Annotated in this window: 40 protein-coding genes and 2 pseudogenes (2 of these 42 running past the window's edge); 29 read left to right on the top strand and 13 right to left on the bottom strand. The window is 72.5% G+C overall.

All coding sequences use genetic code 11. The features are described from left to right. The 4 genes from WME75_RS09955 to WME75_RS09940 form a co-directional block, all read left to right on the top strand. On the top strand, window positions 1–1,373 hold the final stretch of the coding sequence (locus tag WME75_RS09955) for an nSTAND1 domain-containing NTPase (protein WP_437489026.1). 3,160 nt of this gene lie to the left of the window's left edge; the window shows 1,373 of its 4,533 coding nt (coding positions 3,161–4,533); its start codon lies off the left edge, out of view; it ends in the stop codon at window positions 1,371–1,373. 378 nt (window positions 1,374–1,751) lie between these two features. After that, entirely contained in the window at window positions 1,752–4,229 is a 2,478-nt protein-coding gene (locus WME75_RS09950) for a hypothetical protein (protein ID WP_437489024.1), read from the top strand. Next, on the top strand, window positions 4,226–4,840 hold the full coding sequence (locus tag WME75_RS09945) for a hypothetical protein (protein WP_437489021.1): 615 nt from the start codon (window positions 4,226–4,228) through the stop codon (window positions 4,838–4,840). Before WME75_RS09950 ends, WME75_RS09945 begins: the two co-directional genes overlap by 4 nt. After that, window positions 4,837–5,802 carry an HTTM domain-containing protein gene (locus WME75_RS09940; RefSeq protein WP_437489018.1) on the top strand — a complete coding sequence of 322 codons (966 nt, stop codon included), beginning with the start codon at window positions 4,837–4,839 and terminating at the stop codon, window positions 5,800–5,802. The genes WME75_RS09945 and WME75_RS09940 overlap by 4 nt, the downstream gene beginning before the upstream one ends. Window positions 5,803–5,978: 176 nt before the next feature. On the opposite strand, the gene WME75_RS09935 is transcribed toward WME75_RS09940, so the two are convergent. Continuing rightward, window positions 5,979–6,200 carry a hypothetical protein gene (locus tag WME75_RS09935; RefSeq protein ID WP_437489017.1) on the bottom strand — a complete coding sequence of 74 codons (222 nt, stop codon included), beginning with the start codon at window positions 6,198–6,200 and terminating at the stop codon, window positions 5,979–5,981. A gap of 347 nt (window positions 6,201–6,547) precedes the next feature. On the opposite strand from WME75_RS09935, the gene WME75_RS09930 reads away from it, so the two are divergent. Together WME75_RS09930 and WME75_RS09925 are read left to right on the top strand one after the other, a co-directional pair. Then, entirely contained in the window at window positions 6,548–6,904 is a 357-nt protein-coding gene (locus WME75_RS09930) for a hypothetical protein (RefSeq protein ID WP_437489014.1), read from the top strand. A gap of 137 nt (window positions 6,905–7,041) precedes the next feature. Beyond that, entirely contained in the window at window positions 7,042–7,455 is a 414-nt protein-coding gene (locus WME75_RS09925) for a hypothetical protein (RefSeq protein ID WP_437489012.1), read from the top strand. A 99-nt stretch (window positions 7,456–7,554) separates the two neighbouring features. Here WME75_RS09925 and fbaA read toward each other — a convergent pair whose 3' ends face one another. After that, the gene (fbaA, locus tag WME75_RS09920) at window positions 7,555–8,628 is read right to left on the bottom strand and encodes a class II fructose-bisphosphate aldolase (RefSeq protein ID WP_437489010.1); all 1,074 of its coding nucleotides are present in this window, start codon (window positions 8,626–8,628) and stop codon (window positions 7,555–7,557) included. A gap of 364 nt (window positions 8,629–8,992) precedes the next feature. Here fbaA and WME75_RS09915 point away from each other — a divergent pair, with 364 nt between their 5' ends. Continuing rightward, a complete protein-coding gene (locus tag WME75_RS09915) occupies window positions 8,993–12,532 on the top strand; it encodes a glycoside hydrolase family 97 catalytic domain-containing protein (RefSeq protein WP_437489007.1) in 3,540 nt (1,179 codons plus the stop codon). 50 nt (window positions 12,533–12,582) lie between these two features. Then, window positions 12,583–12,993, top strand: a complete 411-nt coding sequence (locus WME75_RS09910) for a nuclease A inhibitor family protein (RefSeq protein WP_437489004.1) — start codon at window positions 12,583–12,585, stop codon at window positions 12,991–12,993. 19 nt (window positions 12,994–13,012) lie between these two features. On the opposite strand, the gene WME75_RS09905 is transcribed toward WME75_RS09910, so the two are convergent. Next, window positions 13,013–14,023: a DNA/RNA non-specific endonuclease gene (locus tag WME75_RS09905; RefSeq protein WP_437489001.1), complete on the bottom strand. Its 1,011-nt coding sequence runs from the start codon at window positions 14,021–14,023 to the stop codon at window positions 13,013–13,015. Window positions 14,024–14,052: 29 nt separating this feature from the next. Here WME75_RS09905 and WME75_RS09900 point away from each other — a divergent pair, with 29 nt between their 5' ends. The 8 genes from WME75_RS09900 to WME75_RS09865 all read left to right on the top strand — a co-directional run bounded on the left by WME75_RS09900 (window position 14,053) and on the right by WME75_RS09865 (window position 33,314). Beyond that, entirely contained in the window at window positions 14,053–16,521 is a 2,469-nt protein-coding gene (locus tag WME75_RS09900) for a TonB-dependent receptor plug domain-containing protein (RefSeq protein ID WP_437488998.1), read from the top strand. Window positions 16,522–17,179: 658 nt separating this feature from the next. Next, window positions 17,180–18,181, top strand: coding sequence for an alpha/beta hydrolase (locus WME75_RS09895; protein WP_437488995.1), 1,002 nt, complete (start codon window positions 17,180–17,182; stop codon window positions 18,179–18,181). A 197-nt stretch (window positions 18,182–18,378) separates the two neighbouring features. Beyond that, window positions 18,379–18,675 carry a DUF2288 family protein gene (locus WME75_RS09890; RefSeq protein WP_437488992.1) on the top strand — a complete coding sequence of 99 codons (297 nt, stop codon included), beginning with the start codon at window positions 18,379–18,381 and terminating at the stop codon, window positions 18,673–18,675. A 170-nt stretch (window positions 18,676–18,845) separates the two neighbouring features. Continuing rightward, on the top strand, window positions 18,846–19,721 hold the full coding sequence (locus tag WME75_RS09885) for a WGR domain-containing protein (protein ID WP_437488990.1): 876 nt from the start codon (window positions 18,846–18,848) through the stop codon (window positions 19,719–19,721). Window positions 19,722–19,932: 211 nt separating this feature from the next. Further along, window positions 19,933–22,740, top strand: coding sequence for a hypothetical protein (locus WME75_RS09880; RefSeq protein ID WP_437488987.1), 2,808 nt, complete (start codon window positions 19,933–19,935; stop codon window positions 22,738–22,740). Continuing rightward, on the top strand, window positions 22,737–29,549 hold the full coding sequence (locus tag WME75_RS09875) for a HEAT repeat domain-containing protein (protein ID WP_437488984.1): 6,813 nt from the start codon (window positions 22,737–22,739) through the stop codon (window positions 29,547–29,549). The genes WME75_RS09880 and WME75_RS09875 overlap by 4 nt, the downstream gene beginning before the upstream one ends. Further along, on the top strand, window positions 29,546–31,426 hold the full coding sequence (locus WME75_RS09870; RefSeq protein ID WP_437488981.1) for an SWIM zinc finger family protein: 1,881 nt from the start codon (window positions 29,546–29,548) through the stop codon (window positions 31,424–31,426). The genes WME75_RS09875 and WME75_RS09870 overlap by 4 nt, the downstream gene beginning before the upstream one ends. Window positions 31,427–31,829: 403 nt before the next feature. Continuing rightward, complete coding sequence (locus WME75_RS09865; RefSeq protein ID WP_437488978.1) at window positions 31,830–33,314, top strand: reverse transcriptase domain-containing protein; 1,485 nt, start codon at window positions 31,830–31,832, stop codon at window positions 33,312–33,314. 239 nt (window positions 33,315–33,553) lie between these two features. Here WME75_RS09865 and WME75_RS09860 read toward each other — a convergent pair whose 3' ends face one another. Further along, entirely contained in the window at window positions 33,554–34,003 is a 450-nt protein-coding gene (locus WME75_RS09860; protein ID WP_437488976.1) for a hypothetical protein, read from the bottom strand. Between the two features lie 620 nt (window positions 34,004–34,623). Here WME75_RS09860 and WME75_RS09855 point away from each other — a divergent pair. Further along, a complete protein-coding gene (locus WME75_RS09855; RefSeq protein ID WP_437488973.1) occupies window positions 34,624–35,361 on the top strand; it encodes a hypothetical protein in 738 nt (245 codons plus the stop codon). A 165-nt stretch (window positions 35,362–35,526) separates the two neighbouring features. Here the strand turns inward: WME75_RS09855 and WME75_RS09850 are convergent, their stop codons facing one another. From WME75_RS09850 to WME75_RS09825, 6 genes are all read right to left on the bottom strand, one after another. Beyond that, window positions 35,527–36,588, bottom strand: coding sequence for a hypothetical protein (locus WME75_RS09850; RefSeq protein WP_437488970.1), 1,062 nt, complete (start codon window positions 36,586–36,588; stop codon window positions 35,527–35,529). A 19-nt stretch (window positions 36,589–36,607) separates the two neighbouring features. After that, a complete protein-coding gene (locus tag WME75_RS09845) occupies window positions 36,608–37,729 on the bottom strand; it encodes a glucuronyl esterase domain-containing protein (protein ID WP_437488967.1) in 1,122 nt (373 codons plus the stop codon). 1,225 nt (window positions 37,730–38,954) lie between these two features. Further along, a complete protein-coding gene (locus WME75_RS09840; RefSeq protein WP_437488964.1) occupies window positions 38,955–40,154 on the bottom strand; it encodes an ARPP-2 domain-containing protein in 1,200 nt (399 codons plus the stop codon). Beyond that, the gene (locus tag WME75_RS09835; RefSeq protein ID WP_437488961.1) at window positions 40,154–41,650 is read right to left on the bottom strand and encodes a hypothetical protein; all 1,497 of its coding nucleotides are present in this window, start codon (window positions 41,648–41,650) and stop codon (window positions 40,154–40,156) included. The genes WME75_RS09840 and WME75_RS09835 overlap by 1 nt, the downstream gene beginning before the upstream one ends. Window positions 41,651–41,931: 281 nt before the next feature. Continuing rightward, entirely contained in the window at window positions 41,932–42,543 is a 612-nt protein-coding gene (locus tag WME75_RS09830) for a hypothetical protein (RefSeq protein ID WP_437488958.1), read from the bottom strand. 243 nt (window positions 42,544–42,786) lie between these two features. Next, window positions 42,787–43,680: a sigma-70 family RNA polymerase sigma factor gene (locus WME75_RS09825; protein ID WP_437488956.1), complete on the bottom strand. Its 894-nt coding sequence runs from the start codon at window positions 43,678–43,680 to the stop codon at window positions 42,787–42,789. Between the two features lie 136 nt (window positions 43,681–43,816). Between WME75_RS09825 and WME75_RS09820 the strand changes: the two genes are divergently transcribed. The 9 genes and pseudogenes from WME75_RS09820 to WME75_RS09780 all read left to right on the top strand — a co-directional run. Beyond that, complete coding sequence (locus WME75_RS09820) at window positions 43,817–44,296, top strand: carboxymuconolactone decarboxylase family protein (RefSeq protein WP_437494781.1); 480 nt, start codon at window positions 43,817–43,819, stop codon at window positions 44,294–44,296. A gap of 335 nt (window positions 44,297–44,631) precedes the next feature. Beyond that, window positions 44,632–45,210 (top strand): superoxide dismutase, encoded by a 579-nt coding sequence (locus WME75_RS09815; RefSeq protein WP_437488953.1) that lies wholly within the window; start codon window positions 44,632–44,634, stop codon window positions 45,208–45,210. 203 nt (window positions 45,211–45,413) lie between these two features. Continuing rightward, window positions 45,414–46,286 (top strand): SDR family oxidoreductase, encoded by an 873-nt coding sequence (locus WME75_RS09810; protein WP_437488951.1) that lies wholly within the window; start codon window positions 45,414–45,416, stop codon window positions 46,284–46,286. A gap of 134 nt (window positions 46,287–46,420) precedes the next feature. Beyond that, the gene (locus tag WME75_RS09805; protein WP_437488948.1) at window positions 46,421–47,248 is read left to right on the top strand and encodes a DoxX family protein; all 828 of its coding nucleotides are present in this window, start codon (window positions 46,421–46,423) and stop codon (window positions 47,246–47,248) included. A gap of 467 nt (window positions 47,249–47,715) precedes the next feature. After that, window positions 47,716–49,380, top strand: a complete 1,665-nt coding sequence (locus WME75_RS09800; protein WP_437488945.1) for a PA4780 family RIO1-like protein kinase — start codon at window positions 47,716–47,718, stop codon at window positions 49,378–49,380. Between the two features lie 60 nt (window positions 49,381–49,440). Further along, window positions 49,441–49,980: pseudogene (locus tag WME75_RS09795) on the top strand (JAB domain-containing protein); the annotation flags it as partial. A gap of 508 nt (window positions 49,981–50,488) precedes the next feature. Next, window positions 50,489–50,740, top strand: a complete 252-nt coding sequence (locus tag WME75_RS09790; protein ID WP_437488942.1) for a UPF0175 family protein — start codon at window positions 50,489–50,491, stop codon at window positions 50,738–50,740. Continuing rightward, complete coding sequence (locus WME75_RS09785; RefSeq protein ID WP_437488940.1) at window positions 50,733–51,233, top strand: DUF3368 domain-containing protein; 501 nt, start codon at window positions 50,733–50,735, stop codon at window positions 51,231–51,233. Before WME75_RS09790 ends, WME75_RS09785 begins: the two co-directional genes overlap by 8 nt. A 36-nt stretch (window positions 51,234–51,269) precedes the next feature. Beyond that, window positions 51,270–51,344: pseudogene (locus WME75_RS09780) on the top strand (JAB domain-containing protein); the annotation flags it as partial. Between the two features lie 97 nt (window positions 51,345–51,441). Here WME75_RS09780 and WME75_RS09775 read toward each other — a convergent pair. After that, the gene (locus tag WME75_RS09775; protein ID WP_437488938.1) at window positions 51,442–51,795 is read right to left on the bottom strand and encodes a cytochrome P450; all 354 of its coding nucleotides are present in this window, start codon (window positions 51,793–51,795) and stop codon (window positions 51,442–51,444) included. Then, entirely contained in the window at window positions 51,779–52,936 is a 1,158-nt protein-coding gene (locus WME75_RS09770) for a hypothetical protein (protein ID WP_437488935.1), read from the bottom strand. The genes WME75_RS09775 and WME75_RS09770 overlap by 17 nt, the downstream gene beginning before the upstream one ends. Before the next feature lie 505 nt (window positions 52,937–53,441). On the opposite strand from WME75_RS09770, the gene WME75_RS09765 reads away from it, so the two are divergent. Then, window positions 53,442–54,716, top strand: coding sequence for a PAS domain-containing protein (locus WME75_RS09765; RefSeq protein WP_437488932.1), 1,275 nt, complete (start codon window positions 53,442–53,444; stop codon window positions 54,714–54,716). A gap of 443 nt (window positions 54,717–55,159) precedes the next feature. On the opposite strand, the gene WME75_RS09760 is transcribed toward WME75_RS09765, so the two are convergent. Beyond that, complete coding sequence (locus tag WME75_RS09760; RefSeq protein WP_437488929.1) at window positions 55,160–56,545, bottom strand: alginate lyase family protein; 1,386 nt, start codon at window positions 56,543–56,545, stop codon at window positions 55,160–55,162. A 239-nt stretch (window positions 56,546–56,784) separates the two neighbouring features. Here WME75_RS09760 and WME75_RS09755 point away from each other — a divergent pair, with 239 nt between their 5' ends. Beyond that, on the top strand, window positions 56,785–56,919 hold the full coding sequence (locus WME75_RS09755) for a hypothetical protein (RefSeq protein WP_437488927.1): 135 nt from the start codon (window positions 56,785–56,787) through the stop codon (window positions 56,917–56,919). Further along, window positions 56,891–57,671 carry the 5' portion of a sensor histidine kinase gene (locus WME75_RS09750; protein WP_437488925.1) on the top strand. It continues 350 nt past the right edge of the window, so only the first 781 of its 1,131 coding nucleotides appear in the window; it begins with the start codon at window positions 56,891–56,893; its stop codon lies beyond the right edge, outside the window. Before WME75_RS09755 ends, WME75_RS09750 begins: the two co-directional genes overlap by 29 nt.

Raw genomic sequence — 57,671 nt, 5'->3', positions numbered from 1 at the left:
AGACCATGCGGGTGTGGAACGCGGATGGCTCCGGCGCCCCCCAGGTCTTGACGGGCCACTCCGACTGGGTCACGTCGGCGAAGTTCAGCCCCGACGGCACCCGCATCGTCTCGAGCTCGTGGGACCACACCCTGCGGGTGTGGAATGCCGACGGCTCCGGGTCTCCGTTCGTCCTCCGGGGTCACGCCGGCGCGGTCTGGTCGGTGGCGTGGAGCCCCGATGGCACGCGCATCGCCTCGAGCTCATATGACGGCACCGCGCGGGTTTGGAATGCCGATCGCCACAGCGCCCCCCTCGTCATGTCAGGCCACTCCGATAACCCCTGGACGGTGGAATGGAGCCCCGATGGCACCCGCGTCGTCTCGGCCTCTTACGACAAGACAGTACGGGTATGGAGCGCTGACGGCTCCGGCCCTCCCCTTGTCCTCCGCGGCCACTCCGACTGCATCCGGTCGGCGGCGTGGAGCCCCGACAGCACCCGCATCGCCTCGGGCGCGCAGGACAAGACCGTGCGGGTTTGGAATGCCGACGGCTCGGGTAAGCCCCTCGTCCTCGAGGGCCACTCCAGGTGGGTCCAAGGGGTGGCGTGGAGCCCGGACGGCGCCCGCATCGCGTCGGTCGCGAAGGACAGGACCGTACGGGTATGGAATCTGGGTGGCTCCGGGGAGGGGTCGGGTGCGCCCCTCCTACTCCAAGGGTACTCCGAACTCGTCAATAGGCCCCCTGGTGACGATTCGAGCCCGCCCCAAGTCAATTCGGTGGCGTGGAGCCCGGACGGCACCCGCATCGCCTACCCCTCCTGGGAGAACACCGCGTGGGTGCGGAGTGCCGACGGCTCGGGTGCGCCCCTCGTCCTCCAGGGCCACTCCGACCACGTATTGTGGGTGGCGTGGAGCCCGGACGGCACCCGCATCGCCTCGGCCTCGAACGACAAGACCGTGCGGGTGTGGAACGCTGACGGCTCCGGTGCTCCGCTCGTCCTCCGGGGTCACTCCGACCAGGTCCTGGGGGTGGCGTGGAGCCCGGACGGCGCCCGCATTGCCTCTAGCTCGCACGACGGGACGGTACGGATATGGAACGCCGATGGCTCGGGTGAGCCCGTCGTCCTCCAGGGCCTCGCCGGCGCGGTTTGGTCGGTGTCGTGGAGCCCGGACGGCACCCGCATCGCTTCCAGCCATGGCGATAAGAGCGTGCGCGTATGGCGCGATCTCCGACCCGTCAAACGGTATGATCCGAGGCTGTGGACCGCGACCACTTACTGCCTGCCAATTGCCGAGCGGCAGCGCTTCCTGGGGACGAGCGAGCAGGTCAGCCAAGAGGAGCATGCCCGGTGCGTGCGACGGGTAAAGCAAGCGTCCGCTTCCTCATCATGAGGCCTCCACGGTGCTGCCCTCTGCCCGATCGCGTCCCTGCGCCGCGGTAGCCTCCGCTCCAGCGCTGCCCTTCTCCGCTTCAGCGCTGCCCTTCTCCGCTCCAGCGCTGCCCTTCTCCGCTTCCGCGCTGCCCTTCTCCGCTTCCGCGCTGCCCTTCTCCGCTTCCGCGCTGCCCTTCTCCGCTTCCGCGCTGCCCTTCTCCGCTTCCGCGCTGCCCTTCTCCGCTTCCGCGCTGCCCTTCTCCGCTTCCGCGCTGCCCTTCTCCGCTTCCGCGCTGCCCCAGGCGCCACAGACCCCCGGTGCCCCCCCGGCTTGGAGCCCCGATCGCCTCGAACCCCGGGGGTCCTCGACCGCCATCGTGATAAGCGTCGCCGCACCATGCAGGCGCCCGACACCGACCCCCCCGCGCCCCCGGCTCCGCCCCAGGATGGCGCCCCCCCGGCCCCCCCGACCGCGGAAGCCCCCGCGCGCCCCGGCCGCGGCGCCGCCGCCTCCCCGCCCCCGCCGCCCCGCCGCTGGGCCGTCGGGCTGCTCAGCGCCCTCCACGCCCCCGTCTTCGCCTGGGCCGCGCTCTCCCTCCCCTTCCGCCCGTGGACGCTCTTCGCCGTGGCCACCGCCGCGCTCGCCCTGCTCCACGCCGCGACCGCCGCGCTCTCGCTCCTCCCCCACCCCCTCGCGCCGCGCGCCTTCCGCGCGACATCCTTCGTCTCGCTCGGCTACCTCGCCTTCCTGAGCTTCGGGCTCCTCTCCTCCGCCGTCTACGTCGCCTCGCTCAACCGCGGCCTCGGCACCGGCATCGCCGCGGCGCTGCTCGCGGTCTGGGCGGTCGTCGCGCTCCTCACGCTGCCGTTCGCCTGCTGGGGTGTCGCCTCGACCGGCGGCCTCCGCCTGCTCCGCCCGAACCGCCGGCCCTCGCCCGCGCTCGCCGCGCTCGCCGCGCTGGCGCTCCTGGCCGCCCTCTCGCTGCTCTTCCGTCACCGCGTCGCCAAGGCCGACGTCCTGCCCGTGCCCGGCGGCGCCCCGTCGCGCACGGGGGCGGCGCTGCGCGAGGCGCTCTCGTCCTTCGACGCGCTCCCCGCCCCGCCGGCCAAGGCGCCGTCGCTCATGACCACGGCGCCGGCCGCGTGCGCCGCGCCCCCGGAGCCCGGCCGCCCCACCCTCGTCGTCACCCACCTCGCCCGCGCGAAGGACCCCGAGCGCGCCGCCGCCGCCACCCGCTGCCTCCAGCCCGCGCCCGGCGAGGACCCTGCGGCGGCGCTGCGCGGCGCGCTCGCCGAGGCGCTGCGCGGCCCCCTCAAGATCGACGTCGTCTCGGCCGTGCAGCCGCTCGACTCCCCCGGCCCGGGCCTCGCGGGGCTGTCGCTGCGCCCCGGGCTCGACGGCGTCTGCCTCGCGGAGCGGTGCCTCCTGCCGTGGCAGCTCATCGCGCTCGACGCCTTCAACACGAACGCGCCGCTCGCCGGCGTCCCCGACTTCCGCTTCGGCGTGGACCTCGCGGTCCTGCGCCGCGCCCTCGGCGAGCCCGAGCCGCCCGGCGGCCACGGCCCCGCCGGCCCCGACGACGCCGCGCTGAGGAGCGGCCTCGCGCGGATCGAGACGCTCAGCTACGCGGTCGACGCCGCGGGCGAGCTCCACCTCCTGTCCCGGATCGGCGAGCCGTCGGTGCCGCTCACCGAGGCGACCGCCCAGCGGGCGGCGGCCGCGGCCCAGCGCTACATCCTCGGCGCGCAGCGGAAGGACGGCATGTTCCGCTACATCGTCGACCCGTTCACCGGGCGCGCCTCGTTCGACGGGTTCTCGATCGCGCGGCAGGCCGGCACCACGCTCGCCCTGTGCGAGCTCGGGAGCGGCGAGGGCGGCGCGCCGGCGCCGCCGGCGCTCGGCAAGGCGGTGCAGCGCTCGCTCCGGCTGCTCGCGAAGCTGGAGCGCAAGGCCGGCGAGGGCGGCGCCGTCGGCGCGCTCTTCTACCCCCCGGACAGCCCCGGGAACGTCGCGAACCTCAACCCCACGGCGCTGAGCCTTGTCGCGTTCCTCTCGTGCCGCGACGTCGTCAGCGAATCGCGCGACGCGCACGACGCGCTCATCGGGCGGCTCGCCCGCATGGTGCTCGCGACGCAGCGGGACGACGGCGGCTTCGCGCCGCAGCTCGACCTCGCGCGCGTCGCGCCGATCCTCGGCCCGACGCAGCTCTACGAGGGCGGCCAGGCGGTGCTCGCGCTCACGCTGCTCGAGGCGCTCGCCGCCCGCGAGCCGAGGCCCGAGCTCCCGCCCCCCGCCGCGGTGCGCGCCGCCGTCGACCGGGCCATGGACCACTACGCGAACCGCTACTGGGACCATTTCGCGAATGATTTCGTGTACATGGAAGAGAACTGGCACTGCCTCGCGGCGCGCGCGGCGCTCGGCCACCACCGCCGGGACGACTACGAGCGGTTCTGCCTCGACTACGTGGCGTTCAAGTCGCGGCTCGTGCTCGACGAGGACAGCGAGGTGGCGCCCGATCTCGTGGGCGGATACGGGTTTGGCAACGTGCTGCCGCCGCACAACACGTCGACGGCGGGTTTCGGCGAGGCGCTGGCCGCGGCGATGGCGGTGAAGGAGGGGCGCGGCGAGGATCTCGCGCCGGACCGGGCGCTGATGCAGCGGGTGCTCGGCTTCCTCGTGCGGCAGCAGTGGTCGCCGGCGACCTGCTTCGCCTGCAGCCGCGACGTGATCATCGAGGGCGGCTTCAGCGAGAGCATGGCGTCCCCCCGGATCCGCATCGATTACGTGCAGCACGCCTGGGCCGCGCTCGGCCACGGGGGCAGGATGCTGGGGCTCGTGCCCGGGCGGAGCGCGCCGGCGGCGGGTCCGCTGTGAGCGCGGGCGGAGGCGGAGAGACGGCCGGGAACGCGGCCGCGGGCGGCGGGGCGGCGGCGAGCGCGGCCGCGGGCGGGGCGGCGGCGAGCGCGGCCGCGGGCGGGGCGGCGGCGAGCGCGGCCGCGGCCGCCGGAGCGCCCCTGGGCGAGGGCGCTCGATGGGGCGAGCGCAAGGTCTACGCGTACGGCGTGACCGCGGGGCTCGTGCTCCTCATGCTCGCCCCGCTGTTCCGCCGCCCTCCCGCCGACAGCTTCCCGCTGTCGACCTACCCGATGTTCTCGTGGGGTCGCCACGACGCGCGCACCGCGGTGGAGCGCGCCATCGGCGTGGACTCCCGGGGCGAGCGGCGGCCGATCCCGCCGCGCCTCGTGGGCAGCGAGGAGGTGCTGCAGGCCAAGGCCACGCTGGCGCAGAGCATCCGCCAGGGCGCCCGCGCGGCGCGCGCGCTCTGCCGCGGCATCGCGGCGCGCGTCGCCGAGCAGGACCGCTACGCGGACGTCGTCAAGATCGAGATCCGGACCGACACCTTCGACGCCGTGGCGTTCTTTGACGGGCAGGAGGCACCGGTCGACTCGAAGCTCCACGCGACCTGCAAGGTGGGCGCGCGATGATGAGGCGGCTCCTCGACCGATTCGACCGCGCCTTCTTCGCCGAGGCGCCCGCCGAGCGGCTCGCGATCTTGCGGCTCCTCGTCGGCGGCTTCGCCCTCGTGTACCTCTGCGTCCGCGCGGTGCACCTCCAGCGGGTGGGCCACCTGCCTCCGGGGAGCTTCAGGCCGATCGGCGTCGTCTCGGTGCTGTCCACGCCGCTCCCTCTCTGGGCGGTGCGCGCCTTGATCGGCGGGGCGATCGCGGCCGGGGCGGCCTTCGTGGCCGGCTACCGGTTCCGCGTCACGGGGCCGCTCTTCAGCGCGCTGCTGCTCTGGGTGCTGACCTACAGGAACTCCTGGGGCATGGTGTTCCACACCGAGAACCTCCTCGTGCTCCACGTCATCGCGCTGAGCCTCGCCGCGGCGGCCGACGCGCTCTCGCTCGACGCGCGGGCCGCGCGCCGCGCGGGCGTCGCCCCGCCGGAGCCGGACGGCCGCTACGGCTGGCCGATCCGGCTGTTCTGCGCGATCACGGTGACTTCGTATTTCATCGCGGGGGTCACCAAGCTCCGGAACAGCGGGCTCGACTGGGCGCTGAGCGACATCCTCCGCAACTACGTCGCTTACGACAACGTGCGGAAGATCGCGCTCGGCGACACCCATTCTCCGCTCGGCGGCGCGCTTGTCCGCTACCGGTTCCTGTTCCCGCCGCTCGCGCTCTGCAGCCTGGCCATGGAGCTCGGCGCGCCGCTCGCGCTGTTCAGCCGGCGCATCGCCGTCGTCTTCTGCGGCGCCGCCTGGCTCTTCCACCTCGGCGTGCTGCTGACGATGGCGATCCTGTTCCCCTACCCGCTGCTCGGCATCGCGTTCGCGGGGTTCTTCGAGCTGGAGAAGATGCGCGATCTGAGGCGCCCGCGCCGCGCGGGGCCTGCGTCGAGGACGGGAGGTCGCGAGAGGCTCTCGCAGGCGCGAGAGCCCCTCTGAGACGTCGCGTTCGTCCGGCCAGGCTCAGTCGCCGAGGGCCTCGATCCTCTCCTCACCGTAGCGCTTCCCGAGCGTGCGCTGGCCCGCAAGATCGAAGTGGCACACTCCCGATGGCCCCTCTGAGCCATCGGCGGCCGCTGCATGCAGCGACATCGGCGCTGGCGCCCCTCGCGCCGCTACGCTTCTTCGGCGGGCGCGTCGTCGAACGGCTCGCACACGACATAGATCTTCTTCCCGCTCGGATGGATCGCGAGCGTCGTGTAGCGCTCGCACGCGACGCACTCCCGCACGTCCGTCGCCTTCCCTCGACGCGGACAGCTCACCTGCCGTGGCTCCGCGCCGCCACCTTCGATCTCGAGCCACGCCAGCTTCTCCGGTGCATCCAGACGACAGTTCATCACGCCCTCCTCCCGCGGCCATCGGCCGATGAAGGGTCTTTTGCAATCACCGAGCCGCGCGAGGGTGCACCGCGACACGGGCGAGGCGAGCCGTCCGGGCCAACTCCCGGTCGCATTGTCTGCCGAGGATCCCGCGTCCCTCCGGCCCCCTCTTCCGACCTGCCGGTGCGCATCCGGCGGGCCGAGCGGCGGGTCGACCTGCCGTGACGCACGCCCTGCGCGGGAGGGCGCACGGCGTGCACCCGCGAGGAGCGCCATCTGCCGCGCACTCTGGGCCTTCACGCCGGCGAGCCGGATGGCGCACCGTTTGCTGTGATGTGCACTGCGGCTCTTCGGAGGGGAACACCATGGCAGACTGGCTCGTCGTGCTGCTGGCGACTGCCGGCGGCGTTGGATCGCTGGTCGTCTGTACGAGACGCCTGCTCGCCCGGCGGCACTACCGCGCCTCGGAGGTCACCCTGGTGTGCCCACGGACCGGTACCCCGGCGCGGTGCCGGCTGGTCGCCGACGGGCGCTCGGGGGAGCTCGTCGAGATCAGGCGGTGCTCGCTGGCCCCGGGCGGGGTGCCCACGTGCGAGCAGGACTGCGTGAAGCTCCTGAACCTCGGCATCCGGCTCGCGCCCGTCGATCCAGCACGCCGCGGCGAGCACGCCGGCGCTCGCGACGCCGGCGCCGGCGTGCCGCCCGGCCCTGACGCGCCCTGACGCACCCTCCCGCGCCCTGACGCGCCCTGACGCGCAAGGCATGCGCCGCCGCGCAATTCCCGCAGCGCGCAGCGCGCCGCGCGGCCGTCGCCGCCGGGGACCCACCATGGAACATGGCGTGCTCTCGACCCGGGATCATGGCTTCCCAGACCCAGACGATCTCGACACGCTCCTCTGGCAATCTGCCGATCGCGCTTCTCCTCGTGGGGAGCGGCGGCCTCTTGTGGATCCGCGCCGCGCTGCGCGACTCGGACGCGCTGGTGCTGCTCCCCGGCGCCGAAGGCTGCCTGACCGCCGGGATCGTCGGCGTGCTGCTCGCGCTGCTGCACGGCATCCCCTACCGGACAGCGCTCCTGTCGATCGCGGCCCCGCTCGTCCTCGTGCAGGTCCTCGCCAGCGAGCTCGCGGGGTCGTCTTTCCTCCCCGTGGTCGGGATCGAGCTCACCGCACTGGGCCTCTTCGGCCTGCCGCTCTCCCGACTGCCGCGCCGCCGCCCTGCCGCGGCCCGTCCCGTCTGCTCGCTGCGCGAGGCGCCCCCGTCGCCCTCGTGAGCCAGCCCCGACATCGGAGGACGCGCGGCGCCTCGCCGGCGTCCGCGCGGCGAACGAGGGCCCCGCCTGGGCGGGCAGGGCCCTCGCGGCCGCGGCGGATCAGAACTCGAACTTGTCGAACGAGTTCAGGTCCTTGCACGCGTCGACGAGGCGCGCGGCCACGCCCTTCTCGCCGAGGTGCAGCCAGCCGCGCGGGTCGATGTACTTCTTGTTGGGCTTGTCCTCGCCCTCGGGGTTGCCGAGCTGCGACTTCAGGTAGGCGCCCTTGTCGTCCATGAACTTCTTGATGGGCTGCGTGAAGGCCCACTGCGTGTCCGTGTCGATGTTCATCTTGATGACGCCGTAGGACACCGCCTCGCGGATCTCCTCGCGCGACGAGCCGGAGCCGCCGTGGAACACGAAGTCGACCGGCTTCGCGCCCGTCTTGCGCTCCTTCTGGATCGCGTCCTGGGAGTTCTTCAGGATGGGCGGCCGGAGCTGCACGTTGCCCGGCTTGTAGACGCCGTGCGTGTTGCCGAACGACGCGGCGACCGTGAAGTTGCCGATCGGCTTGAGCGCGTCGTAGGCCGCGAGGACCTCGGCCGGCTGGGTGTACAGCTTGGAGTTGTCGATGCCGCTGTTGTCGACGCCGTCTTCCTCGCCGCCCGTGACGCCGAGCTCGATCTCGAGCGTCATCTTGAGGGCCGCCATCTGCCGCAGGTACTTCTGGCAGATCTCGAGGTTCTCATGGAGCGGCTCCTCGGACAGGTCGAGCATGTGCGACGAGAACAGGGGCTCTCCGTTCTTCTCGAAGAACTTCTTGCCGGCCTCGAGCAAGCCGTCGATCCACGGCAAGAGCTTCTTCGCGGCGTGGTCCGTGTGCAGGATGACCGGCACGCCGTAGGCCTCGGCCAGGTTCCGCACGTAGTGGGCGCCCGCGATCGCGCCCGCGACGGCGGCCTTCTCGCCCTTGTTGTCCAGGAACTTGCCGGCGAAGAAGTGGGCGCCGCCGTTCGAGAACTGGACGATGATGGGGCACTTGGCCTCTCGGGCCGCCTGGAGGGCGGCGACCGTGCTGTGCGAGCCGATCACGTTCACGGCCGGCAGCGCGCACTCCACGCTCTTCATGTACTCGAACAGTTCCTGAAGAGCGGAACCAGTGATCACGCCGGGCTTGAGCTTCAACTTGGACATGGCACCTTGAATCCTTGTTCCTTGCTCGGGTTGCGCTGAGCATGCACCGCGGCAACGGAAAGCGGAAGGGTGGATCGGATCCCCAGGGCGGGCGCGTCCGGGTACCATCGCCAAAGCTCCGGGAGCAAGCGGTTTCTCCGGTGCCGCAGCTGCAGACTTGAAGCATCGCGTCACCGCCGGTGACCGGCGCGGGACGAAGCGGCTCCGAAAACCTCCCTGAGATGTCAAGCGCAACCAGCACGCCTGGATGCCCCCCGCGCCACGATCGCAAAAAATCGTTCAGTTTCAATATGTTAGCGCTGACCCAGGGGTCGGCTCACGATTGACGCCGCCGGGGAGGTGGGCCATGGCGGACGCACGCCCTATGACCATCGAATGCGCGACGATCGCGAAAAGGATTCGCACTCGGGCCGCCTGGCTCGGCCTGGTTGCGTCGCTCGTCCCCGGGGTCGCCGGTTGTGGTGATGACGAGCACAGCCCATCCGGCGGCACCGGGGGCGGGCAGAGCGCCGGTGGCGGCGGTCTCGGCGGCGAGGGGGGTTCTGGCGGCGGCCTCGGCGGCAGCGGCGGTCTCGGCGGCGAGGGGGGTTTTGGCGGCGGCCTGGGGGGCAGCGGCGGTCTCGGAGGCAGCGGCGGTCTCGGCGAAGGCGGCCTGGGCGGCGGCGGTGGCGAGCCGGGCGCCGAGCATCGTGTCTCGTCTCCCGGCGGCGAGCTCGTCGTGACGTTCGATGTTCAGGGCGGAGTCCCCTCCTATTCGGTCGAGCGCGCAGGGAGGGCCATCCTCGCCGACTCCGCGCTCGGCCTCGGTCTCGGCGATCTCGGGTCGCTCGGCCGCAACGTGCGCGTCGCCGGCGCGGCTCGGCGGGCCGTGGATTCGACCTGGAACCCGGTGTGGGGCGCCGCCTCCGAGATCCGTGAGCATTACAACGAGCTCACGGTTCATCTGGAGTCGAGCGCTCCGGCGAGGCGCCTCGACATCGTCTTCCGCGTCTTCGACGACGGGCTGGGCCTCCGTTACGTCATCCCCGAGCAAGAAGGCCTCGGCGAGCTCGCCATCACCTCCGAGGACACCGAGTTTCGCTTCGCATCGGACGGCACCGCCTGGTGGACGCGCGCGGACTTCGAGGGCGACGAGTCGCTGTACAACCGCGGCGCGCTCAGCGCGGTCCAGAATGCCAATACGCCCATGACCGTCCGGCTCGCGGACGACCTCTACGTGGCCCTGCACGAGGCCGATCTCGACGATTACGCCGCCATGACCCTGGAGGCGCTGCCGGACGCGCCCCACGGCTTCCGGAGCGCGCTCGTGCCGGCGCAGCGCGGCCCGGAGAGCACCGCCGTCAAGGCGCGGATCACGCTGCCCTTCGAGACGCCGTGGCGCACCCTGACCGTCGGCACCGGCGCGGGGCGCCTCATGGAGTCGCACCTGATCCTCAACCTCAACGACCCGTGCGCCATCTGCGATGGCGACCTGTCCTGGCTGCGGCCGGGCAAGTACATGGGCGTCTGGTGGGAGATCCACAAGGGCCTGTCGACCTGGGAGCCGGGCGAGCACGTCGGCGCCACGACCGAGAACACGCAGCGCCTCATGGACTTCGCGGGCCAGCACGGCATCCCGTACGTCCTCGCCGAGGGCTGGAACCAGGGCTGGGACGGCGGCTGGACCGACATGGATTACACCGCGTCGAACGACCGCTTCGACCTCGAGGAGGTCGTCGCGTACGGGGCGGCGCGCGGGGTCGGCTTCGTCGCGCACATGGAGACCGGCGCCAACGTCGACGGCTTCGAGGACCAGCTGGACGAGGCGTTCGCGCTCTACGAGTCGCTCGGCATTCACGCCATCAAGACAGGATACGTCGGCGACATCCCGGGCCATCACCACTACAGCCAGCGCATGGTGAGCCATTACGCCGAGGTGGCGAGGCGGGCCGCGGACCACGGGATCATGGTCAACGCGCACGAGCCCATCAAGCCGACCGGGGAGGAGCGCACGTATCCCAACTTCATGAGCCGCGAGGGGGTGCGCGGCATGGAGTACGAGGCATGGAGCGACGGCAACCCCGCCTCGCACACGCTGACGATCCCCTTCACCCGCATGCTCGGGGGCCCGGTCGACTACAACCCCGGGATCTTCGAGATCCTGTGGGCGCCGGAGAAGATCCCCGAGAGCCCCTTCGCCGGGAACCCGCCCGCCCGGGTGCACACGACGCGCGCGCACCAGCTCGCCCTCTACGTCATCCTGCTCAGCGGGCTGCAGATGGTGACCGACATCCCCGAGCACTACGAGGGGCAGCCCGAGCTCGCCTTCATCGAGCAGGTCCCGGTGACCTGGGACGAGACCCGCGTGCTGAACGCCGCGATCGGCGAGCACACGACCGTCGCGCGCCGGAGCGGGGACGCCTGGTATCTCGGGAGCGGCACCGACAGCACCGCGCGCGCGCTCCGGATCCCGCTCGATTTCCTCGGCGAGGGGGCGTTCGTCGCCGAGACGTACACGGACGACGCCGAGGCCGACTACGACACGCGCCCGACCCTGGTCGCCCGGAGCCGGTTCCTTGTCACGCCCGCCGACACGCTTGTCGCGGCCATGGAGGCGGGCGGCGGCCAGGCGGTCCGCCTCCGCCCGGCGACCCCCGAGGACACGGCGAGCCTCGAGGTCTACCGGGAGCCGAGCTACGTGGTCGAGGACGTGGCGCTGCCGGCGGGGGTCGTCGAAGGCGACTTCGTCGCGGTGACCGCCGAGGTGACCAACCTGGGCAACCTCGTCGGCGGCGACACGGTCGCCCTCACCGTGGACGGCGCCCCGGTCGACGCGCGCTTCCTCCGGATCAACGCCGACGAGACGGCGACGGTCGCCTTCGAGATCCGGCTCTCCGCGCGCGGGACGGCCAGCGTGGCCGTGGGCGACGCCGCGCCCGTGACCGTGACGGTCATCCCGCGGGACGAGGCGCCCCCGCCGCCGGCCGACTTGCGCGTCACGGACACGAGCGCCGCGTCGATCGACCTGGCCTGGGCGTCGGTGCCGGGGGCGGTCGCGTACCGCATCTACCGGCACCTCCCCGGCGGGCTCTACGGCGGGACCCCGCACGCCGAGGTGGACGGCGCGCTCACGACGTTCGCGGACGCCGGGCTGACCGCCAACCAGACCTATTTCTACATCGTCCGCGCCGTCCACGCGGACGGCACCGAGTCGCCGGCGTCGAACGAGATCGCGCAGGCGGCGACGCCCCGGCGGGTGCCTGTCACGTTCCGCGTCTGGGCTCCGCCGGAGACGCCGTCCCTGGACGCGATCTACGTGCCCGGCAGCATCGACGCGCTCGGCCCGTGGGACCCGGGGCTCGTGCCGATGACGCGCGTGGGCGGCGGGATCTGGGAGACCACGGTCGCGATCCCCGAGGGGACCGAGCTCCAGTACAAGTATGCGCGCGGCGCCTGGGAGCGCGTGGAGTGGTGGGGGAGCATCACCGGGGTCAGGAACCGCGCCGTCGCGATCCCGCTCGGCGGCGGCGCCCGGACCGTCGACAACACCTCCACGGCGTGGGACGACGGCGCGGTCGCCGACATCGAGAAGGGGGTGCGCTTCTGGCGGGATCCGCTCGTGTCCGGCACGGCGCCCGCGGACGGCGCCGTGGTCACGGCGACGCCCGCGATCGAGGTCGGCTTCTCGCGCGACGTCGATCCGCAGGGCGCGAGCGGCTACGACGGCTCGGTGCAGGTGGCGCGCGACGGCGAGCCGGTCGCGGGCGCCGTGGCCGAGACCGCGCCGGGCCTCCTGATCTTCACGCCCGCAGCGCCGCTCGCGCCGGGCGCCTACGAGGTGGTGGTGGCCGACGTGAAGAGCGCCCTCGACCTGGACAGCGTGTCGATGCAGGCGCCGTACGTCTTCGGTTTCACGGTAGAATAACCATCTCACGGTAAGATTCCGCTCGCCGCGCCGCCCCTCCGGAGATCCGCATGCAGGCCCAACCCGCGTCGCCCGAAGAGCTCCTCGCCTCCCTCGCCGAGGCCGCACAGGAGCTGCTGTTCCCCAGCGAGTCCGATCACCCGCTGGAGCCGTTCCGATCGCGCGGGGACGCGTCGTCGCCGGACGCGCTGCTCGCGGCCGAGGGCCTCGCCGCGGAGACGCCGGTCGAGGTCACGACCGCGGGCGACTTCTTCGCGCCCGTGATCGAGCCGCCCGAGGACGCGGGCGAGGCGGCGCTGGCCGAGGCCGGGCGCTACCGGCGGCTCGCGGAGCTCCTGGAGCGCCACCTGACCGACCTTCGCGTCTACCGCGTGGGGCGCGTCGCGATCGACGTCTACGTCCTCGGCCGCCACCCGTCGGGCGCGTGGCTCGGGCTCAAGACGAAGGTCGTCGAGACGTGATCGACGGCGGGCGCGCCGCTCAGCGGCCGCCTGCGGGCCCGTCGTCGGTGCGCGCCTCGAGCGTGCGCTGCAGCGCCTCGGGGAGGGCGGTCAGCATGTCGTAGCCCGCGCGCCGCTCGATCTCGTCGACCGTCGTGCGGTACTGACCCCAGCCCTGCTCCAGGATCCCCGTCTCGTTTGGCATCACCGCCGCGATGACCCGCGTCGCCGGCCCGATGTCGTCCGGCCCCTGGCCCGGCTCGAGGACCACCGCGACCTTGAAGAACGCCTCCGGCACGGTGACGCCCTTGCCGAGGGTGGCCGCGCGCCCGCGCTCGTCGAAGAGGCCGCCGGCGATCACGAACAGCACGCGCCGCTCCTTCTGCGCGAGCTCCTGGCACGCCTCCTCGAGCCGGAGCCACGGACCGGCGTTGAGCTCGTGCCGCTGCGGCAGGATGTTCGTGAGGAGGAACGTCGCCTTGTTGTCGTCGGGGGTTCGCGTCCGCTCCTCGGAGCGGACCATGTGGCCGCGATCGAAGCCGGAGCCGGTGTAGTCGTCGTGCTGCACGCGGTACCACCCGTCCGGCAGCGCCGCGTCGGCGAGGAACTTGCCCCGGTGGCGGGGCGTGTCGCCGAACGAGGCGGCGTCGAGCCGCCAGCTGACCCAGTTCGCCACGTTCCTGGAGCGGTTGTACGAGAGGGCATACTGGGGCTTGATCATCAGGTGATCGTCGGCCGCCGGCGCCTCGGCCCGGGCGGCCCGCGCCCCCGTGCGGGCCGGCACGCCGAGCTCAAGATGGGCGCTCTGCGCCGGCGGCCGCGGCGAGGGCGCGCCCTTCGGCGGAGCGCCCTTCGGCGGCGAGGGGCCGGTGGATCGGCCCGGCGAGGGGGATGGCCTGGAGGAGGGGCGGTCCTGGCCGAAGTCCAGCCCGAGCCCCTCGAGCCCGCGCTCCAGGCCGCACTTGACCCCCGCCGCGCTGAGCCCGGCCACGACGAGCGCGACGAGCGCGCGCGAACCCCAGGACTTTCGTTGTCGCCTCTTCGAGCCCACGTGAGCGCTTCCGGCTATCTACGGTAGCAATGGCACCAGCGTCCAGCTCGATGCGCGGCCGGTGCCGGGCGATCGCGGCGTCCGCGGCGGCCGGCGCGCTCCTCGCCCTGGCCGACGGCGACGCCAGGGCGGAGCCCGCTCAGCGGCAAGCCCCCGCGGCGGCGGCGCAGGCCCCCGCCGCGGGGGCGCAGGCCGCTCAGGTCACGATGCCATCGCCCATCGGCCCCACCGACCCGCCCTACCCGCCCGGCGGCGCCGGCGAGGCGACCGTGGTGCTCCGCCTCACGGTGCACGCCGACGGGACGGTGGGCGCGGTCGAGGTGGAGGGCGAGGAGCCCTTCGCGAGCGCAGCGGCGCGCGCGGCGGCGTCGTGGCGGTTCGAGCCCGCCCGCCGCGACGGGCGGCCCATCGGCGCGCGCATCCTGTTCCGCGTGACGTTCCGCGACCCCCGCCACGCCGTGCCCGCCCCGCCCGCCGCGCCTCCGCCGGCGCCCGCCGGGCCTGCGCCGCCCCTGGAGAGCGCCGCGCCGGCGCCGCCCCTGCCGAAGCCCATCGACGTCGTGGTGGTGGGCGAGCGCGCGGCGCCGATGACGACCTCGATGACGCGCGAGGAGGTGCGCCAGATGCCCGGCGCGTTCGGCGACCCGTTCCGCGCGGTCGAGGCGATGCCCGGCGTGACGCCCATCGCCTCCGGCGTGCCGTACTTCTTCGTGCGCGGCGCGCCGCCGGGCAACGTCGGCTACTTCGTCGACGGCGTGCGCGTCCCGCTGCTCTACCACGTGGCGCTCGGCCCCAGCGTGATCCACCCGGCGCTCGTCGAGCGGGTCGATCTCTACCCGGGCGGCTTCCCGGCGCGCTTCGGGCGCTACACCGGCGGCGTCATCGCCGGCGAGACGAGGGAGCCGTCGCGCCTGTTCCACGGCGAGGCCAACGTCCGGCTGTTCGACGCGGGCGCCATGGTGGAGGCGCCCTGGGCTGACGGCCGCGGCACCGCGCTCGTCGGCGGCCGCTACGCGTACCCGGGCGCGCTCCTCTCGCTCTTCTCGCCCGGCGTGGAGCTCGGGTACTGGGACTACCAGGCGCGCGCCACCTACGATTTCTCGCCGTACGACAGGGTCGGGCTCTTCGCCTTCGGGTCGCACGACTACCTCGCCCAGATCGAGGACGACGGGGAGACCGACGTGGTGCTCGCCGGCGATTTCCACCGGCTCGACCTGCGCTACGACAGGTTCTTCGGCCGGGGCGGCCGCCTGCGGCACGCCGTCACGCTCGGGTATGAGCAGAGCTCGAACCAGGACGGGGAGCGGGCCGGGAGCACACGCCTCCTCGGCACGCGCGTGGAGCTGTCGGCGCCCGTCTCGGAGCAGCTGACCGTGCGCGCCGGCGCCGACGGGCAGCTGGAGCGGTTCGACATCGACATCCGCGAGAACGACGGGGACTTCCCGAGCCGGAACGACCGGGCGCTCGCTCGCCTGTTCACGAGCCGGGAGGACCTCGCCGCCGGGCTCTGGGCCGACGTCGTCCTGCGCCCCGCGCCCGAGCTCGAGGTCGTGCCGGGCGTGCGCGGCGACTTCTTCTCGTCGGGCGGCGAGACCGCGTGGACGGTGGATCCGCGGCTCGCGACGCGGCTGCAGGCGACGCGCAACGTCGCCCTGCTGAGCGCCTTCGGCGTGACCCACCAGCCGCCGAGCTTCCTCGGCGCCGTGCCCGGCCTCCAGATCGGCGGCCTGCGCGGCGGCGTGCAGACAGGGCTGCTCGCGAGCGCCGGCGTCGAGCTCCGGCTCCCCGAGGGGATCAAGGCGACGATCTCCGCGTTCCGGAGCGGGTTCTTCGACCTCAGCGACGCGCTCGGCAACCGGCTGCCCGGCACCGACATCGGCCTCGCGCAGCGGGCGGAGCTGCGCGGCACCGGCAGCACCCATGGGCTGGAGATCCACGCGCATCGCAGCCTATCGAAGCGGGTCGGAGGGTTCGTGTCCTACACCCTCTCGCGCTCGGTGCGCCATGTCGGCCGCGAGACCTTCGACTCGGCCTTCGACCGCCGCCACGTGCTCAACGCCGCCGCCGCGGTCGACCTGGGCCGCGGCTGGAAGCTCGGCGGCAGGACGGTGTTCTACAGCGGCATTCCGATGACCCTCGATTACGACCTCTGGGGGAACGACGGCCTGAACGGGCAGCGACCCGATAACGACGACGAGGACCGCCCGGACACCGAGGAAGACCTCCGGCGTCGCGAGCAGCTGCGCGAGCAGATCGCCCGGTACGTACGAGGGCTGAGCCTGCCGGAGCGGCTTCCGGCGTTCTTCCGGCTGGACCTGCGGCTCGAGAAGCGGTGGGTGCTCAGGGAGGGACGGACCGTCTCGCTCACGGTCGAGGTGCTCAACGCGACGGCCGGCAAAGAGACGCTGCAATACGAGTGCTCGCTCCTGCGCGGCTGCGAGCCGGAGGAGCTCGGGCCCATCGTCATCCCGAGCCTCGGCGGCGAAGCGAGCTTCTGAGCGGCATTGACCTTGCCTCGGTGGAGGTGGAGGTGGAGGCGGCCGCGGCGGACGCGATGGACCCAGCGCGCGCGGCGCTCGCCGGGGGACCTGAGGAAGCGCCCGCGCCGTGGTCGAGGATCCGCGTCCTCGCCGGCTCTGGCGAGCTCATCCGCGGGCGACGAATGCAGCATGGCTGCGAAAATCTCATGCCGATGCATTGCCCCGGGACGGCGCGTAGACGGCGCCTCCTGGCCATGACGGACAGCGAGGATCCGTGAAGCATGGCAATAAAATTATTGCCAGCACAGCGATCGAAACGAGGACACTGGCTCCGGCATCTGCACGGAATCACGCCTCCGCGCCCTCCAGCGGCGCAAATCATTGCGGCATAACGCAACGATTCGCGCAGCGTCCACGCCGCACGACGGGATGCGCGGCTCACACGGCTCACACGGACAATGCACGGAGAACGCCACCAGGACCAAGAGCATTGATAAATACCGTTAAACGGCGGCACGGGCGGCGTTCGTGCGCTACCTTGGTTGTTCAGACGCTTTCTGGTCCAGTGTTTGCGAGCATTGCGAGGTGGTGCTGGAGCTGAGAGACCACGAGATATCGCACCGCGATAGACGTTGCCTCACCTCCAGTCACCTACCGCAACCATGAGGGTCAACTGATGAATTTGTATTCCCGCACACTCAGCACGGTTCTCTTCTCGGCGACGCTCGCGGCCACCTCTCTGCCTGCGAGCCAGGCCGAGGCGTCGTCGTCGAGGCAGCATACAAAGGTCGAGCGTCTGGTGTTCCCGGTGACCCTCTCCGACGGCAACACGTACGAGGTGGTCGGCTACCTCTACTATCGCGGCCACACCAAGTATCGCCCCCTTCAGGTGCTCGTCCACGGGCTCACCTACACGCACGCGTACTGGGACATCCCGTCGATGGGCGGACGCGACTATTCCTACGCCCAGCACATGGCCAAGGAGGGCTACGCCGTCCTGGCGCTCGACCTGCTCGGGGCCGGGGAGAGCAGCCGCCCGGACGGCGACTTCCTCGACCTGGCCCAGACGGCCGAGAGCGTGCACCAGGTCATCACCGAGATGCGCACCAGCGGTGGGGTCTTCAAGACGCCTTTCAGCCGCATCGCGCTGGTCGGCCACTCGAACGGCGCCATCGTCAGCACGCTCGTTCAGAGCCTCTACAACGACGCGGACGTCCTCGTCAACACGGGCTTTGCCTTCACGCCGCACCCGATTCCGGTCTCCCCGGAGGCGATCTCGGCGCTGCTGCAGACGCCCTATATCGCGATCCCGCCGGAGATACGCACCGACATCTTCTACGACGCGGCGAACGCGGACCCCGCGCTGATCGACTTCGACAATGCCACCATCGCCGACACCTACACGCGCGGGCAGTTCCTGGGCCTCCTCGCCGTCTCCGGGGACCCCTCGCTCTCCGGCATCCAGGGCGTGACGAGCCCGGTGCTCATCCAGTTCGGGGAGACGGACGAGCTGCAGCCGGCGTCCTATGTGGACTCCGACGCGGCGCTCTACACCGGCGCCGAGCGCGTCACGACCGCGATCGTCCCGCGCACGGGCCATATCCTCAATGGCCATCGCGGCACGCCGGTCGGCTGGCAGCAGATCGACTGCTGGATTCACCACAACATGGGCTGGTAGCGCTCGAGAGGAGACGCCAGCCGGTCGCGCGCTGCCGGCGCTGCGCGGCGCGTCACCCCCTCATCCCCCTCCCCGCATCACCCCCGCCCCCCTTCCCGCGAGACGCTGCCAGGAGCGGCTCGGCGCTCGCGAGGTGCACCGCCACCTGCGGCGCCTGGCCGGCTTGGCGGCCGCTGCCCGGGCTCTATGCTGCCCCCATGCGCGAACGGCTCGCCAAGACGCTCGGGGAGGTCTTCTGGACCGATCTCCGCGCCCACGCGGCCCGCGATGGGATCATCCTCGTCGCGGCCGACCTCGACCTCCTGGACGTCGGCGAGGCCGTCGCCTCGAACGACGCCGCCGCGGTCCAGGCCTGGATCGCGGCCGGCAAGCTGACCAAGCCGACGGCCGAAGACCTCACGCGCTGGCCGCTCCAGCGCGATCTGCGCTTCGTGTCCCTCGTGGTCGCGCCGTTCGTGCTTGTGCGCCGGCCGGCCCCGCCGCTGCCCTCCTGAGGCGCGTAAGGCGGGCCCGCGTCGGGGCGACCGCGCGACCGCGCGACCCGCGTCGAGGCGAGGGGCCTTGTTGCCGCATCCTCGTCCCACGCGCGAGCCCACGGGCCCTCCGGCGCTCGGACGCCGCGGCCCGAGGCGCGCCGCTGTCGCGCCGTGGTATCCTCGCCCGCATGCGCCGGTTCGAGTTCGTGCAGGGGACGAGCGCCAAGTTCTGGATGGCCGACGTGGACGACAGGACGTTCGTCGTCGTCTACGGCCGGCTGGGCACCGCCGGGCAGCGCAAGGAGAAGGCGTTCCCCACCGCGGAGGCCGCGGCGCGGGAATGCGAGAAGAAGATCGCGGAGAAGCTCCGGGAGGGGTACCAGGAAGTCGGCGCGCCCGCCGCCGCCGCGCCCGCGCCGAGCGCCGCCCCGCCACCGGCGAAGCTCGAGCTGCCTCCCCGCGTGCGGCCCGGCGACGCCACCGAGGCGCAGCGGAAGGCCGCCGTCCACGCGCTCTCCGCGCTCGCCGCCGCGCGCGGCCGGCGGAGCTGGGCCCTCGGCCGCGCCGTCCGCCGCGCCCGCCGCGCGCTCGAGCCGCTCGGCGGGCTCGATCCAGCGACCGACGCGGCGCTGTCGGCCGCGCTGGACGCGCTCATGGCCCGCGTCGTCGCGCCGAGCGCGGCCGATCGGCTGCCGCTCGTGCGCGCGCTCGAGCTGCTCTCGGAGCTCGACGCCGCCGCGTTCGCGCGCGCGGTGCGCGACACCTGGAAGGCCCCACCCGCGGCCTCGCCGGCCGCCGGCGCGCTCGCGCTCCTGAAGCGGCAGCTCGAGGAGCTCGGCGACCCGGAGCTCGGCCTCCGGCTCGGCGCGCTGCTCGTCGATCGGCCGCACCACGGCTCGATGAGCGCCGAGGCCGGGTGGGCGCTGCGATGGAAAGCGCTCTCGCCCTACCTCGAGGCGCACCTCGCCCGCAACGGGCGGTCGCTCGAGGAGCACCTCGCGAGCCTCGACGCAGGCAGCGACCCGCACGTCGCGCAGCGCATCGCCCGGATGCGCGCGGCGTGAGCTGCGCGCGCGTCCGGCTCGCCGCCCGCGCCCCGTGAGCGCCGCCTCGATCCGGTGCGCGCGGCGCGCGGCGCAGACGTAGGCAGATACGCCACACCGAGGGTCGCCGCACCGAGGCGGCGGCGCATCCGTCATCGCCGGATCGACTCGTCCTTGACCTGATCCGCAGGGATCGCGATTCTCTCAGCCCATCCCGCAGCGCGAGGGCGACTTGGCGAGCTCACCGAACCCGATCGACATCGCGAACGTCAAGCAGCTCGCCGCGAGCGGCTCGCCCGCCCTGGCCGAGATCCTCGAGGATTACCTCGATCAGCCGGATCCCACGCCGGAGGCGCCGCCCCGCGAGGGCGCGCTCACCTTCGCGGCGTTCCTGCGGCTGCTCTCGATCGCGCAGGGCATGGGCACCCCCGCGCAGCGGCGCGAGCAGGCGACCGACGCGTGGAAGCGCTTCCTCGCGCAGGTCGACGCCGCGCCGCCGCCGCGGCTCGAGCTCGCCGACCTGCTCGTCCGCATCTACGAGGAAGGCACCGACGCCGGGCGCAGCGCGCTGTGCGACGCCGCCAGGAGCGCGCCGCTGGTCTTCGGCGCGTGGGGCGGGCTCAAGCGCATCTACAAGCTGGCCGAGGCGCGCCTCGACGCGGAGCTCTTCGGCGCGCTCGCCTACCGCTTCGACGCCGAGCTCTCGCGCGGCGGGCGGCGCGAGGTCTCGCGCGGGACGCTGATCTACATGCGCCGCCGCGCGTGGCGCTTCCTGCGCGAGCTCGGCCGGAGCATGCCGCAGCTCTACCCGCAGTTCGCGGTCGAGGTCCTCCGCCACTACCCGCCGGACACGACGTTCCGCAACCTCTGGGTCGCGAATCACATCTGGGCGCACGGCACGGGCAAGTACGACGGGCGCTCGTTCCACGGCGGCGTCCCGCCGAGCGACATGGTGAAGCACCGCGCCTTCGGCGAGGCGTGGAAGCGATCGCCCGATCCGCTGATGCTCCTCCTCTCCACGTGCCAGGCCGATCCTCCGGCCAGGTTCGCGATCCAGGGGCTCAGGAAGGACTTCGCCGAGGCGCTGCGGAGCGTCACGCCCGCGTGGCTCGCGCGCCTCGCGACCCGGCCGCTCGCGAGCGCGCACGACTTCCTCATCGAGACGCTGCTCGGCTCGCCGGAGCTCCACCAGAGCAAGCTGCGGAGCCTCGGGCTGCACGACGCCGCGCTCGCGCTGCTCGACTCCCCGAGCGCGAAGGCGCGCGTGTTCGCGATCGAGTACGCCCGCGCGCACGCGACGGACCTCGACCCGGAGCGCCTCGACGCGCTGCTCGCCTCCGAGCACAAGGACACACGCGCGTTCGCGGCGTCGGCGCTGCAGGGCAGGAGCCCGCGCGCGCTCGGCCACGCGCTCCTCGGGCGGCTGCTCGAGCGCGGCGAGACCGAGGCCTGGGCCGCCAAGGCGCTGAGCGAGAGCTTCGACCGCGCGGAGCTGCCCGAGCCCTTCCTCGTCGACATGATCTACGGCGAGGGCGCGCAGAAGCGGTGGGCCGCCGCCTACTTCAAGGCGAAGTACAGGCCCGGCGAGCTCGGGGCAGCCTTCTGGATCCGCGTGCTCGACGACCCGCGCCACGAGGACGACGACCGCGCGACGGCGATGGCGCTCGACGCGCTCGGCAAGCACCCGGTCGCGACGATCGGGACGCCGTGGCTGCTCGGCGCGCTCACACGCAAGCGCATCGGGCCCACCGTCGCGACCTGGCTCCAGAAGGCCGACGCCCTGCCCGACCTGACCGCCGAGGGCGTGGAGCGCCTGAAGGGCCTCGTCTTCAGCGCCGAGACGCGCGGGGTCGCGCTGGAGGTGCTCGGCAACCCGAAGATCGTGACCCCGCGGCAGCTCACCCTGCCCTGGCTGCTCGCGCTCGCGCGGCGCGCGGACCCCACGCTGAACGGCTTCGCCCGACGGTACCTCCTCGCGCACATGAAGCCGCAGGACTTCGACGCGGGGCACGACCCGAGCGGCCGCGGCGACCGCGAGGCGGGCACCGCGAGGCTGTTCGCGCTCGCGCTCGGCGAGAAGGAGCCCGAGCCGATGCGCGCGTTCGCGCAGACCTACCTGCGCTGCCACCACCCGGCGCTCGGGCCCGAGCAGGGCGAGGCCAAGGAGCTCGACCTGAAGCCGGCGCTGAAGCGCGCGGCGTTCACCGCCGAGCGGATCTGGCCCGCGCTCCTCGACAAGCGGGACGACGTCCGGCGCTTCGCCGCGCTGATCACGCGCGCGGAGCTGCGGGCGTGGGGCTACCAGACCCGCGTCTACGAGCTCGCCCACAGCGACGCGAAGGAGGTGCGCAACATCGCCTTCGACGCGCTCCGCAAGGCCGGCGATCCGTCGGCCGATCCGGCGATGACGCTCACGATCGAGGAGCTCGATCCGGCGCAGGTCTTCGCGCTCACCGAGAGCCTGAAGAAGAGCGCGCGCGAGCTCGGCCTGTCGCTCATCCTCAAGCACTACGCGCGCATCGGGGGCCCGGAGCGCCTCGGCTGGCTGATGCAGAGCGCCGACCGCGAGGTGCGCCTCTTCGCGGTGCGGATGCTCTGGGAGAAGCACCGGCCGCGCGATCTGCCGCCGGGCTGGCAGCCGCGCGCCGCGCGCGGGAAGGAGCAGCCGCGCCCGGAGGCCGAGGCGCCCGAGGACGCAGGGCGGTTCGCGGACGTCGAGGCGCTCCGGACCTTCCTGCGGTACGTGCTCGCCGGCATCCCGGCCGGGAGGTCGCCGGAGCCGGGCGACGACGCGGGCCCGCGGAGGCGCCTCTCCGCGAGCGAGGCCAAGCGGCACGTGATCGAGATCGTGCGGGATCTCGCGGTCGAGGACGCGGCGTTCGCGGCGCTCGTCGCCCCGGTCATCGCCGAGTTCACCGGGTCGATCGCGAAGGGCGAGTGGCAGGCCTGCCTGGCCGCGCTCATGCGGCTCCGGCGCGCGCACCCGGGGCTCGCGATCGAGGGCCTCGCCCCGTTGGGCGCCGGACAGGAGCGCACATGAGCCACGCGATCGGTCACTACGAGAAGGTCCGCGCCCTCGCCGTCGGCCCGCGGCTCCTCGCGGTCGGCGGGGTGCGCGCGCCGGCGCCGGGCGGGACGCGCGGTACGCCGACCGCGCCGTCGCCCGCCGGCGCGAGCCAGGTGACGCTGTTCGATCACGCGGCGAACAAGCCGGTGCGCTCGATCCAGGTGCCGGCGCACGTGCTCTGCCTCGCGTTCGCGGGCGACCTGCTCGCCGCGGCGTGCTCCGACGGCGCGCTGCGCCTCGTCGCGGGCGGCGCCACGGAGGCGCAGGCGCTCGACGCGCACCCGGGCGGCGTCACGGCGGTCGCGGCGGCGCCGGGCGGCGCGCGCCTCGCGACCGTCGGCGCCGACGGCGCGCTGCGCATCTGGCGCGTCGGCGAGGGCGCCGGGTCCCCTGCCCCGGCGGCCGAGACCGCGTCGTTCGCGCTCTCGACGGCGCCGCTCCGCGCCGTCGCGTTCGACCCTGCCGGCGAGAGGGTCGCGGCCGCGGGCGACGACGGCGTCGTCCGCGTGATCACGCTGTCGACCGGCGCCCGCCGCGACATGCCCGGCCACGACGGGCCGGTCGCGGCGCTCGCGTTCACGCCGCGCGACGGGCGGCTCGCGTCGGGCGGCGACGACGGCACCGTGCGGCTCTGGTACCTCGTCGGCGACGTCGAGTGCGAGGTGCGCGGCGCGGACGGGAGCGGGCACGCGGGCGGCGTCCGCGCGCTGCTGTGCCTGCCCACCCCGCCGCCGCAGGAGGACGGCAAGGAGGCCGGCGACCGCCTGCTGTCCGCGGGCGCGGACGGCGCGATCCGCATCCTCCGGCTCGAGGACCGGCGCAAGCCGCGCACGCTGGAGACGAGCGCGCTGCCGCTCCACGCGCTCGCGTTCGCGCCGCCCGCCGCGAGCGCCTCCGCGCGCAAAGGGTCGCGCGCAGCCGCGGGCCGCGGCGCAACGGACGCGAAGGACGCGAAGGACGGGCTCGGCGCCCTCTTCGCCGCCGGAGACGGGCGCACCGTGTGGCGCTTCCCGATCGACCCGGCAGGCGCGCCCGCGGACGGCGCCACCGAGCTCGCGCACGGCTTCGATGTCCTCGCCCAGGCGCTCTCCGGGGCGCGGCCGGCCCGCGAGGCCGCCGTCAAGACGCTCGCGGCGCTCGACGAGCCCGAGGCGCTCGAGGCCGCGGCGCGCGCGCTCCGGTCGGACCGCGACGCCGAGGTGCGCGCGCTCGCCGCCCGCGAGCTCGGGGCGCACGGGCGCCGCGGCGCGCGCGCGAAGCTCCGCGAGGCGCTCGACGACGAGCACGCGACCGTCCGCCTGGCCGCGCTGGAGGCGCTCCGCGCGATCGACCGCGACGCGCCGCTCACCCCGCTCCGGGCAGGGCTCGAGGCCCGCGCCGCGGACGTCCAGCGCCGGGCGCTCGTCGAGCTCGGGAAGCTCCACGGCAGCTCGCCGCTCATCCCGGGCCTCATCGCCGACAAGCTCGCCGGCCGCGACGCGTCGGTGCGGCTCACGGCGCTCGACCAGCTCCAGAAGCTCCACCCGGACGGCCCGGAGCCGCTGCGCGCCGCGTTCGAGCGCGGCCCGGCCGACCTCCGGGTCGAGGCGCTCATCCGCGCCGCGCTCGCCGGGTGGCTCTCGTCGCCGACGTTCGCGCCGATCGCGGCGCGCGCGCTCGACGACGAGGACGCCGAGGTGCGCCGCATCGCGTTCGCGGCGAAGGTGATCGAGCGGCGGGCGCTCGCCCACGCGCTCGAGGCGCGCGACGAGGACCTCGGCCGCGCCGCGCTCGACATCGCGCGGCGCGCGGCCGAGGTGCTGCGACGCGCCCGCGAGGGCGGCGAGGAGCCGCCGGCGCAGGACGCGAAGGCCAAGGCGAAGGCGCCCGACGAGGCGCTCCTCCAGGCCGCGCGCGCCCGGATCCCCGGCGTGGGGAGCCCGGGCGCCGAGCCCGCCGAGGCCGACCTCGAGCCGCTGCTCACCGCGATGGCGTGCCGCACGCCGGACACGGCGGTGCGGGGCGCGCGCGGGCTCGCGCAGCTCGGCGACACGCGCGCCCTCGGCGCGCTGCTGCAGCTCACGCGCGAGCAGGACCCGTCGCTGCGCCAGAAGGCGGCGACCGCGCTCGCCGAGCTCCGGGACACCCGCGCCGAGAAGCGGCTCATCTGGATGCTCGACGACGCGGACGGGGCGGTGCGCGCCGCCGCGCTCGAGGCCTACGCGCGGCTCGAGCCGTCGACCCCGCTCGCCGTGGCCGAGGCGTCGCTCCGCTCGTCGCAGGAGGACATCCGCGTCCGCGGGCTCGACCGGCTTGTCGCGCTCGCCGGCGAGGGCAAGGGACCGAGGCCCCCCGAGGCCGAGGCGCTGCTCGCCGACGCGATCGAGGACGAGTCGCCCAAGGTCCGCCGCGAGGCGTTCCGGACGCTCTGGTCGTGGCACGCCTCGGATCCGCAGAAGGCGCTCGACCGCGCCCAGCTCGCGCGCTTCCCCGACCTGCGCCTGCGCGCCGTCGAGGAGCTCAAGGCGCACGGCGAGCAGCCGTGGGCGCTGGAGCGGCTGCACGCGGCGATCGGCGATCGCGACGACGGCGTGGCCCAGGCCGCGTACGAGGCGGTCGTCAAGCTGCGCGGCAAGGACGCCGTGGAGCCGCACCTCGCCGCGATGGCGTCGAGCCACCCTTCGGTCCGGGAGAGCGGCGCGCGCGGGGCCGCGCGCGCGCCGGCGGGCGACGCCGCGCGCAGCGCCCTGAGCCGCCTGCTCGAGGACGACCACCCGGGGCCGCGCACCGCCGCGATCGAGGCGCTCGACAAGCTCCTGCCCGGCGAGGCGGGGCCGCTCCACATCGGCCTCCAGTCGAGCTACCTCGACCTCCGGGTGCGCGCGGCCGAGCTCTGCGCCGCGCGGCGCGACGAGCAGCTCATCAACCCAATGCGGGCGCTCCTCGCCGACAAATCCCTCTTCAACGCGGGTCGGGGATCCGCGTTCGCGGTCCCCTCCACGGAGCTCCCGATCCAGCTCCTCGGCCCGCTCCGCGCCCGCGCCGCGAGCGCGCTCGCGACGCTCGGCTCGCCGCGGCTCGTCAAATACTTCGCCACCGAGCTCCTCAAGGACGACTACCCCGACGTGCGCGAGCAGGCCGCGCGCGGGCTCGCGATGGCCGCCCGCCGCGGCGAGGAGGGCTACCTGCTCGACGCCATGGGCCACGCCGACGTCGCCGTGCGGTCGTGGGCCGCCGACGGGCTCGCGCGGCTCGGCGACGTGCGGGCGCTGCCGGTGCTCACGGGCACGCTGCGCCACGAGCACCCGCCCATCCGCGTCGCGACGATCATGTCGTTCGCGGCGCTCGGGCCCGAGGGCTACGGGGGCATGCTGCAGGGCCTCGAGGACAGCTCGCGCGAGGTCCAGGAGATCGTCTTCGCGATCGTGCTCGCGCGCGACCTCCGGGCCTTCCGCCGCGGCGATCCGCCGGATCTCCTGACGAGCGCGCTCTCGTCGCAGCGCTCCGACGTGCGCTTCGCCGCGGCGCGCGCGCTGGAGCTCCGCACCGATCCGGAGGCGTACCTCGCCCACCTCATCGAGGCGCTGATGCCCCCGCGCCCCGACGCCGCGGCGCAGCCGGACCGGGATCGCGACGGCGCGGGCGAGGGCGACAAGCCCGCCGGCATGAAGGAGTGGCCGCCCGAGGTCGCGCGCGGCCGCGTCCTCGTCGGGCTCGCCGAGGCGCTCGCCGGCGACAACCCCGAGCAGCGGTACGCCGCCGCGCAGGTGCTCCGCATCCGCCGCAAGCCGGTCGACTACTTTCGCGAGGCGAAGCGGGTGGCCGCGCTGCGCCCCGCGGGCGCGCCCGTCGTGGCGGACACGACCCCGCGCGCCGCGGAGGAGACCGACACGAAGCCGGCGAAGGGGTGGCTCCGCCGCCTCTTCGCGCAGCCCGGGCAGAAGCAGGGCGCCAAGCCGGGCGACGACGCGGTCCCGGAGAGCGAGCAGCGGCGGCTGCGCTGGCTCGCGTTCGGCGCGTACATGGGCCTCCTCAGGCAGGTCTCGCCGGGCGACGACGAGGCGCACCGGACCCGCCGCGACGCCATCGACCGCATCGTCGACGTCTGCGCCAGGGGGCACGTCAGCAGCACGGCGGCGATCCCGCCGCTCGTCCGCGCGCTCGACGACCCGCACCACCTCGTCCGCAGGGCGGCCTTCGCGGGGCTCAAGGCGCTCTTCCCGGAGGGCGCGAGCGAGCCGCTCGCGCTCGGGCTCGCGTCGGCGTCGGCCGACGTCGCGCGGACCGCGCTCGACGAGATCGCGGCGCGCGGCGACGGCGCCCGCCCCGAGATCGTGCGCGCGCTGAGCTCACCGCTGCCCGACGTGCGCCGCTACGCCTTCGAGCTCCTCGAGCGGCTCTGCCCGAAGGGCAGCCTCGATCCGCTGCTCGCGGCGCTCGGCAGCGAGCACGCCGACCTGCGCCTCGGCGTGCTCGAGCGCCTGGCGTCGTCGAGCGATCCGCGCATCGTGCCGGCCCTGTGCCGCGCGATGGAGAGCGATCACGACGACCTCCGCCTGCGCGCGGCGGAGCTCCTCGCCCGCCGCCGCGACGATCGCGCCGTCGACGTGCTCGCGGCGTTCCTGCGCGAGGGCGCCGCCCCGCCGTCGGCGCCGACGACCGCGCGCGCCCGCGAGGCGCTCGTCGCGCTCGCGAGCGGCGCCGCGGTGCGGGCGCTCGCGGCGCGCATGGACGAGGCCGCCGCGCCGGCGGACCGCGCCGCGCTGGCGCGCGCCCTCGGGAGCACGCGGAACCCGGAGGCCACGGGCCCCCTCGCGGCGCGCTTCGACGACGAGGCCGCCGAGGTCCGGAGCGCCGCGTTCAAGGCGTGCCTCGAGATCGTCGACCGGGGGCGCGAGCGCGAGAAGCGCGACACGGCGGGCGCGGTCGCGTTCCTGGCCGCCGCCTCGCGCGCGAAGGACCCCGCGCTCCGCCTCGCCGCGGCGCGTGAGCTCGATCTCGGCGACGATCCCGCGCAGAACGACCTGCTCGTCCCGCTCTTCTCGGACCGCGACCTCGCCACGCGCGTCGCGGCCGTCACGTCGTACGCGAAGCGCGTGAAGGGCGATCGAAAGGACCCAGCGCCCTCGGGGCCGCTCGAGGCCGTGCTGCGCGCCGGCGCGCGCGAGCTCGTGCTGCCGGCCGCGGAGGGCGTGGCGGCGAGGGGCCTCGCGTCGGCGCTCCTGCCGCTCCTGCTCGTCGTGCGCGCCGGCGAGCCCGGGGAGCGGGAGCGGGCCTTGCTCGCGCTCGGCACGCTCGGCGACGCCCGCGCGCTGGACGAGCTCGAGGCGGTGGCCGCCGGCGGCACCAAGGAGGCGCCGGTCGAGACGAGCATGCAGGCCGCCGCCACCGAGGCGCTCGGCCGCATCGCCCCGAAGCTCGAGAGCGCCGAGCTCCGCCGGCGCGCCTCGGAGCGCGTCGAGCAGGCGCTCCACGCGGACGCCATCGACCTCCGCGAGTCGGCGGCGAGGGGCGCGCGCTGGATCGGCGGCGAGCGCTCCCGCGTGCTGCTGGAGGAGCTCGTGCGCGCCGGCGACACGCCGGATCGGCTCCGCCTCGTCGCGGTGAGCGAGCTCGGCGAGCTCGGCGATCGCGCGGCCGAGCTCGCCCTCGCGCGCGCGCTCGACGCGCGGAGCGCCGAGGTCCGCAAGGGCGCGCGCAAGGCGCTGGAGAAGCTCTTCCCGGGCGAGCGGACGCGCGTCGAGCTCCTCGCTGTCGCGAGCGAGCACGACGACATCGCGAGCCCGGCGGCGAGCTACCTCGCCGCGGAGGCCGACCCGGCCGAGCTCCTGCCGCGGCTCGCGGCGCTCAAGGACGAGGAGCTCCGGCAGCGCCTCGCCATGGGCCTGCTCCGCCGCGGGTCGCTGCCGGCCGCCGCGCTCCTGCGCATGCTCGAGGACGACCGCGCCCCGGCGCGGCAGGAGGCCGCGCGGCTCATCGCCGCCGGCACCGTGGACGGCGATCGCGGGGCGCTCGCCGGGGCGGTCGCCGCCGCGGCGCAGCGCACGGCGGAGCGCTGGTCGGCCGCGCACGGCGACGCGCGCGACGCCGAGGCCGCGGCGTGGCGCGAGCTCCTCTGGGCCGCGGCGCGCGCCGGCGCGACCGCGATGGCGCCCGCGCTGCGCGCCCTCCTCTCGGACGGCGGCGCCCCGGGCGACGTCCGCCGCGAGGCCGCGCGCGCCCTCGGCGCCCTCGATCTTGCCGCGGGCGGCGCGCGGCCCGCGGGCGCCGTCGAGGCGCTCACGGCCGCCCTCGTGGACATGGACGCCGGCGTCCGCGCCTCGGCGGCGGCCGCGCTCGCCGCGCTCGCGCCGGACGGCTCGGCCGCGCGCGCCGCGGCGGTGCGGCCGTTCGACCCCACGGCCTTCGGCCCGACGGCGCGCGCCGCCTCGCCCGAGGCGCTCTCGGCGCTCGTCGCGAGCGAGCCGGGCAGGCGCCTCGCGCTGCCGGCGATGCTCGCGCGCAACGACATCGCCGCGCTCGCCCCGCTGCTCTCGCTCGCGCAGGGCGAGGGCGGCGACGCCGCGGCGCGCCTCGACGCGATCGCGGCGCTCGGCCGCGCCGGCGGCGAGCGCGCGCTCGAGGTGCTGGCCGCGCTCGCCTTCGACAAGTCCAGGTCCACGGCGCCCGACGTCGCCGTCCGCAAGGCCGCGTACCGGGCGTACCGCCGCGCGAAGCGCCGCGCGGCGAACGAGCGCGCGAGGCGGGCGACCCTCCCGCGCGCGCCCGCCGAGCCCGGGCCCCCCGACGGAGTCAACGCATGACCGCAGCCCTCGCACGTCCGATCCACCTCCGGTACGCCGCGCCGAGCGAGCTCGCCGCCGCCCCGCTCCACTCGAGCGTGCGCCTCTCCCTCGACAGCGCCCGCGGCCCGGTCGGCGTGCGCGGCACGCTCCGCGACGCCGCGCTCTTCCGCGACGCGATGGCCACGCTGGCAGCGCTCCAGGAGAGCGACCTCCGGTACAAGGGCCGGGACCGCACCGCGTACCTCGCCTACCTGATGAAGCAGGGCAAGAAGGCGACGGCGGCGATCTGGGAGGCGCAGAAGGCGTTCCTGGAGGGCGCCCTGGGCGACGCCGCCGCGGGCCAGGGCGACGGCTCCTCCGCGCAGCGGAAGGTCTCCGGCGCGCTCGATCCGGTGCTCACCGTGCACCCGGACGAGGTCTCGATCGAGGTCTTCTCGCGCGACGAGAGCGCCTACGCCCGGCTCGCCTTCTCCAGCGATCTCTTCGAGGGCCGCGAGGCGGCCCACGGCACCGCCTTCGTCGATCTCTCGCCGCGCATCGTCGAGCAGATCGATCGCCTGCGCGTCTACACGAAGGTGGAGCTCGACGCCGGCGCGTCCCGCGCCACGCGCGACTCCATGCCGTTCGAGCGCTCGCTCGAGGTCCCGGCCACGTGGCTGCGCGGCTTCCTGCAGGTGCAGTCGGCGGCGACGCTCCCCGCGGTGTCCTGCGAGCTCGCCCCGATCGACCTCTACAACGCCCTCTTCGTGCTCCGCACCCGCAAGGCGAAGAAGCCGCCTCGCGGCCTGCGCTTCGAGCTCGTCCCCGGCAAGCCGCCGCGCCTCCTCCTGGAGCCCTGGGAGATCCTCCTCGAGGCCCACGGCCCCCCGTACGAGGGCCCGCCGCGCGTCGTCCGGACCTTCGGCCGGCAGCGGCTGCTCGCGCTCTCGCGCCTCCTGCCGCACGTGCGCAGCGCCCGCGCCGAGCTCCGGGGCCCCGGGCTGCCCGTCTTCTGGGTGCTCGATCTGGGCCGCGCCACGCTGACCGTCGCGCTCACGGGCTGGACCGACAGCAGCTGGGCCAGCGCCGCCTCGTTCGACGCCCTCATGCCCTCGGACGAGCAGCGCGGCGGCGGCGCGCGCGCCGCGCTCGACGCGCTCGCGGGGAGGCAGCTCGCCCTGCTCCGCGAGCGCGGGCCGCTCCCGCTCGCGGCGCTCGCGGCCGGCGCCGGCGCCGGGGACGCCCGCGCGGCGCTCCAGCTCGAGTGCCTGCGCGGCCGGGTGCTCTACGACGTCGCGCGCCGCGTCTACCGCCCGCGCGAGCTCTTCGCCGAGCCGGTCGACGAGCGCGAGATCCGCTACAGCTCGCCCCGCGAGGCCGCGGCCCACCGCCTGCTCGGCGCGCCCGGCGCGGTGCGGCCGACCAAGGTGCACGAGATCGCCGGCGAGGGCACCGAGATCCACGGCGAGGTCGCGGACCGGGAGGCGCACCGCGACTTCTCCCCCCGGTTCACGATGGACCTCGAAGGCCGCGTATCGGACGCGTGGTGCAGCTGCCCCGCGTTCCGCCGGAGCGGCCTCCGGGAGGGCCCGTGCGAGCACATGATCGCGCTCCGCGTCGCCTACGCCCGCGAGCGCGCCGAGCGGGACGCCCAGCGCCAGACGGCCGAGGGGCGGTCGCTCATCCGCGCCGAGACGCGCACCTACGTGCGCCGCGAGGCCTCGGGCGCCGAGGTGGTTTACCGTGTCTCGCTGGACGACCGTGTCGTCCACCTCGCGTGGGGCGCGCGCGCCGCGGCGCCTCGCCACCAGCGCATTTGGTTTGACACGGACGGCGAAGCGCGCGACGCGTATTTCAAGCGCCTGGATGCGTTAACATCGTCCGGGTTCGTCGACGCCGACGCGTCGTCTGCGTGAAGAGGGGGAAGGAGGTCAAGAGTCAGATACTCGTCGTGTTGCCAGGAGAGGTTCTGAACGCACCAGCCTCCGCGCCTCGAGCGCAGGAGCGGCGTCGCGCCGCTCTGGAGGAACCGCCAGTCACTCTCCGCAAGGTAGCCTGTTCTTGGTTCTCTTCGGCTAGACCAGCGCTACGGCGCCGGGAGAGCTGAGACAACCTCGAAACCGCCGTTTCTCCCGGCGCCGTAGCGCTGGTCTAGCCGGAGAACCGGTGAGGCTACCGTGCCCCATGAGCAGAAGGTGATGCGCTCGGGGCCTCTCTTGGCGACATGAACCCGCGATCGGCGAAGCGCGATCCTGCCGCGCGCGGGGACTTACCGCCGGCCGCTTCCATCGTGATTCACAGGCACGCTTCCATCGAGACATGACCGCGAAGATCGACGCGAACGTCCAAGCCCGAGCCCCCGTCGTTCTCCCCCTCGCGACGCCGCCCGCCGCCGTCGCGGGCGCCCGCGCCGGCAGCGGCGGCGTCGAGGAGCGCCGGCTCGCCCACGAGGAGCGCGTCGCCCGCTGGAAGGCGATCGCCGAGGCGGGCGGGATCGACGCGTGGGTGAGCGCGGAGCTGACCGCCCGCGGCGCCGTGGCGCTCGGCGATCCCAAGGCGATGTCGGACCGCGAGCGCGCCCAGTGGAAGGAGCGCAAGAAGGTCGAGGCCAGGGAGCGCCGCTCGCTGCGCCGCCTCGCGTGGGAGGCGTACCTCGCCACGCACATCAACCACCTCGGCGCGGGCGTGCACTTCCGGGATCGCGCCGGGCCGGACAGCTTCGATGTCCCGGGCCTGAGCGAGCGCGCGCGGTCGCGCGGCCTCCCCGACCTGCCGGGCGCGGGCGAGCTCGCGACCGCGCTCGGGCTGACGATCCCTCGGCTCCGCTGGCTCGCGTACCACCGTGAGGTCGACACGGGCACGCATTACCGGCGCTGGCACATCCCGAAGCGCGACGGCAGCGCGCGCACCATCTCGTCTCCGAAGCGGGATCTCATGCGCGCGCAGCGCTGGGCGCTCCGCAATCTGTTCGAGAAGCTCCCGGTCCACGCCGCCGCGCACGGCTTCCTGGCGAACCGCTCCATCGTCACGAACGCCACCGCGCATGCCGGCGCCGACACGATCGTCAAGGTGGATATCAAGGACTTCTTCCCGACGATCACGTGGCGTCGCGTGCGCGGTCTGCTCCGCAAGGCGGGCATGGCCGAGGGTCCGGCGACGCTCGTCGCGCTCCTCTCCACGGAGGCGCCGCGCGAGGTCGTGCAGTTCCGCGGGCAGACGCTCCACGTGGCCACCGGCCCGCGCGTGCTCCCGCAGGGCGCGCCCACCTCCCCCGCGATCACCAACGCCATCTGCCTGCGCCTCGATCGGCGCGTCTCCGGCCTCGCGCGCAAGCTGGGGTTTCGCTACACGCGGTACGCGGACGATCTCACGCTCTCCTTCCGCGCGCCCGATGCGTCCGATGCGTCCGGCCTCGCCGGCGCCGCGCGGCCGCGCGCGCCGGTCGGCGCGCTGCTCCGGGGGCTCCGGGAGATCCTGAGCTCGGAGGGCTTCCGGCTGCACCCGAGCAAGACCGTGGTGATGCGCAAGGGCAGCCGGCAGAAGGTGACGGGCCTCGTCGTCAACGGCGCGGGCGAGGCGGTCCCTGCGGCGCGCGTCCCGCGCGAGCGGGTGCGCGCGCTGCGCGCGGCGATCCGCAACCGGGAGCTCGGGAGGCCCGGAAAGGGCGAGACGCTCGCGCAGCTCAAGGGGCTCGCGGCGTTCGTGTACATGACGGATCCGGTCAGGGGGCGCGCGTTCCTCGGGCGCATCGAGGCGCTAGAGCGGAATCAGCCTGCGCCGGCCGGTGGAGAATCCGGGCGGTAGCCAAGGCAGGCAGCCTGCGAAGATCTCCACGCTGGCGGCAGCTCGCCCGGGGTCAGCGCGTGGCGCCCATCTCTACCTTGCTCCTTCATGCTGTGGATGTGCCGCGGCCGCGGGGCTGGCATAGCGGGTGGGGTCGCGGGCGCGAGGAGGCGAGTGCAGCGCGAGCGGAGCTCTGATTTCTCCTCATGCTCATCGGCGTGCAGACCGCCGAGCTGCCCTGCCCTGGAGCAGCGAGAGGGCTACTGTCGCTCCATCCTGAGCAGCGAGACGTCCCCCGTGTCCCTGCTGACCGCTGTCCCCCGCTGCCCGTTCGCCGTCAGCACCCAGTCAAAGATGCTGATTCCGCCGGCCGAGTCGACCGTGGTGAAGGTACCCGTGCCGTCCTCATCGAGCGTCCATGTGCCCGTGAAGGTGTCGGTGAAGTACGTACCATCGAGGCTACCCGACTCCGTGGCGGTCAGAGTCCCATTGCGGTGGAATACGATGACCCCGTTCGCCACGAAGTTGCCGAGCCCGACGAGCGAGCCGGCGGCGTCCCAGCCGTAGCTACCCTGAAAACGGCCGTCCCTGCGCTCGGACGCCGTAGCCTCCCCCGCATGAGCTATCCCGGCGCCATCTCGTTGCGCGTCGAGAAAGCACACGCCTGTCAGCAGACCAACAATCGCCAGTCTTCCCAACATCTTTTTCATGATGCACCTCTACTCTCAGCTGTCGCGGAGCGGGTATGTTCGAGCTGTATCGATGAGGGACCACAGGCTCCCTCGATCCAAGCGCTTGCATCTACACGCCTGCAACGCCCAGGTGGGTCATGACCCGAGGGACGCCGCAAGCATCGCACACCCAAGTCTTGGTATCCGCTCCATGTTACAGGCGACCTGACTCAGCCGTCAACCCGCCCGAGGGGGAAGCCGCGCCGGCCGCCTCCCGGATGTCGGAGCTCTGACAATTTCGCGCGACTGAACGCTCCCGGAGGACGGACGAGCGTCGAGGGACCGGGGCTCGTCTACGACTTCGGCATCGGGCTCAACTCCGGCGCGTTGCCGAGCTACAAGGATCTTCAAGAGCCGATGTGACGCGCTGAACCGACCTCGCGGGCTCAGCTCCTGTTCGAGAAGAGGCGGGTCCGTGGTCGCGTACCCACGATAGGCCCCCGGGGAGGGGGCCGCGCGTCTCGGCGAGACCTCCTGCGGAACCAGGCCTCACCTTGGACGATGCGTTACCAGACCACGCAACGAGCCCCTGCTGTAAAGCTGCTCCCTCCGTGAGGTGCCTGGACATCCGAAGTGCGGAATGGGTAGGATCGTCGGCTATGCAAAAGCCATCTGCTCGTTTCCTGGCGCTCCCGGCGGTCCTCCTCTTTGGCTCCCTGCTCTGCGGGTGCCCCAACCCGAACTCCTACGGAACGCCGCGGACCGTGGAGCCCGGCAAGGTCTCGCACTCGGTGTCGCTCGAGAGCTTCGGGTACATCGGCGAGATCGAGGAGGTCGCCGACGACCCGAGCACCGCCGAGATCGAGACGGCGAAGAGGACGACCAGCGGATTCCTCCCGACGCTGCCCTCGTACCAGCTCCGGGCCGGCTTGACGGACATGCTCGATATCGGCGCCCACGTCCATAACCTCAGCTCGTTCGGCGTCGATCTCAAGGTGAACCCGCTCCGCGGCGTCTTCGACCTCGCGGTCGCTCCCGGGCTCCAGTACTTCTACCTGTCGGCGAACGAGGCCTCCGTGCACATCGTCTACCTGCACGCGCCGCTCATGCTCGCCGTGAACCCCGCGGACTGGTTCTCGATCGTGGTGAGCCCAGGCGTCACCTACGGCCTCGCCTCGGGCGATCTCTCGGACGACGATGAGGCCGCGGCGAGCGCGGACGGCCTCCTCCTGCGCGGCAGCCTCGGCTTCCAGTTCCGGACGTCGGACAGGTTCGCGATCCACCCCGAGATCACGATGATGAAGAGCCTCGAGGGGCCGGGGCTCGTCTACAACTTCGGCATCGGGTTCAACTTCGGCGCGCTGCCGAGCTACAAGGATCTCCAAGAGCCGATGTGACACGCCGAGCCGACCTCGCGGGCTCAGCGCCTCGCGGTAGGGCTCCACCTTGGCCCCTTGCTCCGCCTCGCGCAGCCGGAGGAGCGGCTCGATCGCCTCGAGCGCCTCACCCTGCTGAGCGTCAACCGGGCGGCGGTTCGACGCGAGCGGCGAGGGAGGTCGCCATCACTCCCAGCCGGAGACGCCGTTCGTGTCGCGCAGGATGGCGTGGACGGCGTGCACCTCACCGCCGGACATCTTGATCATATGCATGTCCAGATGCCCGTCCGTCATGAAGTCGAACATGGTGAAACCCATGGCGATGCCGCGCACCTCGTCGGCCAGGAGGACGCGCGGGATGAAGGTGCCGCCCGACCCAGGATCGCCGGCGCTGCAGGAGGCTCCGGCGCTGCAAGAGAAGTTGCCGCCCCCGTTCTCCAGGCGCTTGCAGGCTCCCGTGACGTCGCAGACGCCGGAGGGGAACGCGCGGAAGTACTTGTCGACCCAGCTCGTCAGCTCTTCCCGGGTGGCCCGCTCGGCCTCCGGGACCTCGTCGTGCCAACCGATGTCGTCCGAGATGGCGATGATCGCGGCGGGATTTGACGCGACCGCGAAGGATGCCGTGTAGTCGCCCGGGCGGACGACGATCGTCTCGATCTCCGTCATCTCCGAACCTTCCACCTTGATGCGGAGGGCGACGGGAAGATCCACCCCGCCTTCCGGAATCACCGCCTGAGCGCCGGCGCTGCACGCCTCGGTATCCAGGGCACGCTGCGAATGCTTCACCTCGCCAGCGTCCATCCAGAAGTCCGTCGTGCCGATCTCCGCCTGCATGGCGTTCTCGGTGAACTTCACGCCTTCTGCCAGGGGTAGGCTGGAAGGATCCCCGACGGCGAGGGCGGCGAAGTAGTCGTCCAGGAGGCCATCCAGGAGCTCGCGCGTGCAGTCGCCACCCGGACCGCCGCCCGACCCCGGCGCTCCGCCGGTGCCCGCTCCGGGTCCACCGCCGCTGGAGGTGCCGCCGCTCGGCCCCGCCCCGCCGCTGCCGCCGCCCGATGAGGCGCTGCCGGTCTCTTGCGGCGTGCCGCCGGCGCCTCCCGTGGGGCTCTGGCCGCCCGAGCCCACCGCGCCGCCCGAGGCGCCACCACCTCCGGCGCCGTCCGTGGCGTCACCGTCTTGGCCAGGGCCGCAAGCGCCCAGCGTCAGGGCCAGGGCGACCCCGAGAGAGAGGAACGAGCTATGATTCATGTGCTACCTCTGCGCTGGATCAAAGCTCGCCGGTGAGCGTCGGCGGTGTCCAGTCGATGTGGTCCAGGTGGTTGGCCCGGTTGGGCAGGTCCGTGGCGAAATTGCCCGTCGCCGTGGCGGCTTTGCCCATCAGGAACTTGTCAACCATGGCGTTGAGGGATGGAGTGTACTGCTCGCGCCAGCTGCAGTGGCTCCCACCTGCGCCCGTGTAGGCCATGTGGTCTCCGACGCCGAGCGCCTCGAAGATCATCTTGCCGACGTTGGCGGTGACCCACGCCGAGTTCCGATCGAGCCCGTTGTACGTGGTGCTCGGGTTGTCCACGATGTAGAGGCCGCGTGGAGCGATGAGGCCCATCATCTCGTGCATGTCGACGGGAAGCTTGCTCGTGTTGTCGGCGCCAGCGCTATTGCCCGTGGTGAACTGACCGAGCCCCACCTCCGAAAGCCAGCGGACGTAGCTGATGCTATGATAGGGCCATTCGGAGCCGCTGTAGCTGTCGAGCACCTCGACGAGGCGCAGGCCGACCGTGCCCCCGAGACCCGACTCCACCGGGATGGTCAAGGCGATGCGGTTGTCGAGCGCGCCGGCGACGAAGGCGCCCTTGCCCCAGCGTGAGCAACCCGTCACACCCACCCGGTACGGATCGATGACGCCGGGGTTCTGCTCCAGGACGTCGAGGACGCGACTGATCTGCCAGGCCTGTGCCGTGAGGTAACCCGCGGGATGGTTCGAACCGTACACGCTGTAGAACGGCCCGTTCTTCGCGCCGCTGCCGCCCGTCGACTCGACCGCTGTGAAGGTGATCGTCGCGACGCCTCTCGGAACTGGCATGCCGCTCAGGCCGCCGTAGCCGATGATGGCCGGGGCCGGCGCCGTCGCCCCGTTCATGTTCACGGTGAGGTTGAACGAGGCGCTGCCGCCATCGTTGACCTGGACCGTGATCCTGCTGTCGCTCACGGTACCCGACACGGCTCCCTCTGCCGGGACGGGCTTGTCGCCGTAGATGAACTTGTAGGCTTGCTGGAGGATCTCTTCGCGCCGGCAGGCCCACGCGCTCTTGTCGGCGATGCGGGTGCCGTCCATCTTCTTGAAGGGGTCCGGCAGCTTCGCGTTCGCCGTGAGCGAAGCGACGCTCGGCATCGGTCCGACGGTGCACCCGGCTCCCGGGTTCTCCACCTGGCCCCACCCGCCGCTCACGGGGTTGTCGCCGCCGCCACTGCCGCCACTGCCGTCGGTACCACCGGTTCCCGGCGCTCCGCCCGTTCCGACCGGGCCCCCACCACCGGAGCTGGCTTCGCCCGTCGCCACGTCGCCGCCCGTCCCGGTCTGGGCACTGCTCGAAGAGGGCGCTCCACCGGTGACCGTCGGCGCCCCTCCGGTGCCGCTGCCGCCGGCGCCCCCCGTGCCGACTGCAGCGCTTCCTCCTGAACCGCTAGGATCCGGTCCGCCTTCTCCGGTGGCACAGGCGGCGAGCGCCCAGGGCAGCGCCGCGAACAAGGCCAGAGAGATCGTGGGACGTGCAGTGCGTAGACGCATGTTGAGCGCTCCTCGTGAGGGGGTCGTGAAGCAGGATCCCGCCAGGGTCGGGCGATGGGACGGCGGACGATGGCTCGACCTCGTGAGTGCCGACGAGGTTATTCCCCACTTTGCCGGTCGTCTTCAAGTCGATTTTGTTCTATTTCGTTGTGTCCGCGCGCTGCGCGCACCGCTCAGGTGAACTTTTCTCGGCTCTTGCGAAATCTCGACTCTTGCGGAAAAGCGGACGATCGCTGCGCTCGAACGGCGGGTCGAGCAGCGCTGGAGTTGCTCACCGACACGATGTTCCACGCCTGGCATCAAGTGCGCGATGGCACCATGACCAACGCGCCTCTCCGGCGTCGTCCGTTTCCAGGGCCGCTCCCTTCCGGTCGAGCTTGGCAAACGTGCCACCACGCAGGGCGAGAGCGGCGCATGCTTCGATGGCAGTGCCCGCCGCCCGCGCACTGGAACGACCTTCGGACCCACCGTGGTTTCAGGAGTCGCAGAGGGGTGCCTCCGTGGCGCCGCCATGGCGGATGGCGGACGGCCTGCGACCAGGAGGGGTCCCGCACCCCGGCGAGCGCTCTCTTTTTCGGTCCGGAGGGCTCCGGACCCCCCTTGTGGCACAACATGGGGTGTTTCCAGGGGGTAGATGGCACAAAAATGCCGGTTCCGAAGCGCTTTTTGGCACAAAATAGCCCTCGCGGACGCTCCGTAGAACGTTCTCGAGGGGTCCGGACCCCGGTGTGTCGCAATGCATTGCGTTTGTGCCAGTGCCGGACCCCCCTCACTTGGCACACATGGAGGCCGAGACGGCACAGGTTCCGCGCGAGGCGCCGGGATCGCCTCAGCGACCGCGCTCGCGCGTCCGCTTCAACGCCGCCTTGAGGACGTGCTCCGCGATGAGGTAGCCGAACCCCTCCCCGTCGATCCGCCGGAGCAGCTGGTCGCGGGCGATCTTGAGCGCCGCCGCGGTGGCGTCGAGGTTCCAGCCGTGCGCGGCGAGCTGCTGGAGGAGCCGCGCGCGCCGCACCTGCCCCGCCGAGAGCCGGTAGGTCTTCGCGTACTCCAGCGTGCCGTCGTCGCGCACGATCGCCTCGCCGATGTGGTTGTCGAGCGCCGGATCGAGCTCGGTCATGAACCGCTGCAGCGAGAACGGCCCCGCCCTGTACACGCGCTCCGCCGCGATCGGCCGGCCGAGGAGGCCCGCGGCCGTGTCCACGTGCAGCGCGCCGGACTCGGCCCGCGCCCGGCCGAGCGCGGTCCGCAGATCGTCGAGCGAGCCTACCTGCGCCGCGTCGAAGCTGTGCGTGAAGGCCTGGCTGTCGCCGTTGTGGCGGGCCGCGTAGAGCAGCGTCTGCTCGTACGAGTCCTCGATCAGCGTGCGGTGCAGCGCGCGGTAGTCGTCGGGGTGCGACACGACGAACACCGACGCGAGCAGCTCGCCGACGAAGAGCAGGAGGCCGCACTGGCCCTCGTGGATCTCGAAGACGCGCAGCGCGTCCTCCAGGCTCGGGATCGCCCGGCCGGAGAGCGACATCTCCACGCGCGGGTCGACGCCGTGGGAGATCGCCCGCCGCGAGTACTCGGACCAGGCGATCTCGGGCGCGTTGAAGTGCAGGGCGAGGAATCCCTCCATCGCGAGGTGCTGCGGCAAGAAGCGCAGTCGGTTCCGCTCGGCCGGGTCCTCGCCGCGCGTCTCGCGCCGGGCCATGCGGTGGAGCAGGTTGACGCCGCGCCACCGCTTGGCGAGCGGGATGCTGTCGGTCGGCGCCCCGAGCGCAGCGCCGTAGGACGCGACGGGCGAGCCGTCGTCGGTCCACCCGACGACGAGCGCGTGCGGCACGTAGGTCGAGCCATAGATCGCGCCGTCGCTGAGATCGACGATCGCCAGGGTGTCGTCGTACCCGTGGCGGGCGATGCGCAGGTCGTCGCGCGGCGCGGCCCGGAGGAGCGGGACGAGGCGCACGCCCGCGAAGACCTGGGCGTGCGTGGCCGAGAGGCCCCGGAGCGCGAGCGACTGGATCAGGGCCGGCGCCTTGGCCATCAGGGCGCCTCGGGCGCCGCGGCGGGCGCCTCCACCGGCGCCGCGGCGGGCCGGGCGTGGCGCGAGAGCAGGTCCGCCGCGCGCTGCGCGAGGTAGCGCTCGAGCTCCGCGAGCGGCGCCGTCCCCTCGGCGAACCGGGCGAAGCCGAGGACCGTCGGCAGGTCCTCGGCGTCGCGCAGGCCGACCGTCGGGATCGACGGGCCGAGCGCGCGGGGCGCGTAGCGCTCGCTGTCGAACACGGGGTTGATGTGGACGATCGACGTGCGCTGCCCCGGGTCGAGCCGCGCCCGGAAGCACCGCGCGACCTCGGCGGCGGCGCCGGGCGGGTCGTTCTCGAAGCCGTCCGAGACGAGGAGCACGACGTCGGGGCGGAAGGCGAGCGCGTCGAGCAGCGGCGTCGCGAGATCGGTCTGGCCGCGCGCGTCGACGAGGATCTCGTCGGGCGTGGGCGCGGTCCAGAAGGCGCGGTACTCGCGGGCGGCGGCGCGGAGCAGGTAGCTCACGCCGAGCGCGACGGCGAGCGGGCGGCGGCGCTTCTCGCTCGATCCGGACGCCGAGTAGCTCCGGTCGAGCACGGCGGCGACGCGCCCGAGCGCGGCGGGGCTCCGGCGGAGCGCGCGGGCGGCGGCGCGGTCGAGCGCGGCGTGGAGCTCGTCGCGGCGGTCGCGCCGCGCCTTCTCGGGCAGGGAGAGCGCATAGAGGGCGAGGCGGGTGAGCGGGGCGCGGCCGAGGTCGATGGCGAGGTCGACGTCCTCGCGCCCGGCGGTGCGCTGCAGCCGCAGGCGCTCGCCCTCGGTCATGCGCGGCGCGGCGCGGCGCAGGAGCTCGTCGCGCGAGACGCCGCGGGCGGCGGCGAGCCCCTCGGCGACGGTCAGCGGCAGGTCGAAGATGGCCTCCTTCGCGTAACGGGCCTGCCGCGCGCGCTCGAGGAGCGGCGTCTCGAACGGCGCGCGCCTTCCGGGCTCGAACAGGAAGGGCCCGATCTCGCCGGGGAGCCGGAGGTGGGCGTGCGTCGCGAGCGCGCGGACGTGGGCGCGGTACTTGACGGCGTCGAAGGCCGGCTCGGGCCGGCCGGCGAGGTAGTCGCGGATGACGGCGCGCGCGCGGCGGTTGTTCACGCGCCGCTCCCGGAGCTCGCGGAGCGCCCGGAGCGCGCGCTGCGGCGGGAGCTCCCGGAGCGCCGCCGCGATGAGCAGCCCCTCCTCGCGCCGATCGGCGGCGGGCGTCTCGGCGCCGGTCGCGAGGAGGTTCACGGCGATGCGCGCCTGGTTGAAGTGGTTGATGCCGGCGGCGAGCGTGCGCGCGTAGAGGCGGCGGTAGTTGCCGAGGATGTACTCGTGGAGGAACTCGACGGAGACGACCTGCCCGCCCGAGGAGCCGTAGAACTCGGCCTGCCCGGTGCACGCGAAGCACGCGTTGATGAACATGACAAGGTCCTCGCGCTCGACGCGCTCGGTATGGAAGCGTGCAGGGGGCGCGGGAGACGCGGGAGGCATACGAAGCGCCGCCCGGGGAATGGTGGGGCGATCAACCTACAACAGTTACCAGACTGGGCTCGGAAATCGCCCCGGAGTCCCACGGGCGGCGAGCGCACGATACCCCGGGAGGGGCGCATCGGGGAACGGGTTGAGCAGGTTGGCTTCACCGGCGCGCTGGGCAGCGCCGGGCGCGGCGGCGGCGGCGGCGGCGCCGCGGTGCGGGCGCTGCGCCGCCGCATCGCACAGGTCCAGGCGAAGGCGTGGGGGCTCCGGCGTCGCCGGCGCGGGTCCACGCCGGCCTACTCCGGCCAGACCTCGATCCAGACGAACAGCACCTGTCCGGCGGCCTGATCGCGGACGGCCACCGGATAGACGGTGCGCGCCCGGAGCGCCTCGACGAGGTGAGCGTGATGGATGGCGAACCTCCCGATGAAGTCGTCGTTGATCAGGTCCCTGTCGATGAGCTCACCGCTCACGTGGACATCCGGCGCGAGCGGCACGCGGCGCCAGGTCGGCGGGCCTGTCCAGCCGGGCGTGCAGGTGTCGCGCTGCCCCGGGCGATCGAGCGCGCGCCGCCCGAGCGACCGGCCGCCCACGAACAGCTCCGCCGAGCCGAAGGGCTCCGGCGGCTCGGTGCCCGCCCCCGCCGCCTCCGCGGCGACCCCGGCCACGCCGGCGGCCGCCGCGGCCGGGTGCGCCGTGCTGAGCAGGTCACCGATGGCGGTGAGGGCCCCCGCCGGGACCGCGACCATGCCGTCCCACTGGCGCCCGTCCGCCTTGGCCGGGCTGATGACGGCGCCGTCGATGGAGATGCGAACATGGGCCGGCAGCGGCGCTGCCGCCGGCTTGCACGCCGCGCAGCCGAGGGCGAGCCCGCACAGCGAGGCCGCACCGAGAAGACGTGACGCCATGCCTCGAGAGCGTATCCCGGCGCCCGCGGCGCACCAACGCGGAAAAGCGCGCGCGGGTGACGCGGCGCGGGCTCGCCGTGGGAGATGGATGGTCCCCGTCTCTCACCTCCCCTTGTCTGTACCCTCTCGCCTCCCCGCCTCCCCGCCTCCCTGTACATTCTCTCTTTCTCTGTCTCCAGCCCAACGAGCCGCTGCTGCCGGCGGCCCTGCGCGCCGCGGCAGACCGGCAATCGTTGGCCGAAATCAGGGATCCGGTTGCGGTCCGTCGTCGAGGACCGACAGGTCGAGATCGCGGAGCTGCTCGGGGTCGCCCACGACGTCGATCCGGGCGATCTTCCCCTGCGCGAGCGTGAAGCGGAGCACCCGGAAGAGCCGCCCGTGCGGGGCCACGACGACGCCCACCGTGCCGTCCACGAGGGCAGGGCGGGCCAACTTGGCGCCGCGCGCGCCGGAGATCGCCTGCTTGGCCCAGGCGCGCGCGCCGCGGACCTCGTTCCCGGCCGGGGGCGCGGCCGTGGCGTCGGCGCGGATCACGACGTCCGGATCGAGGATCGCCACGAGCGCGTCGAAGTCGCCGCCGCGCATGGCCGCGAGGAAGGCGTCGACGACCTCGCGCTGGCGGCCGACGTCGGCGTCCGGAGACGGGGGCGCTCCCTGCACGCGGCGGCGGGCGCGGCTCGCGAGCTGCCTCGCCGCGGCCGGGGAGCGGCCCACGATGGAGGCGATCTCCTCGAAGGGTACCGCGAACAGGTCGTGCAGCACGAACGCGAGCCGCTCGGCGGGGGTCAGCGTCTCGAGCACCACGAGCAGCGCGACGCCGACGGAGTCGGCCAGCTCCGCCTCCCGCTCGGGGTCGGTCCCGGCCTCGCGGTCCGCGGCGGGGTCGGACGCGGCCATCGGCTCCTCGCGCCGCGCCTTGCGCGCGCGCAGCATGTCGAGGCACACCCGCGCCACGACCGTCGTCAGCCACCCGCCCAGGTTCTCGACGCCGCTCGTGTCGGCGCGGCTCAGGTGGAGCCAGGACTCCTGCACCGCGTCCTCCGCCTCGCCGAGGGAGCCGAGCATCCGGTACGCCACCGCCCGCAGGTGGGCCCGGTGGGCCTCGAACCGCTCCGCCAGCCAACGATTTTCATCCATCGGTCACACTCCCTCGTCGCGCTTCGTCATGGCTGTGACGCGCGAACCCTAGCCGATGTGACGACGCGAACGGACGTTCAGCGCCCCGTCGCGGTCGGCGAGCACACCCGAACCCCTCGAGAGGATCACGATCATGCTGAAAGCACGGATGAAGAACCCCGCGATGCTCATCCCCGACGTCATGCAGCCCATCCACGCCCTGGTCGGCGCGGTGAAGAAGAGCGGCGTGCCGGCGCGGACGCTCGAGCTCGTCCACCTGCGGACGAGCCAGATCAACGGGTGCAGCCCCTGCGTCGACATGGGCGCGCGCGAGCTCAAGAAGGCGGGCGAGACCGACGAGCGCATGTTCGCCGTGGCGGCCTGGCGCGAGGCGCCCTATTTCACCGACGCGGAGCGCGCCGCGCTGGCGCTCGCCGAGGCCGCGACGAGGCTCAGCGATCGCGCGGATCCGGTGCCCGACGACGTCTGGGAGGAGGCCGCGAGGCATTACGACGAGCCGGCGCTCGCGGCGCTGATCCTGCACATCGCGCTGGTCAACTGCTTCAATCGCGTCAACGTCACCACGAGGCAGGTCGCCGGCTCGATGAAGTGGGAGGCGCGCGCGGACACCCCCTGAGGAGGCGTCGATACGCCGAACGTACGACTGGCTTGCGCGCCCATACGCCGGAGGCCATGGTCGGCTCTGGCAGGTCAGCGGAACCACTGAACCGCTGGCCGGGAGGCCGCCTCTCCAAACGGATGGAAAACTTCCAACTCATTGGCAAGGCGCCACGCGCCCCCACCGGGGTTGCTACGGTGCCGCCGGACCCGGCGACATGGACCGGCTGTTCGGCCGCGAAGCGCGGACGTTCGATCCGTGGCTGGAGCGCCCCCCGAAGGTCTTCGCCGAGCCACTCACAACGGGCTGCGACGAGCGCGTAGCCGTCGACACGCAACACGAGGAACAGAACCATGACCTTCACTCTTCCCGAGCTCCCCTACTCCAGAGACGCACTGGTTCCCCACATCTCGGCCGAAACGCTCGATTTCCACCACGGCAAGCACCACAACGCATACGTCACGAAGCTGAACGAGCTCGTGGCGGCGGACGCGGCGCTCGCGGGCAAGAGCCTCGAGGATCTCGTCCGCACGACGTCCGGCGCGGTCTTCAACCAGGCAGCGCAGGTGTGGAATCACACGTTCTACTGGCACAGCATGAAGCCGCAGGGCGGCGGTGAGCCTCCCGCCGCGCTCCGTGCGGCGATCGAGGAGGCGTTCGGAAGCGTGTCGTCGTTCAAGGAGAAGTTCAGCACCGCGGCCGTCGGTCAGTTCGGCTCGGGCTGGGCATGGCTTGTGAAGAATAGCTCCGGCAAGCTGGAAATCGTGCAGACGGGCAACGCCGGGTGCCCGCTCACGGAGGGCAAGACGCCGCTGCTCACGTGCGACGTGTGGGAGCACGCGTATTACATCGACTACCGCAATGCCCGGGCGAAGTACGTCGAGGCCTGGTGGAACCTGGTGAACTGGGACCACGCCGCCTCGAAGCTGTGACCCACGCGCTCCCGCGAAGGCGGCGTCGAGCTCGAGCGCCCGCCCCCATGGCCAGCCCTCAGGCCCCGAAGGCGATGGCCGGCACGCCCGCAACCAACGACGAGAATCACTCCAAGCTGTTGGAATTCGATCCAGAAGCCGATCGCGCGCTCGTGTAGGGTGCTCTTCCCACGCCTTCGACGGCGCGGCGAAGGCGAGTCCCCATGAGCCACGAAAGGGAGCGGCAGATGATCCTCGTGACCGGAGCGACAGGGAACGTTGGCGGCGCGGTGCTCGAGCAGCTCGTCGAGGCGGGCCAGAAGGTCCGCGCGCTCGTGCGCGACCCGGCCAGGCTGGGCGAGCGCGGCAGCCTTGTCGAGGTCGTGAAGGGCGATCTCGCGAAGCCCGAGACGCTCGACGCCGCGTTCGCGGGCGTGGACAGGGCGTTCGTGGTCTGCGCGGTCGGCGACCTCCCGGCGCTCGCCGGCAACGCGGCCGCCGCGGCGAAGAGGGCGGGCGTCCGGCACATCGTGCTGCTGTCGTCGGCGAGCGCCGTGGACGAGCACGACTACGCGATCGCCCGCTGGCACCGCGAGGCCGAGGCGAAGGTCAAGGCGTCCGGGCTCGCCTGGACGATGCTGCAGCCGGGGGCCTTCGCGACGAACGCGCTCATGTGGGTCGGCTCGATCAAGGCGCAGGGCGCCGTGTACACGGCCACGGGCGACGGCAAGTCGGCGCCGATCGACCAGCGCGACATCGCGGCGGTCGCCGTGAAGGCGCTGACGTCGCCGGGGCACGAGGGCGAGTCGTACGTGCTCACCGGGCCGGAGGCGCTGAGCACGGCGGAGCAGGTGGCGAAGATCAGCGCAGCGATCGGGAGGCCGCTCAGGTTCGTCGACGTGACCGAGGAGGCCTTGCGCGAGGGAATGGAGAAGGCGGGCCTCCCCGAGGTGTTCATCCGCGCCATCGTCGAGATCCAGGCGCTGGTCAAGGCCGGGCACGGCGAGCGGCCCATCCCGACAGTCGAGCAGCTCCTCGGGCGCAAGGCGCGGACGTTCGATGCGTGGCTGGAGCGCTACGGGAGAGCGTTCCAGTAGAGCGCAGCGGCGGCGGCGCAGCTGGCCCGGTGAGGACGGCGGACCGAGCAGCCGCGGATACAGGGACATTTGTTGCGAGTGCAGGTCCCCGAGCTGGACAACTCAATGACTTCATTTGCTATCGTCGGGGCGATATGACGACCCGCTCCCGGACAATCCTCGGCTGGACGCCCACCGTCCTGCTGGCCCTTTTCATGATCTTCGGCTCCGGTCTGGCGAAATTCTTCATCCAGGATGGCACCCCCACCGCCGACTTCCTGAAAGCGCTCGGCGCCTGGGACCATCGCTACCTGATCGGCGCGCTCGAGATCATCGCCGCCGTTCTCCTTCTTGTTCCCCGCACCGCCACGCTCGGCTTCGTGATGATGGTCGGCGTGCTCGGCGGCGCGACGGCCACAGGCCTCACGCATGACGTCGAAGGCAACTGGCCGTGGTTCCCGTTCGTCCTCATCCTCGTGATGACGATCGGCGCGTACTTCCGCACGCCGGAGCTCCTCGCCCGCGCGCGGGATCCGAGGTCCGTCCCGGACCCGGGCAAGGCCGGAAAGATCGTCTCGTGGATCTTGACCGTCCTCATGTCCCTCGCCACCTTGGCGAGCGGCATCCTCCAGCTCATGCCTCCCTCGAACAAGGAAGGCGCGGCGTTCATCGAACGGCTGGGCATCACGGACATCGCCGTGCCGCTCGGCATCACGAAGATCTGCCTCGCGATCCTCTTCCTCATCCCGCGCTCTTCCGCGATCGCCCTCGTGCTCATGGTCGGCTACTTCTCCGGCGCTCTGGCCACGAACATGACCCGCGGCTTCACGCTTCCGGAATACCTGCCGCTGATCATCGTGCTCGTCTTGCTCGGGATCACCGGCTGGATCCGCAACCCCGAACTTCGGCAGCGCCTGCTCGGGGCGACGAGGGTCGCGACCTCCGAGCCCTGCCACGGGGCGAGGGACCCGCGGGACGCGTGACGCGGCGCGGACGACTCGGGCGCCGCCCTCGGCACCCTGGGCGTCTTCTGCGGCTTCCTCTGAGCCATCGGCAAGGTCCTGAGAACCGTCGGCATCGTGGCATCCGGCGTGGCGCTCGTCGCCGCGGCGGTGCTCGACGCGCCTGTCCCTCGTGGGACGCTCCCGCCCGTGGGCTGGCGCCACATCGGCCTGCCGCTCTGCCTGTACGTGTTCTCGCCGTGCTGGATCGAGGAGGGTCGGGCCCGCGAGCGGCGTGCTCGTTCGTGGGCTGCCGGACCCGGACTGGCCGCCCGGCCCGCGCGACGACGCGGCGAGATCGGCGTGCGGACCGCGGACGCTCGACGCGCCGCGGCGGCCAGAGCGCGACGCAGCCGCCGAAGCCTCCGATACGGTTGCAGCGCACCATATTTTGCGGCAAGACGACGCCGGGAAATCTTTCCTCCGACGAAACGAAGACACACGAGATCATGCAAATTCCGAGCAGCCTCACGTCGCTGGTCGACGAAGGGCTCATCGACGAGGTTGTGCGGCCGCTGATGAGCGGAAAGGAAGCGGTGGTCTTCCTCGTCCGGTCGGGCGGCGAGCTGCGCGTCGCGAAGGTCTACAAGGAAGCGCAGAACCGCAGCTTCAAGAACCGCGCGGCGTACACCGAGGGCCGCAAGGTGCGCAACAGCCGCGACCAGCGCGCGATGGACAAACGCTCGCGCCACGGCCGGGCTCAGGACGAAGCCGCCTGGCGCTCGACCGAGGTCGACATGATCTACCGCCTGCGCAGCGCAGGCGTCCGCGTGCCGACGCCGTACCAGGCGATCGACGGCGTGTTCGTGATGGAGCTGGTCGCCGACGCCGACGGCAGCCCCGCGCCTCGCCTCGCCGAGACGAGCCTCGACCGAGATCAGGCCATGTGGGTCTACCATCGCCTGATCGGCGAGGTCGTGCGGATGTTGTGCGCCGGCGTCGTGCACGGCGATCTGTCGGACTTCAACGTGCTCATGAGCGCCGACGGTCCGGTGATCATCGACTTCCCCCAATCGGTGGACGCCGCGAGTAACCAGAACGCCAGGAAGCTCCTGCTCCGTGACGTCGACAATCTCCATCGCTTCGTCACGCGCTTCGTGCCCGAGCAACGGCGAGCCGCCTATGGCGAGGAGATGTGGGAGCTCTACGCCAGCAGCGCGCTCACCCCTGAGACCCGATTGACCGGCCGCCATCGGGTCTCCGAGCGGAGGGTGGACACCCGCGCCGTGCTCGACCTCATCGGCGACGCGAACTACGACGAGCGCAAGCGCCGCGAGCGTCAGGGCATCAGCATGCGGGGAGCGCCGAAGGCCGCCCAATCGCCCGCGCCCGCCGCCGAGGCGCCCACGACCGAGGGGCGAACGACCGATCCGCGGGACCGACCGCGACAGGCGGAGAGGCCGGCTGCGCATGCCGGGAACGGGGGCGGGCCAAGGCCGCAGCAACACGGACCAGGGCAAAGGCCGCAAAACGCCGGGCCTGACCGGAGGCAGCAGTACGCGGGCAACGCGCCTGCCCAGAGGCCACCGCAGCACCCATCAGGACAACCGCCGGTGCAGTACGAGGCGAGGCAGCGACCCCAGCAGCATGGGCCAGACCAAAGGCCGGCCCAGCATGCGACGGCGCAACGGCCCGCGCAGCACCAGACCGCGCAAAGGCCGCAGCACCACGAGGCGCCGCACAGGCCGCAGCACCACGAGGCGTCGCAAAGGCCGCAGCACCACGAGGCGTCGCACAGGCCGCAGCACCACGAGGCGTCGCACAGGCCGCAGCACCACGAGGCGTCGCATAGGCCGCAGCACCACGAGGCGACGCACAGGCCGCAGCATCACGAGGCGCCGCACAGGCCGCAGCACCACGAGGCGCCGCAAAGGCCGCAGCACCACGAGGCGCCGCACAGGCCGCAGCATCACGAGGCGTCGCAAAGGCCGCAGCACCACGAGGCGCCGCAAAGGCCGCAGCACCACGAGGCGCCGCAAAGGCCGCAGCACCACGAGGCGCCGCAAGGGCCGCCGCAGCAAGGGGAGCCTGATGCGGCGTCGCGGCCACGCCGCCGTGTCGTCATCTCGGTGAGCACCAATGATCGGCGTTCGAGCACGCGCCGGAACCCCTGATAGGCCCCGCGTGGGGTCGCCCGCGGCGGGTCCGCGCGTCACCGCGTCTGAGGTGGATTCGGCCTGCCCGGCGTCGGCCCGCGCCTCCTCGGCACGGCCGCCCTCCCCTCCCTCGGTCGCCTCTCTCCCGCGGCCCTCGCCGAGCGCACCCAGATCGCGCTCTTCGACGCGACCCGGCTCGCCGCCGCCTTCGAGCTCGGCCGCCGCTACCACGCCGCCCGCGCCCGCCGGGGCGCGCTCCTCACCGACGCCGCCCGCGTGGCGCGGTACTTCGGCCCGAGGCTCGCGTCCCTCGTGCACGAGGAGCTCTGGATCGCGGCGCTCGACAGCCACGGCCGCCTCCGCGAGACACGCCTGCTCGCCCGCGGTACCGACGACGCCCTCTACGTCGGCCGCTCCACCGTCCTGCGCACGGCGCTGGACATGGCCGCCGTCAGCTTCGTCCTGGCCCATAACCACCCCAGCGGCGACCCGACGCCAACCCGCGAGGACGAAGCGATGACCCTGGAGCTGCGCCACCTCTCCGCCGAGCTGCACGTCCCGCTCACGGCCCACGTCATCGTCACCCCCAGCGGCCGCTACGCCGCCGTCCACGAGTAGCCCATCGCGGGCGCAGCGCCCCTGCGGTCTGCGCATCCTGCCCCCAGCGCACCGCCCCGGCCGAGAGCTCCGCATGCCTCCGGCGCGGCACGAGCTCTGAAGCACGTGGCGCCACAGCGCGTCCGACCCAGGGCACCGCGCCGCGGTCGACCCGCACCCACGCCCCGCCTCAGGCGACCGCACGCCGAGCGCGTCGACCTGGGGAAGAAGATGCGGGTCTACCGGCGCGACGGCATGGGGCACGTGGGGCTGCTCAGCCCTTTGCCGCGGACGGTGGAGGTGTACCGACTCGAGGGCGGCGGTGGGGGCTGCTCGAGACCTTCGTGGCCCTCCGGAGCGTCCCACATGCGCGCGGGAGCGTCCGACAGGGTCTCCGACACGCGCGACACGGCGTTCCGGAGCATCCGGCATGCCTTACCAGAACCATGCGTCTTCACGCGATCGCACGCGGATCCTGTTTCGTGCTAAAAGAGACTTCCCCGACCCTCCGAGCAACCAAGGACGAAACATGGCAACTCGACAGATTGTGGTTGATGTGCCCGAGAAGGTGCTCCTTGCGGAGAAGATGGACGAAGCTGAGTTCGCACGAGAGCTCCGCACCCTCGCCGCGGTCAAGCTGTACGAGCTGGGGCGGCTCTCGTCCGGCCGCGCTGCGGAGCTCGCCGGCATGGCGCGGGTCGAATTCCTGTTGAATCTGGGCCGCTACAAGGTTTTCCCTCTCGACGCCGAGCTCCGCTCGCTCGAGGCCGCCGTTGGCTGAGGCGATCAGCAACACCTCGCCCCTGCTCTACCTTCACCGCATCGGCGCCATGGACTGGCTCGCCGAGATTTTCAAAGACGTCTGGGTCCCCAGCGCTGTGGATCTTGAGTTGAAGGAGGGGCGACGGAAGGGGTACGAAGTCCCCACGCTGAGCAACTATGGATGGCTGAAGATCGTGGATCCTCAATCCATGCCATCGGAATGGCTCGCGCTCGACCTGGGAGCAGGAGAGCTTGCAGCCATGGCCCTGGCTCTGGAAAATCCATCCCGTGTGATTCTTCTCGACGATGCGCTGGCAAGGCGCACGGCTCAAGCGGCAGGGCTGGTCGTCTGGGGAACGCTCAAGATCTTGCTGGAGGCAAAATCTCGAGGGATCACGCAAAGCGTCGGGCCGTGGGTCGACAAGCTCGCAGATGCGGGCATGTGGCTGTCTGGCGAGATCCGCCAGAGAATCCTGTCCCTGGCTGGGGAACGGGATGAGCTGCCGCCTTGATGAATCCTCGATCGCCGAAGCGCTGACGATCTCAAGCGCACCGCGCTGGACATGGCCGCCCAGAGCTTCGTCCTCGCCCATAACCACCCGAGCGGCGACCCGAAGCCGACCCGCGGCCACGCCGGTCAACGCCGGCCATCGAGGTCGAGTTGAACGAGGCCACCGCCTACTACGCTCGTCGGGCTCGATATCCACTGGGGCAACATCGTCATGCGCAGCACAAGGGCATGTAGGCGTAGCGCGGGCGCACCGCGGAGCGCTCCGGGGTGAACCGGTCGGGATCGAAGATCGCCGGCTGCTCCCAGAGCGACGGTTCGCGGTGGGTCACGAACGGGCTCAGGAGGAGGACGGAGCCGGCCTTGACGGCGTAGCCGCCGATCACGTCGTCGGTGTTGACGATCCGGGGCATGATCCGGCTCGGCGGGTACAGGCGCATTTCCTCCTCGAGCACCCGCTTCGTGTACGTGAGCCGGGCGAGATCCTCGAAGTTCGGCCGGCGGCCGCCGAGCACCTCGTCGACCTGCCTCGAGATCGGTCGATCGCGCTCAGGGAGATCCCTCATCGGGATCGACATCGGGAGCATAACAGTCCGCGAAACCGTCTCTGCTCGTCTTGCACACCTCGTCCAGGAAGCACCAGTAATAGGACACACCGGACGTCGTGTCGCAGTACCGGACCCCATGCACCCCATCCTCGACGACGCACGCGTGCTCACCGAGCTCGGAGCAGTCGGTGGCCACAGTGTCCGGCTGGAACCAGCACCTCGGTCGAGCCCCGGGGCCGTCCTGGCACGCGAACGGGCGCGCGGCTTCCTCGCTCGCATCGCTATACTCGCCGTACGGCGGCACGAACCCCGGGATCCCGGTCCCCGTCGCCTTCACGCTGCACACGGCTCCCGCCACCAGCGTGTCGAGGCGGCACTGGGACGCAGCATGGCCCTCCTTCGTCACCGCGGCCTCGGTCGTGTCCGGTGTGTCGAATTGCGGGTAGACGAGCTCCCTGGGAGCCTGCAGCACGGCCTGCTCCTCGTAGAACCGCCCCGTCTGCAGGCTGGCGAGCAGGATCCGGCCGCAGAGCTGCTGGCTCGCCATGTCGCTGTAGGCCGTCGTGCAACGCTCGCGCGCGGAAGGGTCGAGCCCGGCCAACGCCGCGGCGTTGGCCTCGGTCTCATTCGCCCACAGCCGCGGCAAGCAATCCTTGGTGGCAAAGTAGTCGGCCTGTTCCTCGGCGGAGACCGACGTGCCCAGCGCGCCGGTGCTGTTCCCGCCGCGGGAGGTCTTGAACGGGAACCCGCCGATGAAGTGCCCCATCTCGTGGCACATCGTGAGCGCGAACACCTCCGTCGTCATGCTCGAGACCGTGAGATATCCCTTGCTCACCTCAACTGTCCAGTCCTCCCCGGGCTTGAGCAGCACGTGGGCGCTGACCGCATCGCTGTCCCAGTCGATTCTCCACGAGATCTTGTGGGTACCTGCCGGATTCGCGGCCGCGGCGTGGTCCTGGTAGAGCGCGACCACGCGCTCGAGGATCGCCTCCGCCTCCTCGCGCGTCGGCGGGCGCTCCCCCGAAAGCGGCGCGCCATCGACAGTGCCTCCGATGGTGGCGGCGGAATTGCCGTCCGTCCGATCGGTGGAGACGTCGTCCACCTCTCCCATGCACGCCGAAAGGAGAACTGACGAAGCAAGAATAGTGTAAAGTTTCATATTGAACTCCGTCGGATTGTATCGCTGAGCAAAACCGGACCGAGCCAGGCGGCCGACGTTGGGTGCAGCGCCGGGCGCGCCGAGGAGCCCTACGGACATAGGGCGACGAGGAGCAACGACGCGATGCGACCGACATCGGCTGCCTGGCGGCGAGAGCTTCTGTTCTGTGCTCTTGATGCCGTCACGGGATCGATCCTTCAAATTAGTTTGTTGCGGCCTGCCCCGCCCGCCCGCTGATCGCCGCATGCCACATGATGGTGGTGCGGCGAGAACGCGGCAGCCACTTCGGCTTCGCGAACAACGACGTCGACGTCTGCGTCCACCCGGACTTCTACTCGACCGACGCTCGGCCGCGTCCCGTGCCAGCAGCCGGTGCGGGCTCCGGGCTCGCACAGCGGCGGTCACGCAGGTCCTGCCGAGAGGCGCGCAGCGCCGCGTCGCCGTGGGGAGCCGCACACGCCGCTTCTGGGCCTGTGCCCTGCGGCGCTGTGATATGAGGTGGCCCATGACGTCCGTCGATGTCGATACCCTCATGGCAGAGCTCGCCCACCTGCGCGAGGAGAACGCGGCGCTCACCCGCGAGCGGGACGAGCTGCGCCGCGAGCGGGACGAGCTGCGCAAGGCGATCCTGGGAATCCCGGCTGCGGTCGGGCTGATGATCGGTCCAGATCACGTGTTCAAGATCGTGAACGACGCGTGGCGCGGCTTGAATCCCTCTCTCGAGCCGATCGGCAAGCCCTTGATCGACGCCTTCCCGGCGCCCCTCGGCGCGCGTATCGCCGCGATGCTCGATCCCGTCTTCGCGACCGGTGAGCCCCTGATCGCCGCGAACGTGCCTTTCACGTGGCCGGGCGCCGAAGAGACGTCCTTCATCACGTTTCATTACTCCGCCCTGCGCCAGGACAGCGGCGAGATCTTCGGGATCGTCTTCCACGGCCTGGACGTCACCGCGCAGATGCGAGCGCAGCGCGAGGTGCAGTCGCTGAACAGCAGGCTGCGCACCTTCCTCGCCCTGGCCGAGAACGCGCCGGACAGCATCGTGGTCACCGAGCGCGGCCAGATCACGTACGCGAATCCGGCGTTCTTCCGCATGTACGGGTACGGCGCCGAGGTCGTGGGGACTCCCCTGCTCGACCTGGTCGAGGCCGAGGGTCGGGCGCTCCTCGACGCGCACCTGCAGGAGGGCGCGTCCCCAGGCGCAGCCCGGGCCATCGTCACCTGCCGCCGCCACGACGGGAGCACCTTCCCGGGCGAGGTCTCCACGTTCCGCATCCGCGACGAGGGCGGGCAGATCGACGCCGAGGGCGCCATCGTCCGCGATCTCACCGAGCAGCGGCGCGCGGAGCAGGAGCGGCAACGGCTCCAGGAGGATCTCATCGCGGCGCAACAGCGGGCGATCCGCGAGCTCTCCACGCCGCTCATCCCGCTCGCCGAGCGGCTGGTCGTGATGCCGCTCGTGGGCACCATCGACAGCGTCCGGTCCGAGCAGATCCTGGAGACACTCCTCCAGGGCATCACGGCGCACAAGGCGGCGGTGGCCATCCTCGACACCACGGGCGTGCGGAGCATGGATGAGCAGGTCGCGAGCTCCCTCCTCAGGACCGCCGGCGCGGCGCGCCTGCTCGGCACGGAGGTCATCCTCACCGGGATCTCGCCCGAGGTCGCGCGCGCCCTCGTGGAGATCGGGGCCGACCTGAGCGGCGTGGCCACGCGCGGGACGCTCGAGGCCGGGGTGGCCTACGCCCTCGGCCGCCGGCGCAGAGCGAGGGGCAGGCGCTGAAGCCCCGCAGGCGGGCCCGCGGCGCTCGCCGCCGGAGAGCCAGCACGGACCGAGGAGAGCGGTATCGCCGACGTGCTCCGCGATGTCGAAGAGGTTGGCCGTTCCCCGACGCACGCACTCGTAGTCGACGCGATTCCTGAGCGTTTTCTCTGGATCCAGGGTGCGTTGCTCTGGTTATTTGAGTCGATTCTCTGGATCTAGCTCTGAATTGTCTCGTTGCGAGCGACGAAACTCTGGATCGAGCCTGCATTCACCTGGAAATCTGAGAATATTCTCTAGATTTCGTCGATGTTTGTCTCGTTTGTCGGCCAGGATGTCTCGATCCCCTGGTCCCCGCACCCCGTCGAGCGGCCGCCGGAATCAGGACCAGCCGCGCGCGGAGGCCGGGCGGCCGCGCGAGCCCAGGGGGACCGGGGCTCCGCGGCGGCCGCGGTCCTCGTGCGCTACGGGTACCCCGCGCTGCCGGTGTCGCCGTGGGTCAGCGCCTCCCAGGTGATCTGCACGTTGGTCACGTCCCTGCTATTGCCGGACTGCCCCCGGATGCGGTCGCGCACCTTGCGGCTCTCGGGCATCGCCTGGCCCTCGCGTCGAGCGTAGTGATTGTAGACGAGCTCCCAGACCGGGATGTCCTTGACCTTCAACTCGCCACCGCACAACGAGGCCTCTACCTCCAGCTTGATGTCGGTCGCCGACGGAGACCGGTTCAGGAGCTTCGCCACGTACTCGAAGGACGCCTTGATCCGCTCCTCTTGCTCTCCGTAGAGATCGATGCCCTGGAGCCCCGCCGTCTCCGCCGCGTAGGCGGTCGAGGCGAGCCCCATCTGCGTGTGTGGCAGATCGCGGCACGTCTCCTGCGTGTGGCCGGATCGCCCCGTGAAGTCGGACTGGCCGTACCAGAGCTCGCGCAGCTTGGCGTCGGTGCTGTACCCCGGCGGGCGCTTCGGCAGCCGGCCGTCGCTCGCCAGGTAAACGTTGTAGGGCACGCGATCGCGCCACATGGCGACGCCGCGATCGAACAGCGCGCGGTCATCATTGTAAATACCGATGTTGATCATCCCGTCCGCCATCGACAGGTTCCAGTTCGCCTGGTAGCCCCATCCATCGCGGATCCTGGGGACGAGGACGTCGTTGAGCATCCGCCCGAACCGCGCGGCCTCGCTCTCCGACCATCCAGCGCCGGCGTGGCGGAGGAGCTCGGCCGAGCGCGGGAACAGCTCCGCGAGCCAGGCGGCCTGCAGCGGGCCGTTGTTCTGACCGGGATCGGTGCGCACCTTGGCCGGATCGAAGACGAGCTCCCTCAAGCTCGACGACCAGGCGTTCAGGATGGAGATGGCGCTGTCGGCGTACGCCTGGTTCCCGGTGTAATACCAGATCAGGGTGTGCGTGTACGCCGCGACGGCGTCGTCTCGCGACGCGGTGCAGCCCTGATCGAGCGGGTTCGATCCGTTGCCGCACTTCATCACCTCGACCGGCCGCGGCGTGTACGGGAGCCGCCCGTACCTGGTGGCCTTGGCCTTGTCGAAGTCGCCCTTCCACGGCTGCTGTCCAGCAGCGATCTTGGCCTTCACGAAGTCGAGCTGACCGCGCGACACGAGGACGCCGGGATGCCGGAAGGCCGGAGCGCCGCCGGAGTCCGCCGCCGCGACGCCGGTGTCACCGTCGCCGCTCTCGACCGCCGAGTCGCCGTCCGGCGCCGACTCAGCAGCCCTGTCGAGCGATCCCCCGCACTCCTCCCCCTCGCAGGCGCCTTCCGACGCGGTCTCCGTGGGGGCCAAGCACGCGCTGGAAGCAGCGACGACGGCAAGCAATGGTATAATATGATAACGCATGAAGTGAGTATACGGGCAGCTCGGATCGATGCCAGACGGAACACACGCGCTTCATGCTTCTTTACTACGCTTACAACATAAAGTTTTCGCGTCCGCCAAGCGTCGTGCTCACGTGGGCTACGCCGGCGTCTTCGCAAGGGGGCGATGTGGGCATGGGCCCCCGGAATGCCCCCGGGCTCATGGATGCGGGCGGGCGCCAGCGTCCCGCTCGGCCGCGCGATGCGGTGTACCCTGGCATCGTGCGCGTTCGTCGCCTCCGCCTCGCCCTCGTCCTCGCCGCGCTCGCCGGCGCCAACCTCGGCGGGTGCTCGTCGCGGTGGCCGTCCGCCGGGTCGGCGCGCGGCGATGACGTTGCGGACGCCGCGTTCCCGTGATGCCTTTTCCCCAAGAACCCATGGCCGAACCTGGACGATGCTAGACCAGACAGGTAGCGTCGCGGCGGCGGCGCACGAACCCACCCGCCACGGGAAGGCCCACCTGGGCAAGGCCGTGCTGATCACGACGGCCGTGCTCTGGCTGCTCGACTGGGTCAGCACCAGCAGGTTCGACGCCCGGGAAGCCCTCGGGATCGCGGCGTGGGTGTCGGCGGTCCTCGGCGCGCTCACGGTGGTGGCGCACAGACTCGACACGCAGCGCACGCCGGTCTGGCGGCAGCTGCTTGCCCTCGCGCTCACGGCCGGGATCGCCAGTTCGCTGACCCGCCTCGCCCTCCTCCTGCTCGTCATGGCGCTGCCCGAGTCCTTCGCCGAAGGCTCGCGGCAGACGTTTGGGGCCACCGCCGTCGTCGGCTTCTTCGACGGTGACGCGCTGTTCGGCTTCTGGGCCCTGCTCGTCGAGCTGCCGCGCCGGATCGGCGCCGAGCGAAGGCTGGAGCAGGAGCGACACGCGCTCCGCCAGGAGGCCGAGCTCGCGCGCATCCGCGCCGCGCTCGAACCTCATTTCGTGCTGAACACCCTCAACACGATCGCAGGCCTCGTGACCGAAGAGCCGCGCGAAGCCCGCAACCTCATCGCGACGCTCGGGGACCTGCTGCGAGACGCCATGCAGGAGCCGCGACGCCACCGTCACACGGTGCGCGAGGAAGTGAGCTGGCTCCGGGGCTTCGCTCGGATCCTGGAGTCCCGGC

The sequence above is a fragment of the Sorangium sp. So ce1014 genome (assembly GCF_051521505.1).
Taxonomy (GTDB): domain Bacteria; phylum Myxococcota_A; class Polyangia; order Polyangiales; family Polyangiaceae; genus Sorangium.
This window is presented reverse-complemented; position numbering and strand designations above follow the sequence as displayed.

What these genes read in the sequence shown, in the direction of transcription:
- WME75_RS09950 (WP_437489024.1), top strand. Translation starts at nt 1,752, where the DNA reads ATGCAGGCGCCCGACACCGACCCCCCCGCGCCCCCGGCTCCGCCCCAG.
- WME75_RS09940 (WP_437489018.1), top strand. Translation starts at nt 4,837, where the DNA reads ATGATGAGGCGGCTCCTCGACCGATTCGACCGCGCCTTCTTCGCCGAG.
- WME75_RS09935 (WP_437489017.1), bottom strand. Translation starts at nt 6,200, where the DNA reads ATGAACTGTCGTCTGGATGCACCGGAGAAGCTGGCGTGGCTCGAGATC.
- WME75_RS09930 (WP_437489014.1), top strand. Translation starts at nt 6,548, where the DNA reads ATGGCAGACTGGCTCGTCGTGCTGCTGGCGACTGCCGGCGGCGTTGGA.
- WME75_RS09925 (WP_437489012.1), top strand. Translation starts at nt 7,042, where the DNA reads ATGGCTTCCCAGACCCAGACGATCTCGACACGCTCCTCTGGCAATCTG.
- fbaA (WP_437489010.1), bottom strand. Translation starts at nt 8,628, where the DNA reads ATGTCCAAGTTGAAGCTCAAGCCCGGCGTGATCACTGGTTCCGCTCTT.
- WME75_RS09915 (WP_437489007.1), top strand. Translation starts at nt 8,993, where the DNA reads ATGACCATCGAATGCGCGACGATCGCGAAAAGGATTCGCACTCGGGCC.
- WME75_RS09910 (WP_437489004.1), top strand. Translation starts at nt 12,583, where the DNA reads ATGCAGGCCCAACCCGCGTCGCCCGAAGAGCTCCTCGCCTCCCTCGCC.
- WME75_RS09900 (WP_437488998.1), top strand. Translation starts at nt 14,053, where the DNA reads ATGGCACCAGCGTCCAGCTCGATGCGCGGCCGGTGCCGGGCGATCGCG.
- WME75_RS09895 (WP_437488995.1), top strand. Translation starts at nt 17,180, where the DNA reads ATGAATTTGTATTCCCGCACACTCAGCACGGTTCTCTTCTCGGCGACG.
- WME75_RS09890 (WP_437488992.1), top strand. Translation starts at nt 18,379, where the DNA reads ATGCGCGAACGGCTCGCCAAGACGCTCGGGGAGGTCTTCTGGACCGAT.
- WME75_RS09885 (WP_437488990.1), top strand. Translation starts at nt 18,846, where the DNA reads ATGCGCCGGTTCGAGTTCGTGCAGGGGACGAGCGCCAAGTTCTGGATG.
- WME75_RS09875 (WP_437488984.1), top strand. Translation starts at nt 22,737, where the DNA reads ATGAGCCACGCGATCGGTCACTACGAGAAGGTCCGCGCCCTCGCCGTC.
- WME75_RS09870 (WP_437488981.1), top strand. Translation starts at nt 29,546, where the DNA reads ATGACCGCAGCCCTCGCACGTCCGATCCACCTCCGGTACGCCGCGCCG.
- WME75_RS09865 (WP_437488978.1), top strand. Translation starts at nt 31,830, where the DNA reads ATGACCGCGAAGATCGACGCGAACGTCCAAGCCCGAGCCCCCGTCGTT.
- WME75_RS09860 (WP_437488976.1), bottom strand. Translation starts at nt 34,003, where the DNA reads ATGAAAAAGATGTTGGGAAGACTGGCGATTGTTGGTCTGCTGACAGGC.
- WME75_RS09855 (WP_437488973.1), top strand. Translation starts at nt 34,624, where the DNA reads ATGCAAAAGCCATCTGCTCGTTTCCTGGCGCTCCCGGCGGTCCTCCTC.
- WME75_RS09850 (WP_437488970.1), bottom strand. Translation starts at nt 36,588, where the DNA reads ATGAATCATAGCTCGTTCCTCTCTCTCGGGGTCGCCCTGGCCCTGACG.
- WME75_RS09845 (WP_437488967.1), bottom strand. Translation starts at nt 37,729, where the DNA reads ATGCCGAGCGTCGCTTCGCTCACGGCGAACGCGAAGCTGCCGGACCCC.
- WME75_RS09840 (WP_437488964.1), bottom strand. Translation starts at nt 40,154, where the DNA reads ATGGCCAAGGCGCCGGCCCTGATCCAGTCGCTCGCGCTCCGGGGCCTC.
- WME75_RS09835 (WP_437488961.1), bottom strand. Translation starts at nt 41,650, where the DNA reads ATGCCTCCCGCGTCTCCCGCGCCCCCTGCACGCTTCCATACCGAGCGC.
- WME75_RS09830 (WP_437488958.1), bottom strand. Translation starts at nt 42,543, where the DNA reads ATGGCGTCACGTCTTCTCGGTGCGGCCTCGCTGTGCGGGCTCGCCCTC.
- WME75_RS09825 (WP_437488956.1), bottom strand. Translation starts at nt 43,680, where the DNA reads ATGGATGAAAATCGTTGGCTGGCGGAGCGGTTCGAGGCCCACCGGGCC.
- WME75_RS09815 (WP_437488953.1), top strand. Translation starts at nt 44,632, where the DNA reads ATGACCTTCACTCTTCCCGAGCTCCCCTACTCCAGAGACGCACTGGTT.
- WME75_RS09810 (WP_437488951.1), top strand. Translation starts at nt 45,414, where the DNA reads ATGAGCCACGAAAGGGAGCGGCAGATGATCCTCGTGACCGGAGCGACA.
- WME75_RS09805 (WP_437488948.1), top strand. Translation starts at nt 46,421, where the DNA reads ATGACGACCCGCTCCCGGACAATCCTCGGCTGGACGCCCACCGTCCTG.
- WME75_RS09800 (WP_437488945.1), top strand. Translation starts at nt 47,716, where the DNA reads ATGCAAATTCCGAGCAGCCTCACGTCGCTGGTCGACGAAGGGCTCATC.
- WME75_RS09790 (WP_437488942.1), top strand. Translation starts at nt 50,489, where the DNA reads ATGGCAACTCGACAGATTGTGGTTGATGTGCCCGAGAAGGTGCTCCTT.
- WME75_RS09775 (WP_437488938.1), bottom strand. Translation starts at nt 51,795, where the DNA reads ATGAGGGATCTCCCTGAGCGCGATCGACCGATCTCGAGGCAGGTCGAC.
- WME75_RS09770 (WP_437488935.1), bottom strand. Translation starts at nt 52,936, where the DNA reads ATGAAACTTTACACTATTCTTGCTTCGTCAGTTCTCCTTTCGGCGTGC.
- WME75_RS09765 (WP_437488932.1), top strand. Translation starts at nt 53,442, where the DNA reads ATGACGTCCGTCGATGTCGATACCCTCATGGCAGAGCTCGCCCACCTG.
- WME75_RS09760 (WP_437488929.1), bottom strand. Translation starts at nt 56,545, where the DNA reads ATGCGTTATCATATTATACCATTGCTTGCCGTCGTCGCTGCTTCCAGC.